Below are 57,671 nucleotides of genomic sequence, written 5' to 3'. Positions count from 1 at the left end.
CAGCGCCGATACGTCCGCCGGCCGGGAGACCGCCCGTCGCCGGAGCCGTCTTCGCCGAGGCCCTGCACGAGGGGCTGATACGCGCGCGGCGGCGAACGGCGGACGTACGGCCGCCGGTAGCGCGGTCCGCGGCCGGACCCCGCACCACGGCGCCGGCCACGGCCCCACCCGCCCGGCACCGGACCGGGCCGCCGCCCGCGCTGACGGAGGCCGAACGGGAGGAGATCCTGTACCGGTTCCGGCTCGCCCTGCCGGCGGTGCTGCCGCCGCCCGACCGTGAACGGTCCGCCCTGGCCTCGGCGCTCGTCTCCTTCGCCCGCCGGGTGCTGACGCACACCGGGCGGAACGACCCCCTTTCCGGGCGGGTACGCCCGTTCCTGCAGCCGGCGACCGAGGTCGCGCCCCACCACCTCGTGGCCGCGACGGGCCTGTTGTACGAGTGCGTGCTGTTCGAGGTGATGGAGAGCGCCACCGGCCCCGGTGAGACGGCGGTGCCGCGCGCGCTCGCGGCCGTCCAGGCACTGGCGGACGTGCTGCGGGCCACCGGAGTGGCCTTCTGGCGCGGCGACGACGGCTGGAGCGAGTCCCGTTGGCTGGCCCGCCGGCTCCACGACGAACTCGGCAGCGCGCTGGCCGTGGCCCTGCACCGCATCGAGCTCGGCGAGGACGACCCGGCCGGTGCCGCCACCCACCTGGCGGTGGCCAGGAAGGCCCTGAACGAGGCGGTGGAGGAGAACCGCGGCCTCATCGCCGGCCTGCGCCGCAGCACCCGGACGCCACCCCTGCGCCTCGCCCTCGACGCCTTCCTGGCCGACCTGGCGCCGCACGCGGACGTCGCCGTCCAGCTCATCGGTGACGAGGCGCTGGCGCCGGAACGCTGCCGCCGCGAACTGCTCCTGGTCCTGCGCGAGACACTGCGCAACTGCCTCGCGCACGCGCAAGCCGCGCACATCGAGGTGACCGTCCGCACCACCCGGCGGTGGGTGTACGCCCGGGTCGAGGACGACGGTGTGGGTTTCTTGGTCCAGCGTGTCCTGGGCGACCCGCGGAACGGGCACGGTCTGGACTCCGTCCGGGAACGTGTCGAGGACCTCGGCGGCCGGCTGCGCATCACGAGCGCGCCCGGCGAGGGCACCCGCACGGAACTGCATCTGCCGCTCGTCCCACGGCCGTGACCGCACCGGTCCCCACCGCCCGACACGGAGACTCCTCATGCGCCCCACGAGCATCGTTCTCGCCGACGACCACGCCCTGTTCCGGGAGACCCTCGCCGACCTGCTGAACACCCAGCCCGCCCTGGCGGTGGTGGGACAGGCCGCCGACGCCGCCCAGGCCGTCCGGTGCGTGGCCGCCGAACGGCCCGATCTGCTGCTGCTCGACCTCCAGATGCCCGGCAGCCATGGTGCGGGCACGGTGCGCGAGATCATCGCCGTCTCTCCGCAGACCCGCGTTCTGTGTCTGTCCGCCCATGCGTACTCCTACCTCGTGGAGGAGATGCTGGCGGCCGGCGCCCGTGGCTTTCTGCACAAGGGCATCGGCAGGGAGGCACTGCTCATGACCCTCTCCCGCACACTCGCCGAGCCCCCGCACACGACCGTGCTGGTCCCGTCGGCCACGGCGGACCACGTGCCGGTCGAGGAACCGCTGTCCCGGCGGGAGCACCAGGCCCTGGTCGGCGCGGCGGCGGCGATGAGCAACCGCCAGATCGCCGACTGGCTCGGCATCACGGAGGGAACGGTCAAACGTCATCTGAACAGCGTCTTCCGCAAGCTGGGCGCGGTGTCCCGGCTGGACGCGGTCAACAAGGCGGTCCGGGCGTCGCTGATCCCCTCTCCGGACGTCCACGCCGTGGCGCCGCGCCGGTCGCCGGGAAGACGGCCCTCCCCGGTGACCGGCGCGCACCCGCTGAGTCGCTCAGCCGGTGGCTGACGACCGGCGCAGCAGGGCCGCGCCCACCGATCCGTCGTGGCCGACGGAGGTGACCAGGCCCCAGTCGGCGGCGCCGCCGGCCGCAGCCGGGGCACCGTCCTCCCAGTGCGCGAGCAGCGCGGCCAGCTGCAGGGCGCCACTGGCGCTGTAGGTCTCCCCGAGCACGTCCTGTACCCGCAGTACCTCGGGTTCGTGCCCGGCCAGCGCCCGGCGGCGGCCACGGGCCTCCACCGCGCTCCAGCCGGGGCCGCTGCTCGCCCCGGCCGAGACGACGCCGATGTCGCCGGGCTCGGCGCCACCGGCCCGCAGCGCGTCCTCGACACAGCGGGCGAGCGCCGCCGCCACCGCGTGCGGCCCCTCGTCCAGCGGAGTGAAGGCCACCTCGCAGGCGGCCAGTTCGGCCAGAGACCCGCCCGGGGCACGCCCGGTGCCGTCGTCCGCCGTCTCCATGACGAACACGGCACTTCCCTCGCCCAGCGCCGGCCGCTCGCCCAGGGCACCACCGCGCTGCCAGGCCCAGGCCGTGTGCGCGCTCAGCTCCTCCACACCTCCCGTCAGCAGCCGGGCGGCCCGGCCGGTCAGCAGGGCGTTGCGGGCGTAGCGCAGCGCGGACAGGGCGGAGATCTGCCCGCCGGCCAGCGAGGCGTTCAGGCCCGTGAAGGAGTGCCGCATGGCCACCTGGCTCGCCCCGTGGTTCAGCAGCAGCCCCGGGAACAGGGCCGGGCTCACCAGGTACGGGCGCTCCGCCACGTAGCTCTCGCGGAAGAACTCCGCGAAGGCCCGGGCACTGCCCGTGCTGGTACCGAGGACCACGCCGGTGTCCGCGCGTTCCCCGGGCCGGCCGGGCTCCGGCAGACCGGCCAGTGCCAGCTCCGCCGCCACCATGCCGAGCGTGGTGGTACGGCTCAGGGCGCGCAGTCCCTTGCGTCCGAGGTGCTCCCGGGGCTCGAAGTCCGGCACCGGCAGCAGCCGTACGCCCGGTGGCGCCGGCTGTCCGTCCAGGGCCTGGGCGCCGTCGTCACCCAGCGGCAACGCGCCCGAACGCACGGCCTCGTACAGGGCCTTGCCGCCGACACCGGCCGCGCTGAGCACCCCGTAACCCGTGATCCGTACGGCGGTGGACTCGGTGGTGCCGCTCATTCGGGCCTCCCCAGCATCACGATGGCGTTGTTGCCGCCGAAGGCGAACCCGTGGTTCTCCACGATCCTCGGCCGGGCGGGGCGTGCCCGGCCGGGCACGCAGTCCAGGTCCGGGCCGAGCGCCGGATCCACCGAGCGGACCGTCGCCGTCGGCGGCAGGAACCCTTCGTACAGGGCCGCGCAGCAGGCCAGCGCGCCGAAGCCGCTGGCGGCTCCCATGGTGTGGCCGAGCATCGACTTGATGGAGCTGATCGGCGGTATCCGGTCGCCGAAGACCTCGCGCACCGCCGCGACCTCGGTGGAGTCGTTGGCGGCCGTCCCGGTGCCGTGTGCGCACACGTAATCGACGTCGTCCGGCTTGACCCCGGCATCGCGGTGCGCCCGGCGGATGCACTCGGCGATACCGTCCCGGTCCGGCTGGGTCGGGTGCTTGGCGTCACAGGTCAGGCCGTAGCCCAGCACCTCGGCGTAGATGCGTGCCCCGCGTGAGACGGCGCTGTCCCACGACTCCAGGACGAGGGCCGCGCCGCCCTCCGCGGTCATGATGCCGCCCCGGTCCTCGTCGAACGGGCGGCACAGGTCGGGGGCGATGGCGCCCAGGCGGTGGAAGCCCGCGTGGGTGGCGCGGTTCACCGCGTCGGCACCACCGGCGATCATGACGTCGGCCGCGCCGCTGCGGATGAGGTCGAACCCGTACCCGATGGCGTAGTTGCTCGCCGAGCAGGCGGTGCCGAACGTCTGCGCCTCGCCGCGCAGGCCCAGTTCGGTGTTGACGGCGGCCGCGATGCGGTCCGCGGAGGCGCGGGCGGCGAGATCCCCGTCGATCCCGCCGATGCCCTGCGCCAGCCACTGCTCGGTCAGTTCCTGGAAGGCCCGCGCCTCCCCGTTGGTGGTGCCCATGGCGCTGCCCGCCCGGGCGGCCGACAGGGCGTCGGTGTCCCAGCCCGCGTCCCGCACGGCGAGCCGGGCGGCCGCGGCGGCGAACTGGCTGCTGCGGCCCCACTTCTCGGCCGGCAGCCGCTCCAGGTGGTCCTGCGGCCGGAAGCCGTGCACCTCGCCCGCCCGGGTGTGCCGGAAGCCGGTGCTGTCGAACGAGCTGATGTCGGTGATGCCGCTGCGGCCCTCGCGGACGGCCGCGGTGAACGCCTCGATACCGGTGCCGAGGCTGCTCACCGCGCCGAGACCGGTGACCGCGACGCGGCGCAGCCCCTGCTCAGACATGCGCGACGGCGGTGGTGTGACGTGCGATCAGTTCGTAGGCGGTGCCGAGGTCGTCGAGGTCGACCAGCTCCTCCTGAGGTATCTCGATGCCCAGCTGCTTCTCGAAGCGGGAGAACATCTCGATGATCAGCAGGGAGTCGGCGTCGAAGTCCTCGACGAAGCTGTGCTGTTCGTCGACCTCGCCGGAGGACACCTCCAGCACGTCTGCGACGATCTCCCGGATGCGGGTGCGCAGCTCGGGGGAGAGTTCCTTGCCCAGGTTGTCCGACATGTTCGTGTTCCCTTCAGCGTGTGGACCCAGCCCGTGGTCCCCGGTCCGCCGTGAAAAATTGCGAGCGGAAATGTGGTTGGCGAATTCATGCTGCCATATCCACAACACCACAGAGAACCCTCATTCCTTGAATCCAACCCCTCTTTTACATCGGTTTGACGCGCATTTCATTTCCGCTGGAAACAATATGGATACCATCGGAACAGAGGGGGCTCCTGTCATGAGAACGACCGCGTCGGTGGGCATCGCCGCGGCGGCCCTGTGGCTGCCGCCGAAGAGGGACGGCGCGCACAGCGCTGTCGCCGAGCAGCGCGTCGAGGGGAACGTGGCGCGCGACCTGGGACACCCCCGGCTGCCGGTCGCCGACGACATCTCCCCGCCCGAGATGGCCGTGCTGGCCGCCCGGCAGGTGCTGCACGGCAGCGGCGTGGCGGCCGCCGACGTGACGCTCCTGCTGCACGCGTGGATGCACTACCAGGGCCACGACCTGTGGTCGCCGGCGCACTACATCGCCCACCAGATCGGCGCGCACAACACCGTGCCGGTCGGGATCCAGCAGATCTGCAACGGTGGCGCGGCCGCCCTGGAACTGGCCGTCGCCCGGCTCTCCCTGGCCGAGGGCTCCCGGCACGCCCTGGTCACCACCGCCGACCGGTTCACCGCGCCCGGATTCGACCGGTGGCGCAGCGACTACGGCGCCGCCTACGGGGACGCGGCCACCGCGGTGCTGCTCAGGCAGCCGGCCGACGCGGGCGACCCCCTGCTGTTGCGGGCCCTGCACACCGCCGCCGCCCCGCATCTGGAGGCCATGCACCGGGGCATGGACCCGTTCGCGCGGCTGCCCCGGGAGAACTCGCCCGTCGTCGATATGCGCCGCACCAAGCGGGACTACCTGCGCGACCACGGGGTCGCCCCGTTCAAGAAGATCAACCGCGAGATGATCCGGTGCGTGGTCCAGGGCGCGCTGCGGGACGCCGGCCTCGCCGCGGACGACCCGCGCATCCGGTTCGTCCTGCTGCCCCGGCTCGGGCTCAAGACGCTGCGGAACGCGTGGATCCCGACGCTGAACGAACTGGTCGCCGCCCGGCCGGTGGACTGGGGGAGCGACACCGGGCACCTGGGCACGGGCGACCTGCCCGCGGGGCTGCACGAGCTGCTGCGCCGTTCCGCGCTCGGCCCCGGTGACATCGGCCTGCTGCTCAACGCGGGCGCCGGCTTCACCTGGTCCTGCGCGGTGGTCGAGGCTCCCGCACCCCGCTGAACCCCGACGACGTGCGGCCGGGGCCGCACCGAGCCCCCGGAGGGTGCCGGTGCGGCCCCGGCCGCCATGCGGAACCACCGCACTGCCGAACCGCCGGGTCACCGCCGGGGCGAGGCCGGCCGGCCCCGGCGGAGACACCGCTCACCGCGGAAACGTCCGCCACGCCCCCGCCGGATGGTGGCGGCCCGGCCGCAGCCAGCCCGGGGCCGGTACGGGCGCGGTGACCGGGTCGCCGGGGGGCGGCCCGGCAGCGCCCCGTGCCAGTACGACGGCGGTGAGCGCGGCCAGTTCGTCGGGGGTGGGGTCACCCCGCACCACGCGCAGGGCGGGCGGAGCGGTGGGTGCCGTGTCCATGGTGGGTGCCTCGCTTCCACTGGGCCGCTGCGGGATCACTCGGTGCCTCCGGTCCTCTGGTCTCGTCCGGTTCCGGTGCTCTGCTCCTGTCCGGTTCCGGTCCTTCGGTCTGGTCCGGCTGCGGCGGTCACATCGGCGGATTGCCGTGCTTGCGGGGCACCAGCTGCTCCTGCTTGGTGCGCAGCACGCGCAGCGCCTCCGCGAGGACCGAGCGGGTGGTGCGCGGGTCGATCACGTCGTCGACCAGACCCCGTTCCGCCGCGTAGTACGGGTGCATCAGCGTCTCCCGGTACTCCTGCGTCAGCTCCCGCCGGGCGGCCTCCGGGTCCTCGGCCGCGGCGACGGCCCGCCGGTGGATGACGTTGACCGCGCCCTCGGCCCCCATCACCGCGATCTCGTTCGTCGGCCAGGCGTACGACAGGTCGCAGCCGATGGAGCGCGAGTCCATGACGATGTACGCGCCGCCGTACGCCTTGCGCAGGATGACCTGGACCCGCGGGACGGTGGCATTGCAGTAGGCGTAGAGCAGCTTCGCGCCGTGGCGGATGATCCCGCCGTGCTCCTGGGCGGTGCCGGGCAGGAAGCCGGGCACGTCCACCAGCGTCACCAGGGGGATGTTGAAGGCGTCGCAGGTCTGGATGAACGCGGCACCCTTCTGGGAGGCCTCGATGTCCAGCACCCCGGCCAGGTGCCGGGGCTGGTTCGCCACCAGGCCGACGGTCTGCCCGTCGATGCGGGCCAGCGCGCACAGCAGGTTCGGCGCCCACCGCTCGTGGACCTCCAGGAACTCCGAGTCGTCCACCAGGCGCGCGATCACCTCGCGCATGTCGTACGGCTGGTTGGGGTCGGCGGGCACCAGGTGCAGCAGCTCCTCGTCCAGGGTGTTCAGCCGGGAGGCGGGCGCGGCGGCCGGCGGCAGCTCGCGGTTGTTGGACGGCAGCAGCGACAGCAGGTAGCGCACGTCCTCCAGGCAGGACTCCTCGTCGTCGTACGCGAAGGCGGCCGCGCCCGAGATCGCGGCATGCAGGTCGGCGCCGCCGAGCTGCTCGTGGCTCACCCGCTCGCCCGTCACCGCCTCCACCACGTCCGGGCCGGTGATGAACATCTGGGAGATGCCGCGCACCATGAACACGAAGTCGGTCAGCGCCGGCGAGTAGGTCGCGCCGCCGGCGCACGGTCCGAGCATCACGCTGATCTGCGGAATCACGCCGGAGGCACGCACGTTGCGGCGAAAGATCCCGCCGTACCCGGCGAGCGCGGAGACGCCCTCCTGGATACGGGCGCCGGCCCCGTCGTTGAGGCTCACCAGCGGCGCGCCGGCCGCGTCGGCCATATCCATGATCTTGTGGATCTTCTCGGCGTGGGACTCGCCCAGCGAGCCGCCGAAGATACGGAAGTCATGGGCGTAGACGAAGACGGTGCGTCCGTGCACCCGGCCCCAGCCGGTGACCACGCCGTCGGTGTGCGGGCGGCGGTCCTCCAGGCCGAAGCCACTGGCCCGGTGCCGGCGCAGCCCCTCGATCTCGGTGAACGTGCCCTCGTCGAACAGCAGCTGAAGCCGCTCGTGCACGGTCAGCTTGCCGCGCGCGTGCTGGGCCTGCGTCGCCGCCGCGCCCGGGCCGCCGCGCACCGCCTGCCTGAGGCGCAGCAGCTCGGCGGTACGCCCCTGCAGGTCCGGACCGGCCGGTGGGGCCGGCGGGGCGAAGGGACGGTCATCCAAAGCGGTCATCGAAACGCACTCCCTTGCGGTGGACGGCGGAGCGGACGGGAAACGCTCCCGAGAAATTTCCCAACAGAATGTGAGACGGCCATGAAAGTTGCCTAAAAGGCGGCCGGGGGCGGTCGGAAACCTCCTCCTACGGCGTTCTTCATGCGGGTTTTACGGCACTTCTACGGCCGCTCGGAATCCTGAGGTGCAGGCCCGATCCGGGGCCGTAGCGCCATTTTCGTGAATCTGCCGAAAGCGGCACCGGGCAAGGAGTTCTTCGCGAATGACAACGTCCATCGAAAAGACCGGGGCGGAACCGGCCCCCGCACTGACCTTCGCCCGTACCATCGACCGCACCCTGGTGCACCGGGCGGCGGTCTCGGAGGTACTGGTCACCGATCTCGTGCAGACGGGGCCGGAGGACTTCCTGGCGGGCGCGCAACTTCCCATCGGGCACGCCTACTTCAGCGACCACGTGCGCACGCCGGTGACCTATGACTTCCTGCTGCTGCTGGAGGCCGCGCGGCAGGCGGGTGTCGCCGCCTCGCACCGCCAGCTGGGCATCTCCCGGCACACCACGTTCCTGGTCAACAGCTGGTCGATCAGGATCGGGGACCCGCGGGTCCTCACGCCGGGGGACCGGCCCGGGGAGCTGGAGCTGGCGGGCGCGGTCACGCCGGTGACCGCGCGCAACGGCCGTCTGCGCGGCGTGAGTTCCTCGGTCGTCCTGAGCATCGCAGGCCGGGAGGCGGCCCGTACCCGCATCGACGTCGGTACGGCGAAGAGCGCCGACTACGGGAAGCTGCGCTACCTGCAACGCCGGTCCACCCCGCCGCTCACCACCGACCTGCTGGACGCGCTGCGCAGCCGCCCGGCCGACGCGGCCGACGTGGGCCGCCACAACCTCGCCAATGTGGTGCTCGGCGAGCCCATCCACCTGGGCGACACGGTCTCCGCGCAGGTGGAGCCGCTGTTCGAGAACAAGAGCCTGTTCGACCACACCTACGACCACATCCCGGCCATGGTGCTCACCGAGGCCGCGCGTCAGCTCGCCCACCTCGCGGGCGTCCCGACCGACGCGACCGTGACCGGCTGCACCGCGGACTTCACCCGGTTCGCCGAGCTGGACTCGCCCCTGGTGGCCACGGCCCGCCTCGCACCGGGCGGTTCGGCCGCCGGCGGCCGAACCGCCTGCGCGGTCGTCTTCGAGCAGGACGGCGCCGAAGCCGGCCGCGTCGTACTGGACTTCACCCCGGCGCACTCCGGGGCCCGCACGGCCAAGGGGCCGGCGTCGTGACCCGGCCGCCCGTACGCGCGGTGTGGACGGACTTCGGCGGGGTGCTCACCCCGCCGATCCCGCGCGACCTGGAGACCTTCTGCCGCCGGACAGGAATCCCCGCGGACGCCTTCCGGACGGCCATGGCCGCGGTGGCGGCGCCGTACGGCGGTGACCTGATGGCGCCGCTGGACACCCCGCTGCTCACCGAGGACGAGTGGGCCGCCCGGATGAACGTCCGGCTGCGCGAACTCGGGGTGGAAGCCGATCTGACCGGCTTCGGTGACCGCTGGTTCGCAGGGCGCGAGACCAACCACGCCTGGCTGGACCATCTCCGTACCCTGCACGACCAGGGGGTGTTCGTCGGCCTGCTGTCCAACATGCCGCCCGCCTGGGACCGGCACTGGCGGCGCATGGTCCCGCCCGACGGGCTCTTCGACGGGCTCGCCCTGTCCTTCCGGGTCGGCGTCCGCAAGCCGCAGCGCGGGATCTTCGAGGCGGCCGCCGAGATGGCGGGGGTCGCGCCCGGGGAGTGCGTCCTCGTCGACGACATCGAGGCCAACTGCGTCGGGGCCGAGGCCGCCGGCTGGCAGGCCGTCCACTTCACCGACACCGACACCGCGGCGGCCGCACTGGCCCGCCGTCTCGCCCGCCCGGCCGGCATGGGCTCGGCGGCCGCCTGAACAGGAGAGCTCATGTCACGCACCGTTCTGGTCACCGGAGGAAACCGGGGGATCGGCCTGACCATCGCGCGCAGCTTCGCCGAGAACGGCGACAAGGTCGCGATCACCCACCGCAGCGGGGAGGCCCCCGAGGGTCTGTTCGGCGTGCGCTGCGACGTACGCGACCCCGAGGCGGCGCGCCGCGCCGTGAACGAGGTCGAGGCGCAGTACGGGCCGGTGGGCGTGCTGGTGGCCAACGCCGGCATCACCCGCGACGCGCTGGCCCCCACCATGCGCGAGGAGGACTTCGAGGACGTCATCGGGACCAACCTCGTCGGGTCCTTCCGGATGGCCCGCCTGGTGTCCCGCTCCATGATCAGCGCCAAGTGGGGCCGTATCGTCTTCATCTCGTCGATCATGGGCTTCCTCGGCTCTCCCGGACAGTCCAACTACGCCGCGTCCAAGTCCGGCATGCTCGGCCTGACCCGGTCGCTCGCCTGGGAACTGGGCTCGCGGAACATCACGGTCAACATGGTCACGCCCGGACTGATCGAGACCGACATGATCCAGGCCGTCACCGACAAGCGGCGCGCCCAGTTGCTGGGCCAGACCCCGCTGCGCCGCACCGGCACCCCGCAGGAGGTCGCCGACGTCGTCACGTTCCTCGCCGGCGACGGCGCCTCCTATGTGACCGGGGCGGCGGTCCCGGTCGGCGGCGGTATCGGCATGGGCCAGTGAGACACGGCCCCGGCGGCCCCTTCCCCCCAGAACCCCCAGCCCCCCACATCCCCTGGGAAACACCCCCGAAGCGTGACCGGCGCGCACCGTGCGCGCAGCGCGTGAGACACGAAAGGACACCGTCATGACGGACGAGGAAGTGCTGAACATCGCCCTGGAGATGGGCAAGATCTTCAACGACGGCGACGAGGAGGTCGCCCGGCGCCTGGTCTCGGAGGATTTCGTCGACTACGAGGCCCCGGAGGGCTCGCCGGTCGGCGCGGAGGCCTACATCCGCACGGCCGGCTGGATGCGCAGCGTCTGGGAGAACGCCCGCTGGGAGGTCGTCGACGCCTTCGCCAAGGGCGACAAGGCCCTGATCCGCCTGATCTTCTCGGGCCGTCAGGTCGCCGACTTCATGGGCGTTCCCGCCACGGGCAAGGAGGTACGAGTCCAGCACCTGCACGTGTACCGGATCGCCGACGGCAAGGTGGTGCAGCACTGGGCCGTCCGTGACGACCTGGAGCTCTTCCGCCAGCTCGGCGCGTGGGACAAGCCGCTGTCGGGAGCACCGAAGCCCGTGCCCGCGGCCTGATCCGACGTCACCACGCCCCCGGGGCGGCATCCGCATCGCGGATGCCGCCCTTTCGTGTTTGTCCGGCGCGGATGTCAGGAGCGAGCGGGGCCCAGCCCGTTGAGCAGCGTGTCGACCACCGCGGCCGCCAGCCCGTCCGGGTCGGCGGAGGTCTCGGCCTGCACCTGGATGGCCTGCTCGATCAGGGCGTGGTACACCCGCCGGGCCCACTCGAGATCCGCGTCGGGGCGCAGCAGACCGGCCTGTTGGGCCCGGTCGAGCAGGAGGTGGCCCTTGGCGAAGATGCGCTCGTGTGCGGCGGCGGCCTCCGGGGCGCGCAGCTGGGGCTGACCGACGGTGTACCGCCAGCCGCTCTTCACCTGGATCACGTTGGCGGTGATCTGGTGCAGCGCCACCAGCGGTGGTGCCGTCTCCGGGCGGCCTACGTCGATGGCCTCCTCGACCTGCCGGAAGGCGTGCACCGCCATCGCGTCGATCAGTGCCTCGCGGGAGGCGAAACGGCGGTGGAGCGTGGTGCGGGCGACGCCGGCGGCGGCGGCGATCTGGGCGAGGCTCGCGGTGGGGTCCTCGCCGAGCACTCGCTCGGCCACCTCCAGGATCGTCCGCACGGTCCGTTCGGCATCGGCACGCAGTGGCCTGTCTCTCGTCATCGTCTCGGTCACGTCGTGGCCGCCTCTCGTGTAGCGGATGGGTCGTACCCCGTCGTACCCCAGTTTAGGTGACACCAAAGATGCAGGACAAGCATTAGTTGCATCTCCAGTGTTGCAAGTAGCCATTTCTCTGGTACGTTGATGTTGCAGTTCAGCGGAGACATGCAACTACCGAGGAGTGAATCCCTATGTCGCAGGAGCAGCAGGACTGGATCGAGGCGTACGACTACGTGCAGGGCGCCCAGGCCGCGGGCCCGGCCGAGCTGCAGCAGGTCGGGGTGCTCAAGGTCGGCCGCCGGGACGCCCGCCGCGTCCTGGTCCTGCTCGGCGGCCGCGAAGGCGGCGCCGGGGTGTTCCGCCACACGGCGCGGACCCTGGCGAGCGCCGCGGACGACCTGCAGGTATGGGCCGTGGACCGCCGCGAGCAGAATCTCGCCGACCTCTCCGGCTTCGCGGACACCCCCGAGCAGGCCACCGAGTACTACCTCGGCGGTCACTACCAGGTGCAGGACCCGGCCGCGTCGGCCTTCGCCGCCCAGTGGGGCCTTGAGGTCCTCCTGGAAGACCTGCGCCGAGTGGTCCTCGCCGCCGCCGACGGCGGCCGGCGCGATGTGGTCCTCGGGGGCGTGTCCGTCGGCGGCAGCGAGGCCCTGCTGTACGCCGCGTGGGACTTCGACGGCACCCCCGGCTACCGCGACCTGGCCGGACTGGCCGTCGTCGACGGCGGTGTCCTCAACGCCTACTCGGGCGCCGGCATGGAGTTCAACCTGCCCGTGGAGGCCGCCAAGGGCTGGCTCGCGGCGATCGAGTCCGGCGCCGTGTTCGAGGACTTCACCAGCGTCACCACCGGCCTCGGCACCCGCCCGGAGTCGGCGGCCGTCTGGTTCCAGCTCGCCGCCCGGCACGCCCTGGCCGACCCCGACGGCCCCGCGGCGCTCGCCGACCGGGTCCCCGAGGTATTCCGCACCGACGGCAAGCTGACCAACGCCGGCCTGTTCGGGCGACTGGTCGATGCCGCGCACGCCCACCCGTCGTACTCGGTCCGCGCGGGCCACCTGGACGACAGCGGCTCATGGGTCGACGGCGGCCCCACCCGGCTGCACACCGTCGCCGAGGCGTTCGCCGGCCCCCGCCCCGGCGCCTGGCTCTGGTACACCCTCAACCGCGTGATGCTCGACCTCGTCGCGGCCATCGACTTCAAGGAAACCGAGCTCACCCGCCTGCTCGGCCTGCGCGTGGCACACGCCGAGGCCATCGACGTCCCGCTCTACACCTTCCAGTCCGGTCTGACCAACGGCACCACCGGACAGGCCGCGGCGGCCGTCACCGCCGCCAGCCGCATCCCCGAGCTGTCGCTCTTCTCCGACCCGGCGCTCACCCACCAGGACGTCGTCTACGCCCAGTGGGAGGACAACCGCTTCCTGCAGACCCTCTCCCAGTTCCTGCGCACACTGCCCCGGCACACGAACTGACGACCGGCTGCCCCGGGCAGCGCGTCCCCGCAGACCGGGGCGGCAGGGGTCCACCCCCGTCCCCCTGCCGCCCCTTCCCCGACCGCCCCCACCGCCTTGCCGGCACCCGAGACCAAGGAGAGCTTCGATGGCTGCCGCCGCCACCACCCCCGAGGCGCCGCCCCGCGCGGGCCTCACCATCTTCGCCCTGTGCCTGGCCGTGTTCGTCGTCCCCTACGGCCTCAGCAGCGCACCGGTCGCGCTCCCCGCGATGGGCCGCGACCTCGACGCCGGAGTGGTGTCGCTGAACTGGGTCGTCAACGCCTACAACATCACCGCCGCCAGCTTCATGATGGCGGCCGGGTCGATCGCCGACCGTATCGGCCGCAAGCGGGTGTTCTCCTTCGGCGTCGCGACGTACGGCGTCTCCGCCCTGATCGGTGCGCTCGCCACCGACGTCCTGCTGCTGAACGTCGCCCGGGCCGTGGCCGGTGTGGCCGCCGCCGCCATGATGACCGCCGGCGTGTCGGTCATGGCGAACATGTTCCACGGCGCCGCCCGCACCAAGGCGTTCGCGTTCGTCGGCGTCACCATCGGCGCCGGTCTCGCCATCGGCCCGACCAGCTCGGGCCTGCTCGTCTCCGAGCTGGGCTGGCGCTCCATCTTCTGGGTGCAGTTCGCCATCGCCGTGGCGTCCATGTTCGGACTGAAGCTGGTGCAGGAGTCCAAGGACCCCGAAGCGCACGCCGTGGACTGGGCCGGCACCGTGACCTTCACCCTCGCCCTGTTCTGCTTCACCCTCGGCGTCATCCAGGGCCCGGTCTGGGGCTGGGGCAGCGCCGAGGTGCTGGGCCTGTTCGCCGGCTGCGTGCTGCTGCTGGCCGGGTTCGTCCTGATCGAGCGCCGCCAGCGGTTCCCGATGTTCGACCTCTCCCTGTTCGCCGAACCGCGGTTCATGGCGGTCAACCTGCTCGCCACCGCCGTCTCCTTCGGCTTCGTCGGCCTGATGGTGCTGCTGCCCTCGTACCTGGTCGGCGCCAACGGGCTCACCGACAGCGCGGCCGGCCTGACGATGCTGCTGCTCACCGCTCCGGTGCTGGCCTTCCCGCTGGTCTCCGGGCGCCTGGTGCAGGCGGGTGTGTCGATGCGGCCCATTCTCAGCGGCAGCCTCGTTCTCGTCGCCGCCGGACTGGCCTGGCTGACCACCGTCCACCCCGGCATCGGCCTGCTCGGGCTCACCGGTCCGCTGCTGCTGGTCGGCACCGGTGTCGGCCTGATCTACGGCCTGATGGACGGCGCCGCGGTGAGCACCGTCCCGCCGAACAAGGTCGGCATGGCCAGCGGCATGTTCAACACCATCCGCCTGGCCACCGAGGCGGTCGCGGTCGCCGGCATGGTCGCCGCCCTGATGTCCCTGCTCCAGCAGCGCCTCGCCGACGGTCTGGGCCGCTACACCGAGGGCACGAACCTCACTCCCCGCAGCGTCACCGACAGCGTCTCCAGCGGCAACCTCGAAGCCGTGGTCGACCAGGCGCCGTCCGCGAACCGCGACGCCCTCGCCGACTTCCTCGGACAGGGCTACACGCACGGCTTCCAGATCGTGCTGTGGGGCACCGTCGTGGTCTGCCTGGCCGGCGCGGTCGTCCTGCATCTCATCCTCACCGACCGCCCGGCGGCCGAGGCACCGGCCGACACTCCCGCCGAGCCGGCCGACCGGAGCGCGCTGCGGGAGTCCGCCGACGCGACGCTCTGAGCCCCCCGCGAACACCGCGGCCCTTCGGCCGGACCGCGGGATTCGCTCTGAGCCCCCGCGAACACCGCGGCCCTTCGGCCGGACCGCGGGATGTGACCTCCCCGCCCGGCGGGCGCCCGGTACACGACACCGGGCGCCCGCCGACTGCGTGCCCCCGACCACAGGAGCAGCCATGACACTCCTCACCCACGGCCCCGGCCCGCGCACCCGGACGGCCCCCACCGGGCCCGTCGGCCACAAGGTCCCCGCGCGGCCGGGGGCGCCGGCCGGCCCCGGCCGGCCCTCCGCTGCGACGAGTGCCGCCCGTACCGGCACCACCGCCTCCGGCCTCACCGACACCCTCCTGCTCGGGCCGCTCCCGGCCACCGCCCTGGCGCTGTGCCGGCTCGACGAGCCTCACGTGCCGGTGACTCTGCATCCCGAGGAGCGGCGGCTGGCAGGCGCTCTGCCACCGGCCCGGCGGCCCGACTTCATCGCGGGCCGGACCGCGGCGGCACGGGCGTTGGGTGCGCTGGGGATCGGCGGGCCGGTGCTGCGGGACGGGCGACGGCCCGTGTTCCCGGCCGGGGTGCGCGGCTCCATCAGTCACTGCGTGGGGCACATAGGGGTGAGCCTCGTCAGCGTCCATCCTCGGGTGATCGCGACCGGCACGGACCTGGAGCGCACCGATCGGCTCGGCCCGGACGCCGCACGGTTGGTGTGCACTCCGCACGAGCGCGAGTGGGTGCGGCGGGCGCGCCGCCCGGAGAGCCGGCTGTCCGTCGTGTTCTCCGCCAAAGAGGCCGTCTACAAGGCTCTGTCCGCGCTCGGCACGCCCGCACCCGTCTTCCACGACGTCGAGTTGCGGGTGGCCGACGGCCGACTCCACGCACACGTCGCCCGTGGCCTGCTGCCCGCCGGCTGCCGGCTCATCGGCTGGGTACGGCTGCTTCCCGGCAACCACGTCATGACCTCGGTGGCGGTGCTCTCCGACGGCGGGCGGCCGGGCGGGGAAACCACGGTGGCATCCTTCGATGTGCTCTGAGTCAACCTAAGGGTCATTTTCTTGCCGATCCCCTTACCCGGATGGAAGGGTTGCATTCCGTTGGTGCCCGTAAAGCGATGCGAGTCCAGCGGGGGGATCTGTGCTGAAGTTCAGCGTTCTGGGGCCTTTGGAAATACGAGTCGACAACGAGAAGATTTCGATTCCGCGTGGCCCGAAAGTCCGTCAACTGCTTTCTCTTCTGGTTCTTCAGGCCGGGTCGGTCGTGCCCCACGGAATCCTGGTCGACGAACTGTGGGGCAAGAACCCGCCGAAGACCGCGCTTTCCACGGTGCGCACCCATGTCTACCACCTTCGGAAAATCCTCGGCCAGGAGATCGCCGGGGTCGCCGGGGTCAACCTGATCGACACGTGGTCCGCCGGCTACGTACTGCGCGCGGTACACGAGCAGGTCGACGCGGAGGCGTTTCTCCGGCTGGCCCGGCAGGGGGAGACCCTGCTGCACGCCGGCAACGCCGGTGAGGCGTCCCGGGTGCTGTCCCGGGCGCTGGAGATGTGGAGCGGGGGCGTCCTGACCGATGTCAGCTGCGGTCCCGTGCTGATGCAGCACGTGCGGCATCTCCAGGAGATGTACATGCGGGTGCTGCAACAACGGATCGAGGCGGACATGCGACTCGGCCGGCACGGCGGGCTCGCGGCGGAACTCAGAAGCCTCGTCGTCCGCCATCCGCTCAACGAGTGGCTGCACGGCCAGCTCATCACCGCCCTCTGCCTGAGCGGCCGCCGTGGTGACGCCCTGCACGCCTACCAGGAACTCCGCGGAATACTCCAGGAGGAACTCGGCCTGGATCCGTCCCGCGCCGTTCAGCAGATACAGCAGGTCATCCTGTCCGGAGACGAGAGTATGCTCCAAAACCCGTTGGGCTGGCAGTACGGGGCGGCCGTCGAACAACTTCCCAATGCCTCCTGAAGAGCACTGCATAAGCATGACGTTCATCTATGAAGTTCCCACAGAATTCCAGCTCTGACCGAGGAGGGAAACGTGCGCAAGGTGCTCATCGCCAACCGTGGCGAAATCGCTGTCCGCGTGGCACGGGCCTGCCGGGACGCCGGGATCGCGAGCGTGGCCGTCTACGCCGACCCGGACCGGGACGCTCTGCATGTCCGTGCCGCGGATGAGGCGTTCGCCCTGGGCGGTGACACCCCGGCCACCAGCTATCTCGTCATCGACAAGATCCTGAACGCCGCCCGCGAGTCCGGCGCGGACGCGATCCACCCCGGCTACGGCTTCCTGTCGGAGAACGCCGAGTTCGCGCAGGCCGTGCTGGACGCCGGGCTGATCTGGATCGGCCCGCCCCCGCAGGCGATCCGCGACCTGGGTGACAAGGTCGCCGCCCGGCACATCGCCCAGCGCGCCGGCGCCCCCCTGGTCGCCGGTACGCCCGACCCGGTGAGCGGTGCGGACGAGGTCGTGGCCTTCGCCCGCGAGCACGGCCTGCCGATCGCGATCAAGGCCGCCTTCGGTGGTGGCGGGCGCGGCCTGAAGGTCGCCCGCACCCTGGAAGAGGTCCCCGAGCTGTACGACTCGGCCGTGCGTGAGGCGGTCGCCGCGTTCGGGCGTGGTGAGTGCTTCGTGGAGCGGTACCTGGACCGGCCGCGGCATGTGGAGACGCAGTGCCTGGCCGACAAGCACGGCAACGTCGTCGTGGTCTCCACCCGTGACTGCTCCCTGCAGCGCCGCCACCAGAAACTGGTCGAGGAAGCCCCCGCCCCGTTCCTGTCCGAGGAGCAGATGGCGGAGCTGTACCGGGCGTCGAAGGCCATCTTGAAGGAGGCCGGTTACGAGGGTGCGGGCACGTGTGAGTTCCTCGTCGGGCAGGACGGCACGATCTCCTTCCTGGAGGTCAACACCCGCCTGCAGGTCGAGCACCCGGTCACCGAGGAGGTCGCCGGCATCGACCTGGTGCGCGAGATGTTCCGTATCGCCGACGGTGAGGAACTGGGCTACGACGACCCGGTGCTGCGCGGTCACTCCTTCGAGTTCCGGATCAACGGCGAGGACCCGGGCCGGGGTTTCCTGCCCGCCCCCGGCACCGTCACCGCCTTTGAGGCACCTTCCGGTCCGGGTGTGCGGCTGGACGCGGGTGTGGAGGCCGGCAGTGTGATCGGCCCGGCCTGGGACTCGCTGCTGGCCAAGCTGATCGTGACCGGCCGCACCCGCAAGGAGGCCCTTGAGCGGGCCGCCCGCGCGCTGGAGGAGTTCTGTGTCGAGGGCATGGCCACCGCCGTTCCCTTCCACCGCAAGGTCGTCACCGACCCCGCCTTCGCCCCCGAACTGACCGGCTCCGACGAGCCGTTCATGGTCCATACCCGGTGGATCGAGACCGAGTTCGTCAACGACATCAAGCCTTTCACCGCCCCGGCCGATGCCGAGGCCGACGAGGAGTCGGCCCGTGAGACGGTCGTGGTCGAGGTCGGCGGCAAGCGCCTGGAGGTCTCCCTCCCGGCGTCCCTGGGCATGAGCCTGGCCCGTACCGGGCTCGCGGCCGGGGCCAAGCCCAAGCGGCGCGCGGCGAAGAAGTCCGGCCCCGTCGCCTCCGGCGACACCCTGACCTCCCCCATGCAGGGCACCATCGTCAAGATCGCCGTCGAGGAGGGCCAGGAAGTCGAGGAAGGCGACCTGGTCGTCGTCCTGGAGGCCATGAAGATGGAACAGCCCCTCAACGCCCACAAGGCCGGCACCATCAAGGGCCTGACCGCCGAAGTCGGCGCCTCCCTGACCCCTGGTGCCGCCATCTGCGAGATCAAGGACTGAGCCACGCTCCCGTCCTTCACTTTCCCTCTCCCCACCTCTTTCAAGGAGTCACCATGCCTGGAACCACGCGCCGTTGGCGTGCGTCCGTCGCCGCCTCGGGAGTTCTCGCCGTCGCGGCGGCCGTGACGCTGTCCCTCGCCCCGGCGGCCCAGTCCGCCGAGCCGCTGCCGTCTCGGAGCACAGCGCCGGTGTCCGCGTTTCCGGAGGTGATCCAGGGCGTCGGTCACGCGATCCACCCCGAGGGCTTCGCCTGGGACCCGACCCGGAACGCGTTCCTGGTCGGTTCCCTGCGCTACGGAACGATCTCCGTCGTGGGCGCCGACGGCATACCGCACACCCTGGTCGACGACCCCAGCCTGATCGCGACCGGCGGCATCCGGGTCGACCCGGCCCGCAACCGCCTTCTGGCGACCTACGGCGATGTCTACGCCGGGCCGAACGCCCTGCTCAGCGTCGGTTCCAGCCCGCAGACCCGCGGCCACTACGCCGGTGTGGCCATCTTCGACCTGACCACAGGGGCCCTGAAGAAGCGCGTCGATCTCAGCCAGTCGCCGGGCCTCCACCTGGCCAACGACCTCGTTCTCGACCCGGCGGGCAACGCCTACGTCACCGACTCCTTCACGGGCAGGATCTTCAAGGTGACCCCGTCCGGCACCGCGTCGACGTTCGCCTACGACGAGAAGATCGACGCCGGTTACGACTCCACCGGCATGCCCAACGTCGGTGTCAACGGCATCGTCTACCACCCGGCCGGCTTCCTCATCACCGTCCGCTACGACACCGGCCAGCTCTTCCGCATCCCGCTGAACGAGCCCGGCGCCGTGACGGAGATCAAGCTGGACCGCCGTATCCCCGGCACCGACGGCATGGCGCTCGGCACGGACGGAACCTTGTACGCGGCCACCAACACGATCCGCTCCAACGGCGTCGACGCCCTGATGAAGCTCCGCTCGGACGACTGCTGGAAGAGCGCCCGCGTCGTGAGCGAACAGGCGTCCCCGGAGGTGGCCCCCACGACGATGGCCCTCACGCCGTTCGGTGACTACGTCCTCAGCAGCAACGTCAACGTCCTTTTCCAGAGCGGCGGTACGGAGACCCGGGACGGCTTCGTCCTGCGCCGCTACTGACACCACGGGAGGTACGGGCCATGGCGCTCGACCAGTCCTTCGTGGGGCGGAGTTACCCGCCCACCGCGCCCTACGAGGTAGGCCGGGAGAAGATCCGCGAGTTCGCCGAGGCGGTCGGGGACGCCCATCCGGCGTACACGGACGGGGAGGCCGCGAAGGCGCTCGGTCACCCCGATGTGATCGCCCCGCCGACCTTCGTGTTCGGCATCACCTTCAAGGCCGCCGGGCAGGCCGTCACCGACCCACGGCTCGGCCTGGACTACAGCCGCGTGGTGCACGGCGACCAGAGGTTCGCCTACGTCCGCCCCATCCGCGCCGGCGACCGGCTCACGGTCACCTCCACCGTCGAGTCGGTCAAGTCCCTGGCGGGCAACGACGTCCTGGACATCCGCGGTGAGGTGCACGACGAGACGGGCGAGCACGTGGTGACCGCCTGGACCACGCTCGTGGCGCGTGCGGCAGAGGAGGACTGAGATGACTGCGAAGGTTCCGTACGCGGACGTCGAGGTCGGCACCGAGCTGCCCGCGCGGTCCTTCCCCGTGACCCGCGCCGCCCTCGTCCGGTACGCGGGCGCCTCCGGCGACTTCAACCCCATCCACTGGAACGAGAAGTTCGCCAAGGAGGTCGGCCTGCCCGACGTCATCGCCCACGGCATGTTCACCATGGCCGAGGCGATCCGCGTGGTCACCGACTGGACGGGCGACCCCGGTGCCGTCGTCGAGTACGGCGTCCGCTTCACCAGGCCCGTCGTCGTCCCCAACGACGACAAGGGCACCGCGATCGAAGTCAGCGGCAAAGTCACCGCCAAGCTCGACGACAACACGGTCCGCGTCGTCCTCACGGCGACCTGCACCGGGCAGAAGGTGCTGGGCATGTCCCGGGCCGTCGTACGACTGGCCTGACACCCGCTCCCGGCTTCCGCCCCTCCCACCCCTCCCACAGGAGAACGATGCTCCAGCGCCGGCTGTCCACCCTCGCCGTCTCGGCCCTCGGGCTTGGCTGCATGGGGATGAGCGACCTCTACGGCCCCGGCGACGACACCGAGTCGATCGCCACCATCAGGCACGCCCTCGATCAGGGGGTTACTCTGCTCGACACCGCGGACATGTACGGGCCGTTCACCAACGAGCGGGTCGTGGGCCGGGCGATCGCGGGCCGTCGGGACGAGGTCGTGCTCGCGACCAAGTTCGGCATCGAGCGCCTGCCGGACGGCACCCTCAGGGGCGTCAACGGCCGCCCCGACTACGTACGGTCGGCCTGTGACGCCTCCCTGCGACGCCTCGGCGTCGACCACATCGACCTCTACTACCAGCACCGCATCGACCCGACGGTCCCCGTCGAGGAGACCTGGGGCGCGCTTGCCGGACTGGTCGCCGCGGGGAAGGTGCGTCACCTGGGCATCTCCGAGGCCGCACCGGCAACGGTCCGGCGAGCTCACGCGGTCCACCCCGTCACCGCGGGTCAATACGAGTACTCCCTGTTCAGCCGCGGTATCGAGGACGAGCACCTGCCCACCCTGCGGGAGCTGGGCATCGGACTCGTCGCCTACGCCCCCATGGGGCGCGGCCTGCTCACGGGCACGGTGACGAGCCCCGACGCCTTCCCCGAGGGCGACGTCCGCCGGCTGGCGCCGCGTTTCCAGGAGAGCAGCCTGGTCACCAACCTCGCCCTCGTCGAGCGGCTGCGCGAACTCGCCGACACGGTGGACGCCACGCCCGCCCAGCTCGCCCTCGCCTGGCTGCTGCACCAAGGCCCCGATGTCGTACCCATCCCGGGCACCAAGCGGCGCGGCTACCTCGACGAGAACCTGCGGGCGGCCGGCATGTCCCTCACCGGCGAACTCGCCCGGGCCGTGACAGAGGCGATACCCGCCGACGCCGTCGTCGGCGAGCGCTACGACGCGGCGCGGATGGCCACCCTGAACCTGTGACCCGCGGGCCCTTCCCCGGCGCCCGCGTGCCGGCCATACCCGGCAGCGCCCGGACCTTCCGATCTCACGTATGACCGGATCAACCCCATGTCCTCGAAAGGCAGGACCACGACATGACCATCACCGTCCTCGGTGCCACGGGAGCCACCGGCCGCCTGGTCGTCCAGCAGCTCCTCAGTCTGGGCCACCCGGTGCTCGGCGCCGTCCGCAAGCCGGAGAAGGCCGCCAAGTCGGCCGTCGGCGGCATCGAGTTCGTCGCGTTCGACCTGGCGGACCCCGGCCGCCGGTTCGAGGAGGTCTTCGCCGCGACCGAGATCGTCGTCAACGCCGCCGCCACCCGCACCATGACCAAGAAGCAGGCCGACCTGATCGACCGGCAGGGCGTCATCGCGGCCATCGACGCGGCGGCCTCCGCAGGCGTGAAGCGGTGGATCCAAGTGTCCATGATGGGCAGCGGCGACCCCGCGCGGCTGCCGAGGTATCTGCGGGCCACCGGGCAGGCCAAGGACGCGGCCGACGCCCATCTCGCGGAATCGGGCATGACCTGGACGGTCATCCGTCCGCCGTGGCTCACCGACGGTGCCGCCACAGGCCGGATCACGGTCGGCGAGCAGGTGCCCGAGGGGTCCCTGACCCGGGCAGACCTCGCCGCCGTCGCCGTCGCCTCGCTGGACATCGCCGCCACCCACAACCGGCTCTTCGAGGTGACCGGAGGAGGCCGCCCCGTCACGGAGTCCCTGATGACCCTGGGCTGAGCCGCCACGAAGCCGCGCCGGAACGCCGCGCCCGCGGAGGCCGGCCCCGCCAGGGCGGTCACCGGTCCCGGTCCGGGGTAGACGACGATCACGACAACCGGGAAACCGATCACGGAAAGGAGACGAGCCGTGCGGAAGGGTGAACAGATCACCGGTGCGGCGCGTGCGAAGCTCGCGCGGGAGATGAAGGAGCAGTACGAGGGCGGCAGGTCGATACGGGCCATCGCCGAGGCTTACGGCCGGTCGTACGGGTTCGTCCACCGCGTCCTCACCGAGACGGACGTCTCCCTGCGCAGCCGGGGCGGGGAACACCCGCACCGGCGCCTCGGCACGCCCGCCCGCTCAGGCCGGTAGCCGTCCCCCGCCGAGCGGCTGCCGCGCCCCGGCCGACCGGGCTCCTGGCCCACCGCGCCGGCTCCGGCCCGGCACCGGCGCCGCCCACCCCGCCCGACGAGCAGCTCGTTCACACCACCCCGGGCGCGCCCTACGGCGACCCCAGCGGTGACTGGACGGGCATCCGTTGCGTCGACGCCTGCTGAGCCACACGCCGAGCCATGAGGGGCGGCCCGCCGGACCGCCCCTCGTCTCGTTCGCCTGGGTTCTACGGTTCCCGGGCCACCGGGATCAGGTCACGCTCCGCGGTCCGTTCGGTCAGGCTGTACCCGAGCTGCGGCACGACCAGCGACGACCAGCCGCGCAGATCGGCGCTCGCCCGCGCCGAGCTCATCGAGATCAACGGCGGCCCGGCTCTGGCGTTCAGCGCCCCGGACCGGGTGATCGCCACCGTCACCTTCGACTTCGACGCAGACGGTCGTATCACCGCCGTCCACAACGTCGCCGACCCCGGCAAACTCCAGGCCATCGTGGACGGCGCCGCCCGCGACATCGCGACGCGGTGAGCGCGAACGGCACAGGGATCGCCGGCTTCGCTCGTGCCCGCTCTCGCGGTTGCTGCTGCCTGACGCACCCTTCCGACCCGGCTGCCGACGGCACGCCGTTGACCCCGGGGCGCGCGCGAGGGGGCTTGGGACCTGGTGAGGCCGGGTAGTGCGCGGGGGCGCCGGGCAGCCCCCGCCGGAGAGCACTCCGAGGGGGGCCGCGCGCCGGCGGGGTCAGGGAGACGGGGCGACCTGGAGGTGGACGCCCGCGGTGGCCTTGGCGGCGGTTTCCATCGCCTCCGTGGGGGTCGCGCCCAGGGCGATGGCGTAGCCGACACGGTCCTCGGAGCTGTGGAGTTCCGAGAGGCCGGAGCCGGGCACGCGCTCGAAGTCCCAGCGCAGGACGCCGTCCACGGGGGTGAAAGCGAGGCCCGTGAGGGTGCCGGCGGCCGGAGGCGTCACGAAGCTGATCGCCGCCGCCGGCGCGGCCGGGTCCGGGCGCAGCGCGGGAGGCGAGCCCAGCAGGGCCGCTATCGCACGCTCGTACTGGTCCTGGCCCGTGGCCAGTTCGACGAGTTCCGGGATGCAGTCGCCGCCGACCCTGGTGTGCGTCTCGATGACGACGGGGCCGTGCACCGGGTCCAGCCGCAGTTCGGTGTGGCTGGCGCCGTGGCTGATCTCCAGCCGGTCCAGGACGCAGCGCACCGCTTCCCGGAGCCGCTCGGCGTCGCCCTCCGGCAGCGGGGCCGGCACCACGTGGCCCGTTTCCACGAAACCGGGGCTTCCCGTGGTCTGCTTCGCCGTGATCGCCAAAACGGTGTGCCGGCCGGCCGCGCTGACCGCCTCGACGCTGAACTCGGGGCCGTCCGCGGCGCGTTCGACGATGTAGCGGACGTCGCCCGGCCGCTCGCCGGCCGTCCCGCTCGCCGGGGGCCCGGCCGTCACCGTCGCCAGCCACCGCTCCAGGTCCGCGTACGACGCGAGTGCCGTCACCCCGGCGCTGCCCGCCCCGTCGGCCGGCTTGACGACCCAGGGGGTGCCGTCGGGCTCGGCGCGTACCGCGGTGGCGACGTCGTCGGGCGTACCGGCCGCGTAAGGCCAGGCGTAGGGGGTGCCGGCGAGCAGCCGGCGCATCGCCGCCTTGTCACGGGCGCGGGCCGCCGCGGCCGGGGAGACCGAGACCAGCCCCAGCCCGGTGGCGACGCGGGCGCAGACTTCCTGGGCGAACTCGGTGAAGGAGACCACCAGGCGGGGCGGCCCCAGTTCGGCGACCAGACCGTCCACGGCGGACCTGACCGCGTCGTGGTCGGTGATCCGGCAGAAGATCACGCGCTCCGCGTGCGCGGAGACCTCGCGGGGCACCGCCACGCCCGGTGGTACCAGCACCACGGGCCGGTGGCCGTGCAGGGCGATCGCTCTCGCCCCGCCCGGGCTAGGCCCGAGCAGACACATCCACGTCATGGACACTCCCTTCGTGACCGCCGAGCGGCTTGTCGGACGTACGCCGGCCGCCCCAGGACATGGCCAGACCGGTGAGCAGGGCGAGGGCGGCGGCACCCCAGTACGGCGCGGCCGCGGGCGACAGCGCCCCGGAGGCGGAGCGGTGGACCACCAGCAGCGTGCCGAGCCAGGCACCGACCGACTCGGCGGCGCCCCACGCGACACCCGCGAGGGCGTAGGCCGCCGTGGTGGTCAAGGTCCCGCGGCGCTCGCCGACCTGGGCGTCGTACAGCGGACTCCACACCAGTTCGGACAGGGTGAACAGCACCATCGCCCCGAGGAGCAGGCCGAGTCCGGCCGAGCGGCCGAGCGCGAACAACAGGACGGCGGCGGCGAGGACCACGTTGGCCGCGAAGCACAGGATGCCGAAACCTCCGCGCGGGCGGTTCAGCACCCGGCGGCACAGCGCGGACACCGGCACCTGCAGCACCACCACCAGCACGGCGTTCAGGGTGAACACCAGGCCCAGGTCGCGGGCGCCGACCGTGTCGCCCAGGTAGGCCGGAAGGACGTCGAAGACTTGCGCGTACGCCACCCACGTACCGCACACCAGCAGCGAGAAGGCCACGAACCGGCGCTGCGGCAGCCACCGGCCCCGGCCGCCCCCGCCGGCCGGCTGCGGGCGCTCGGACGCCCGCCAGGCGCCCGGCAGCGCGGGTACCACGGTCAGTGCCACCAGGTCGAGCGCCGCCGCCGCGAGCGGCAGCCGGTCCGCATGCCACTCCAGGAGCGCGCCGCCGATGACCGGTCCCACCGCGGAACCGGCGTTGACGGCCATGTTGAGATAGCTGAACCCGCGCAGCCGCTGATCCGGCGGGAACGCGGCGATCTGGGCCTTCATCGCCGTGGTCGCCATCGCCAGGAACAGGCCGACCAGCGCGGCGAGCACCAGCCAGCAGGAGGCCGGCAGCCGCAGGCCCGACCCGAGCGCGCAGAAGGCGACGACCGCCCCCAGATAGCCGGCGCCCACCGAGGCTTTGAGCCCCAGCCGGTGGATCAGGGGCACCAGCAGCACCCCGCCGGCCCGGTTGGCCAGGATCGAGGAGCCCACCACGAGACCGGCGTCGGTCCCGGACAGGCCGCGGTCGTCCACCAGCCACAGCCCGAGGTAGGGCAGCACGGCGAAGAAGCCGGCGCAGCTCGTCGTCCGCGCCACGACCAGTGCGGTGAGCTGCCGGGCACTGAGCGGACCGCCGCCGTCGCCGGGGCCGGCCCCCGTGGCCGTCGGGGGCCGCTCCTCGCTCACCACCGCCGTGACTCCCCGAAGAAGCCGGGCAGCGGCGTCAGCCGGTCCTCGTCGAGCGCCCTGCGGTACAGCCAGTGGCCGACCGCCAGATCGAGGACGCCGAGGCCGAACGGTGAGAAGACGGCGGGCCGCTGCGGGTCCCGTGCCACCCGGCCCCGCAGCACACCGGCGAGCGTGCCGGTGACGAAGTCCCGCCGGCCGGTGAGCTGTTCGGCCAGGTGCGGCGATGTGTTGGCCTTCATGCAGTGCTCGATGTCGTCGAGGATGTTGTCGGCCCCGAGCAGGGTCTCCGGCGCGAGGTCCCGCAGCGAGATGTTCAGCACCAGCTGACCGGGGCGGAAGCGGTACTCGGCAGGTACGTACGGGGCCAGCGCGGTGGTCGCGAACAGCACCAGATCGCAGTCCAGGGCGTCCTCCAGCCCGCTCTCGCGGGCGTCGGAGGCATACCGGTCGCGCAGGTGCCCCGTCAGGGCACCGGCCGACGCCGGATCGATGTCGTGGCAGCGGACCTGGCCGAGCGGGACACCCGCCGCGTGCAGGTACTGGCAGACGGTGCGGGCGATCACACCGCCGCCCACGACGCCGACGGTCCGGGGCGGAGCGACGCTCAACGCGGTGCACGCGAGTGCCGCCGACGCCGCCGTGCGTGCCGCGCTGATCCCGGCCGCCTCCAGCAGGGCCACCGGGCGGCCGGTGCCGTAGTCGTTGAGGACCAGCACCGCCGAGGCCCGCGGCTCGCCTCTGGCGACATTGGCCGGGAAGCTGCTGATCCACTTGATGCCCGCCATGCCGACCTCGCCACCGAGATAGGCGGGCAGGGCGATGATGCGCGAGTCGGGCTTCTCGGGGAAGCGCAGGAAGTAGCTGTCCGGGTTCACGCTGTCGCCCGCGTCGTGCGCCAGATAGGCCTCGCGCACCCGCTCGATCACCTCCTTCTCGTGACCGGTCAGCAGCGCGCCGACGTCCTTGCCGCCCAGCACCGAGAACTCTGCCATCGGCGTCCCCTTCGCCCCTTCGTCCTTCGTCATGTCAGTGCCTTCGTCCTGCCGGTCGTTCCGGTCGTTCCCGGCTCCGTCACCGCCGTCGCGCCGTAGTGGCCCATCGCCCAGTCGTCGTCGTACACGGAGTCCAGGTAGCGGTCGCCCAGATCGGGCGAGATGGCGAGCACGGTGCTGCCCGGCGGGATCACGTCGCTCATGGCCCGCACCGCGGCCAGCACGGTGCCGGTGGAGCCGCCGAGCAGCAGACCGTAGGCCCGTGCCACATGACGGCACATCAGGACGGTGTCGCGCTCCTCGACGAGGACCTTGTTGAAGGACCCGTCGTCGCGGAAGATCTCCGGCCGCCGGCTCGACCCGAGACCCGGTATCCACCGCTGCCCCGGCGGCCCGCCGAAGGTCACCGACCCCACGCTGTCCACGGCCACGACCCGGGTGGCCGCCCGCACCCGCCGTACGTACTCCACGCAGCCCATCAGGGTGCCGCCGGTGCCCGCGCCGACGAACAGCCAGTCGGGCTCCCCGAACCCCTGGAAGATCTCCGCCGCGGTGCCGTCCCGGTGCGCCTCGGGGTTGGCCGGGTTCGTGTACTGGTTGAGCCACACCAGCGACGGATCCTCGGTGAGACGGCGGTGGATCAGGTCGATACGGGTCTGCAGATACCCGCCGTTGCGGTCGCGCTCGGTCACGACGGTCACCTCGGCGCCCAGCGCGCGCATGAAGCGGATGCTGCGCTCGTTGGCGTTCGGGTCGGTGACCAGCGTGAGGTGGTGGCCCTTGGCGGCGCACACCGAGGCGAGCGCGATGCCGAGGTTGCCGGACGTCGACTCGATCAGCCGGGACCCGGGCTTGAGCACGCCGTCCGCTTCGGCGTTCTCCACCATCGCCCGGGCCGTCTTGAGCTTGATCGACCCGGCCGGGTTCAGTCCCTCGATCTTCAGGTGCGTCGAGAACCCGGGTGCGAAGCCGGGCAGTTCGAGGAAGGCGTGCGCCCACGCCAGCTCGTAGGCCCACTGTGCCCTCACGGGCGGACCGCCTTTCTTACCTGCTCGGCCAGGAATTCCGGCCGGCTCGCGTTGAGGTGGTGGCCGCCGTGTCCGGCGACGCTCAGACCCAGTTCGCCGTGCGTGAAGCGCCTCCAGCGGTGGACGTGCCGTTCGTGGTCCCGGGTGAGGGGGTCGTCCGCGGCGAGCAGCACCGTGACCGGGCAGTCCAGCGCGGTGCCCGGCGGCAGGGACAGCAGCCCGGCCCAGGACCGTGCGGCGGCGGCCGAGTCCCGCCGGAAGTCCTCGGCGAGCCGGTGCCGGCCGGCGGGCGGCAGCACGTCCGCGTCCAGGCCGGTGTTCCGTACGAGCCAGTCCCAGACTTCCTCGTCGCTGCGCCGCAGTGCCTCGTCCGGGTCGTATGCCGCCGGGTCGTCGGACCGTGGCAGCGACGCGACCACGAAGACGTGCGCGGGCTCACGGCCCGCACGGCGGAGCGCGAAGGCGGCGGCCAGAGCGGGTGCCGCGCCCGCCGAGTGGCCCAGGAGCACGACCGGGCCCTCGGCACGCTCGGCGATGGCGGCGGCCGGATCATCGGCCCCCGCCCCGCCGAAGTCGGCCGCCAGCACCCGTACCGGGGCCCCCGCCCGGTGCAGCGACCTGGTGAACTCCAGGTAGCTGACGGGGGTGCCGCCCGCGAAGGGGAAGCACACGACCGTGGCCGCGGGGCCGGCGGGCCGCAGTCCGGCGGCCTCGGTCAGGTCGGTGAGCGGGCCGGTGCGGGCGACCGTGCGCGCCGGGGCCGCCGCAGGTGAATCCCCGGCGGGCCCTGCGGGCCCGGCCGGCTCGCCGAGTTCGGCCGGGGCCGGCTGGGCGAGCTCGGCCAGCGCCCGCGCGGTCGGACGGGCCAGCACGTCACGCAGCGTCACCCCGGGCAGCCGGGCCGCGAGCCGCATCGCGGCCAGGGAGTGCCCGCCGAGGTCGAAGAAGCTGTCGGTGACGCCGACGGTGTCCGCGGGCACGCCCAGTACGCCGGCGAACGCGGCCACCATCGCGGACTCGGCGCGGTTCGCGGGCGGCTCGAAGGCCACCGGGCGCCCGAGGGCCAGGGGACGGCGGCTCAGGGCGGCGCGGTCCACCTTGCCGTTCCGGGTGACCGGGAAGGCCTCCAGCCGCTCGACGACGTCCGGCAGCATGTACCGGGGCAGCGTCCGTGCCAGCGCGGCACGCAGCGCCTCCGGTTCCGGCTCGGCGGTGCCCGTGTACCAGGCGGCGAGCCGGTCCCGGCCGCCGTCGCGGCGCACCAGCGCCACGGCGTGGTCCACGCCCGGCACCCCGGCCAGCGCGCCCTCCACCTCGCTCAGCTCGATCCGGAAGCCCCGCAGCTTGGTCTGGTGGTCGCGGCGGCCCGCGCAGTCCAGCACCCCGCCGGGAAGCCAGCGCCCGATGTCGCCGGTGCGGTAGAGCAGCCCGGAGGCGGACGGGAGCGTGTCGAGCGTGTTCGGCACGAAGGCCCGGGCGGTGCGCTCGGGGTCGTTGAGGTAGCCGAGGCCCACGCCCGTGCCCGTCACGAGGATCTCGCCGTACGTGCCGAAGGGGACGTGCCGCCCGTCGGGGCCGACGATGTGGATGCCGGTGTTGGCGATGGGGCGGCCCACCGGAACGCGTTCCCCGGTCTCCGGGCCGGTCAGCACATGGTGCGTGACGTCGTCGGAGGTCTCCGTCGGCCCGTAGGCATTGACCAGGGGCACCTCGTAGCGGGCGAACCAGCGGCGGGTCAGCGCGGGCGGGAAGGCCTCGCCCGTGACCAGGTTCCAGCGCAGGGCGGCCAGCGCGCGCGGGCGTTCGTCGAGTTCGGCGAGCAGCGCGTCCAGGAACGACGGCACCACCTCCAGTACGGTGACGGCCTCGTCCTCCAGTACCCGGGCGAATCCGGGCAGGTCGGTGACGAGTTCCGCGTCGAAGATGACGGTACGGCCGCCCACCAGCCAGGCCGACAGCAGCTGCCACACGGAGATGTCGAAGCACTGGGTGGCCACCTGCGCCACCACGTCGTCCGCCGTCAGCCCCAGGTCGTCGATCTTGGCGAGCAGGTGGTTGAGCATGCCCTCGTGGTGGATCAGCGCGCCCTTCGGCTCACCGGTCGAACCGGACGTGAAGATCAGGTAGGCCGGGTCGGCGGGGCCGGGCCGGGTATCGGGTGCGGGACGCGGGGCCGGCTCGGAGACCAGCTCCTCGTAGCAGAGGATCACCGGCGCGTCCTCGCCGTCCGGGGCCGGCCGGGATGCCAGGGTGTCCCGGTGCCCGGCGGTGGTCAGCACATGGCGGCAGGCGGACCGGGCGAGCATGGCGTGCCGCCGCGCGGCCGGGTCGGCGGGGTCCTGCGGCAGGTACACCGCGCCGAGCCGCAGCAGGGCGAGGACGCTCACCGCCCATGGAATCCCGCGGTCCATCGCGGCGGCGACCACGTCACCCGCCCGCACCCCGGCCGCGTACAGCCGGGCGGCCAGGTGCGCGGAACGGGCGTCCAGTTCGCGGTAGGTGAGGGCGCTCGCCCCGTGCCGTACGGCGATGGCGCGGGGCCGGGCCGCGGCCTGCGCGGCGAACAGTCCGGGCACGCCGGCCTCCGGCAGCGCCCGCGCGGGTCCGGCGAGCCCCGCTGTGAGCAACTCCCGTTCGTCGTCGCCCAGCAGGGTCACCGCACGGTGTCCGGCGCCGGGGTCCGTGACGAGCAGCTCCAGAGCGCGCCGGTAGTAGCCGGCGATCCGCTCGATCTGCTCGGCCGGGAAGGCGTCGCGGTGGTAGTGCAGCGACAGCGCGACCTCGCCGGTGAAGGCGTCCTGCCAGAACTCGGCGCGGAAGGGGAACTCGGTCTCGCTGGCGACCCGGGTGCGTTCCAGCCGCAGTCCGTGCGCGCGGCGCAGCTCGTCGAGCACATGGAAGTGCGTGAAGTTGAAGACCGCCTCGAACAGCGGCTCCTGGGACTGCCGCACCCGCTTCATCTCGCCCATGGGGTAGCGCCGGTGCGGCAGCAGCGCCGTCTCCGTGCGGTACACCTCCCGCACCAGATCGGACCAGCTGCCGTCGGCGACCCGGACCCGGAAGGGGACCGTGTTGAGGAACAGGCCCGTGATCCGGTCCCCGTCGACGGCCTCGGGCCGGCCACTGTGCTCATAGCCGGTCAGCACGTCGTCGGAGCCGGTGACGAAGGCGAGCACGGCCACGTGCGCGGCCATCAGCACCGACTTCACCGGCACGTTCAGCCGCTCGGCGACGCGCTCCACCGCGGCCGGGACGCCGTCGCCCAGCGGAACGTCGTGCATGGTCACGCCGGATGCGTCCGCGGGATCGAAGGGGTAGCGGGGCAGGCGGGTGCCCTCGTGGCCGTCGAGGACGCCCTGCCAGAAGTCGCGGCTGCCGGCTGACGCCACCGCGGCGCGTTCGAGGCGCACGAAGTCCTGGTAGCCGGTGCCGAGCGGGGCGAACTCGGGGGTCCGGCCCGCGCGCAGCGACAGATAGGCGGCGAACAGGTCGTGGTGGACGACGCTGACGCTCCATCCGTCCAGCGCGGCCGCGTGGTAGCTGAGGCTGTACTGGTAGCCGCGCTCGCCCAGCAGGTGCAGCCGGATCCGGACCAGGCCGCCCTCGGCGGGGCGGAAGCCGCGGGCCAGTTCACGGTCGTAGAAGCGGGCCAGCTCGCTTTCCTGCGCGTCCTCGTCCAGCCGCGACAGGTCCGTGATCTCGACGGGGTCCGCCGCGCGGGCGTGGACGATCTGCAGCGGCTCGCTGAACCCGGACACGTGCAGCGACGTCCGCAGCATCGGGTGACGGGCGGCCACCGCGTCGGCCGCGGCCCGGAAGGCTTCCGCATCGAGGGGTTCGCCGATGCGGAAGCTGACGATGTCGTGGTAGAGCCCGGGCCGGGCACCGGTCAGCTCCACCTCGTACAGCAGTCCGGCCTGCAGCGCGGACAGAGGGTACGCGTCCTCGGCGTCCGGCGGCAGCCGGCGTGCGTCGTCCGGGGCGAGCGGACGCGCCGGTCTGGCCGGCTCGCTGTCCGGACCGCCCTGGCGTACGCGGGGTTCGAGGCCGGCGAGCGTGGGATGGGCGAACAGGTCCTGGAAGGAGAAGTCGAGCCCGCTCTGCCGTGCCTCGGCCAGCACCCGCACGATCTTGATCGAGTCGCCGCCGAGGGCGAAGAAGTTGTCGTCCAGGCCGACGCCGTCCACACCCAGCACGCGCCCCCAGATCTCCGCGAGGCGGACCGCGACCGGGCTCGAAGGGGCCCGCCCCGCGGTGCCGGTGCCGGTGCCGGTGCCGCGCTGGGGCGGCGGCAGGGCCCGCACGTCCCGCTTGCCGTTGTGCGTGGTGGGGATCGCGGGCACGGTGACGACGAACCCCGGGACCATGTACGAGGGCAGTTCGGCCGCCAGCCGGTCGCGCAGCGCCGCCTCGTCGTAGCCCTCGTCCGGCACCACGTACGCGCACAGGACACGGTCTCCGCCGCCGTCGTCGAGCGCGAGGACCGCGCACGCGGTGACACCGGGGGCGGTCTCGGCGACGTGTTCGATCTCCGCCGTCTCGATCCGGTAGCCGCGGATCTTCACCTGGGTGTCGATCCGGCCCAGGTACTCCAGCGTCCCGTCCGGCAGCCAGCGGGCCAGGTCGCCGGTCCGGTAGCCGCGCCCGCCCGGCAGTTCCGGGTCGTCGACGAACCGTTCGGCGGTCAGCTCCGGCGCGTTCAGGTACCCGCGGGCGAGCCCCGCCCCGCCGATGCACAGCTCGCCCGGCGTTCCTATCGGGGCGGTGGTGCCGGCGCGGGTGACCACCCGCAGGGCGAGGTTGTCGATGGGGCGGCCCAGCGGGACCGGGCGTCGCGGGTCGAGGTCCGCGCACGGGAAGTGGGTGACGTCGACGGCCGCCTCGGTCGGGCCGTACAGGTTGACGAGTTCGGTGCCCAGGGGCCCGGTCAGCAGGTCCGCGAAGCGGACGGCGTGCGCCGTGCCCAGGGCCTCCCCGCTGGCGAAGACCCGGCGCAGCGACGCCAGGGCGGTGGCGTCCCGTTCCACGTACTGCAGGAAGACCTGTAGCATCGACGGCACGAAGTGCATCGTGGTGACCCGGTGTTCGGCGATCCGGGAGACCAGGGCCGCGGGGTCCTTCTCGGCACCGGAGGGAAGGGTGCACACGGACGCCCCGGCGAGCGTCCACCAGAAGATCTCCCACACGGAGACGTCGAAGGTGAACGGCGTCTTGTGCAGGATGACGTCGCCGTCGGACAGCGGATACGCGCGCTGCATCCACACCAGCCGGTTGACGACGGCCCGGTGCTCCAGCATGACCCCCTTGGGGCGGCCGGTGGAGCCCGATGTGTAGATGACGTAGCACAGGTCGTCGGGGCCGGAGCCGCCCTCGGGCGCGGGCGCGTCACCGTCGAGGACACCTGGTTCGGTCACGTCGACGAACACCCCGGTGTCCGGGAGGGCCCGCCGTGCCGCGGCGTCACCGATCACGACACGGGCCCCGCTGTGCTCCAGCATGTACGTGACGCGATTCGCGGGCAGTGTCGGGTCGACCGGCAGGTAGGCGCCGCCTGCCTTCAGTACCGCGTAGACCGCGGTGAGGGAGAGCGGCGAGCGCGGCAGGCAGACGCCGACGATCGTGCCCGGCCCGACGCCGGCGGCGCGCAGCCGGTGCGCGAGCTGGTTGGCGCGCCGGTTCAGCTCCGCGTAGGTGGTGGCGTCGTCGCGTATCGCGATCAGCTGCGGGGTCTGCGCCGCGCGCTGTTCCAGGAAGTGGTGCAGCGGGACATCGGCGGGGAAGGCGACGGCGGTGGCGTTGAAACCGGCGAGTGCGGCGCGCTCGCCGGGGTCGGCGTCGAGGAGGTCGCCCAGGGGGGCGTCCGGCTCGCGGGTGGCCGCGTCGAGCAGCCGGGCGCAGGTGCGGGCCAGCCGCTCCGCGGTGTCCGTGGTGAACAGGTCCGCGCGGTGGTGCAGCGCCAGCCGCGGTTCCCCGTCGCTCAGCCGGACATCGACCTGGATCACGCATCCGGCGTCCGCCGCCCGGGCCGGCGACAGCTCGCCGTCGACACCGGCCGCCAGATCGGTCGGGAAGCGGCCCTCGGTGCGCAGCAGGTGATCCACCGGCACATCCAGGTGTGCGGTCGCCTCCTGGTAGGCGGCCCGGGCGGCGGCGAGCAGACCGCGCGGCGTGCTCTGACGGGTCACGGTCAGGCCGAGCGGGAAGGGGATGTCGTGCTCGGTGCCGGCGCGGCAGTAGCCGGTCACCACCTGTACCCGCTCGGTGTCGGTGGCGCGCGCGCCGAGCACCGCGACGACGGCCGCGGTCAGTACCCGGGCCAGCGCGGGCCGGCCCCTGGTGAGGGTCCGGCAGCGCTCGGCGCACCCGTCCGGCAGCGGCACCACGACCTGGTCGTGGGCGCTTTCACCGGCGCGCTCCGCGAAGTCGCGCGGCAGGAAGGTGGGCTGCTCCCACTCGGCGAGGCGGGAGCGCCAGTATGCGGCCTGCTGCGGAAAGGACTGGACGGCTCTGCTGAGCTGGAGCGCGGTGCTCATGGTGCCCTTCGTGTGCATCTCGGCGGTCCTCACAGGTCGAAGTCCGGGATCTCGGCGGCCGGTGTCGCGACTCCCGCCCGGAGCACCGGGGCCGTGGGGTCGGCCAGCAACTCGGCGACGGCCTCCAGGTACGCGTCGAGCAGACAGCGGACGGACGCGCTGTCGTAGAGATCGGTGGCGTACTCCAGGTCGAGCCGCAGCTCGTCGGGGCGCAGATACGCCTGGAGGTTGAGATCGAAACGGGTGGTGCCCGGGTTGACCAGTTCCGTACGGGCGGTGAGCCCGGCCCGGCGCACCCTGTGGAAGTCGATGTCCTGGAGCGCGAACAGCACGTCGAACAGCGGGTTGCGGCCCGGCTCCGGTACCGCACCGAGCCGCCGCGCCAGCCGGGGGAACGGCGGCCCCTGGTGTGTCAGCGCCTCGCGGGCCAGCCGGTCCGCCTGCACCACCAGGTCCCCCAGCGTCGCGGCGTCGTCGTCCAGCCGCACGCGCAGGCAGGCCGTGTTCACGAACATGCCGACGACGTCGTGGAGATGGGGGTGGGTGCGCCCGCTGGTGGGCGTGCCGACGGTGAAGTCGCGGCGTCCGGAGAACCGTGCCAGCGTGGCGGCCCAGGCGGCGAACAGCACCGCGAACACCGTCGTGCGGTGCCGCCGCGCCGCCGCGCGCACTTCGGCGCGGCCTTCGGCGTCCAGCGTGGTGCCGATCACCGCTCCGCGGGTGGCCCGCTGCGGTCCGCGCGGACGGTCCGAGGGAAGGAGCGGACCGGCCGGCACGCCCGCCAACTGCCGCAGCCAGTACGCCTCGTCCACCGCGTCGTCCCCCCGGGCGGCCCGGTCGTGCGCCCACTGGGCCGCCGCGCGGTAGTCCGTGGGCCGCTCGGGCAGTGGCTCGCCCGCGTACGCGGCGAGCAGATCCTCGATCAGCACCCGCAGCGAGACACCGTCGAAGACCACGTGGTGGGTGTCGAGGTGGAGGTCGTGCCGGTCCGGTTCACCGGTGCCGGCCAGCAGGGCGCGCAGCAGGGGAGCGCCGTCGGGGCGATAGGGCCGGAAGGGGCGTACGAATCCGGCGAGGATCCGTTCGTCGGGTACGGGCAGGAACGTGAACTCGGGTGCGGCGGGCGGGGCGGGCTCCTGGTGTACGCCGTCGGCGTCGACGGTGAACTGCAGCCGCAGCGCCTCGTGACGGGCCACCACCGTGGTGAGGGCGGCCCGGAGCCGTTCGGGGTCCAGCCGCCCGGTCAGCTCCAGCCGTACGGGGATGTTGTACGCCAGTGACTCGGGGTCGGCCTGCCAGATCGTGAACAGGCCCTGCTGTTGCGGGTGGAGGGGGACCGCTCCCGGTGCCGGACGGGGAAGGTCCGGCACCGGGGCGGAGCCTCGGGTGGCGATCGTGCGGGCCATCCCGGCGAGAGTGGGCGTCGCGAACGCCTCGGCGTAGCCCGGCGCGGCGCCGTCCCGGCCGAGCCGGCCCAGGAGGACGCCCAGGCGCAGCGAGTTGCCGCCGAGTTCGAAGAAGTCGGAGTCGGGGCCGATGGCCGCGGGGTCGATGTCGAGCACATCGGCCCACCGTTCGGCCAACGCGGCCTCCGCCGCGGTGAGTTCGCGTCCGGTGTGCCCGGCGGTGGTCGTGGGACCGGGCACGGCCGGGGGCAGCGACCGGTGGTCGACCTTGCCGCTCGGCGTCAGCGGCAGCCGGTCCAGCAGCACGAACCGGTCCGGGCACAGGTAGTCCGGCAGCCGTTCGCGCAGCGCGCGCCGGATCACCGGAGCTCCGGCGTCGGGCGCCACCACGTAGGCGGTGAGGAAGCGTTCCCCGCCCGGCTCGCCGACGACCCTGGTGTGCGCGTCCACCACGCCCGGCAGCGCCAGCAGTGCCGCATTGACCTCGGCGAGTTCCACCAGATGGCCGCGGATCTTCACCTGGTCGTCCTGGCGGCCGTGGAAGTGCAGCAGGCCGTCCTCGTCGGCGTGCACCAGGTCGCCGGTCCGGTAGTGGCGTACTCCGTCCAGCGTGACGAACTTCCGCGCGGTCAGCTCCGGGTCGGCCAGGTAGCCGCGCGCCAGTCCGGCGCCGCCGGTATACAGCTCACCGACGGTTCCGGCGGGCACCGGGCGGCCCGCCTCGTCGCAGACCCGCACGGTGGTGCCGGGGATGGGCCGGCCGATCGGCAGCGGGCCGGCGGGGTGCTCGCGGACGGGGAACGTGGTGGTGAAGGTGGTGTTCTCCGTCGGCCCGTAGCCGTTGACGACGGTGAGCGAGGGGCAGGCCTCGCGGACCCGCCGCACATGCTCGGGGGAGACCACGTCGCCGCCGGTCAGCAGCGTGGTGAGGGAGGCGAAGGCCGCCGGGTCCTCCTGGGCCATGCGGTGGAACAGCGGGGCGGTGATCCAGGCCAGGGTCACGCCCTGGTCCCGGACCGCCTGCGCGAAGCGCCACGGCACGACGGCCGTCTCCTGGTCGACCACGTGCAGCGAGGCACCGTTGAGCAGCGCGCCCCAGATCTCGAACGTCGCCGCGTCGAAGGCGAGCGACGCGGCCTGGAGCATGCGCTGCCCGGGTGAGAGGTCGACGTAGTCGGTGTCCTTGACCAGGCGCAGCACCCCGCGGTGTTCGACCATCACGCCCTTGGGGCGTCCGGTGCTGCCGGACGTGAACATCACATAGGCCAGGGGGGAGGGCCCGGCAGGACGCCGTTCCCGGCTCGGCGGCGGCACCTCGTCCGGCGCGCCGCCGAGCCGCAGCAGTTCCCCGAGCCCGTACGTCCGCGCGGGCTGCGGCGCCGTGAACCGTTCGCGCACCGGCTCCGGGCACACCACCAGCCGTAGCCCGGCCGCCTCGGTGATCTGGCGGATGCGGTGCTCGGGATACGCCGGATCGATCGGCACGTAGGCGCCGCCCGCGAGGACGACGGCGAGCAGGGTCACGATCGAGTCGGCCGAGCGGTCGAAGGCCAGGCCGACGAGGGTCTCGCGGGCCACGCCGAGCCGCCGGAGCCCGGCGGCGGCGCTCGCAGCCCGCTCGTACAGCTGCCGGTAGGTCAGGGTGACGGGGCCCGCGACCAGGGCCGTGCCCGACGGGCGGGCCCGGACCTGATCGAGGAAGCGGTCCTCGATCAGCCCGTCCCAGGACGGAGGGTGCCTCATAGGTGTGCTCCAGGTGCGGCCGGACGGCCGGGTGGTCGGCGGTCGGGAGGGATGCGGGGTGACGGTCGCGGGCTGCGGGGCTGCGGGGCTGCGGGGCTGCGGTTCGGAGGGAGGCGGGCCGGTGACGCGGACGGGCTCGGAGGTCCCGGAGCCTCGGAGGTCCCGGATGTCCCTCGCAGGTCTCGGAGCCCTCGGGTCTCAGAGGTCCAGGACCAGGCGGGGCCCGCGGGAGCGGGAGACACAGATGAGCATCAGGTCCCCGGCCGCCCGCTCCTCCTCGGTGAGGAGGCTGTCGCGGTGTTCCGGCGTGCCCTCCAGCACGACGGTCTCGCAGGTGCCGCAGGTGCCCTCCTCGCAGGAGGCCAGCACGGCCACGCCCGCGTCCCGGACCGCCCTGAGCACCGAGGTCCCGGCGGGCACGGGGACCGTCTTGCCGCTGCGTTTGAGTACGGCCTCGAAGCCGGTGTCCGCGCACTCGGGGGCGGCGGCGGGAGCCGTGGGCGTGAACCGCTCGGTGTGCAGCGTCACCCGCGGCAGCGCGTCGCAGCGTTCCCGTACGGCCTGCAGCAGCGGCTCGGGACCGCAGCAGTACACCCGCGCGCCCGCCGGTGCGCCGGACAGCCACCCTTCGAGGTCCGGCAGTCCGCGCTCGTCCTGCGGGACGACCGTGACCCGGTCCCCGTAGACCGCGAGTTCGGGGAGGAACGCCATGGACGACCTGGACCGGCCGCCGTAGAGGAGCCGCCACCGGGTGCCCCTCCGCTCGGCCTCGGCGAGCATGGGCAGCAGCGGGGTGATACCGATGCCGCCGGCGATGAACAGCAGGTCGTCGGCGGGGAGCAGCGGAAAGCGGTTACGGGGGCCGGCGGCGCGCAGCCGCGTGCCCGCCGCGACCGTGTCGTGCAGCTCCGCCGACCCGCCGCGCCCGTCCGGTTCGCGCAGGACCGCGATGCGCCAGGTGCCGGGCCGGTCATCGGGGGTGCACAGGGAGTACTGGCGTACGAGCCCCGACGGCAGCAGAAGGTCGATATGGGCTCCGGGCTCGGCGCCGGGCAGCGCACCGCCGTCGGGGGCCACGAGCTCCAGGCCCAGTACGCCCGCCGCGAGTCCGGTCCGCTCACGGACCAGGACCTCGAACGTGTCGCCGGCCATGTCTTCCCCCCTTCGGGGCTCGTCGCGGACCGTTACCGGGTGATCTTGCGGAGCATCTCGCGCGCGGCCAGACCGCCCGCGTCGATCGCGACGCTCAGCTCCTGCGTCCCCGGCGGCTCGCTGGCCACGACCTTCTCCAGGACGGTCAGGGCGTCCAGGTCCTGCTGGACGACTTCCTGATTCATCGTCAGCAGACTCTGGCCGACGGAGTCGTCGTCCAGGGCGAAGTCGCGGACCACCGCCCAGAAGTCCCACGTCGTGTTCTCCGTCTCCGGCGTGAGACCGTGCAGGATCTTGACGTGGGCGCCGCCTTCGTCTCCGTTCGGGCCGACCGGCGTGCCGTGCGGGGCGACCCGGACGTTGTTCACCCAGAATGCGGGCGGCTGGAACTCCACGTCCTGCCAGCGGTCGATCGGCGTGGTGAAGCCCGTGGTCTTCTCGTAGAAGGGCGGGCATTCCACGGCTTCCATGTGGCGCGAGAACGTGACCCGGTTCCGCTCGTCGTCGACGTGGGTGGTGAACGGTGTCCGGGCGATCTCCGGCGTGCCGATCAGACCCGCGTGCAGATACGTCTCGTGGGACAGGTCCATGAGGTTGTCCATCAGCAGGCTGTACCGGAACGGCGAGTACGCCATGTCCTCGACCGACGCCCACTCGGGGTCGTCCAGCCAGTGGGCGTCCGGCACCAGGTCCGGGTCGGCCTTGTCCTGGTCGCCGATCCAGATCCAGATCCACTTGTCCCGCTCGACCAGCTGGTAGCGCGGCACCCGGGCGGTGCGCGGCACCCGGTCCTGGCCGGGCACGAAGGTGCAGGTCCCGGAGCAGTCGAAGACGAAGCCGTGGTAGCCGCACTCGATGGAGTCGTCCTGGAGCTGCCCGAGCGACAGCGGGTAGCGGCGGTGCACACAGCGGTCCGCCAGGGCCACGGGCCGCCCGTCGCGGGTCCGGTAGAACACCACGGGCTCACCGCAGATCGTCCGGCTGAGGAGCTTTCTGCTCACCTCCTTGCTCCAGGCGGCGACATACCAATAGTTCTGCGGGAACGCGCTCATTGAACTCTCCTGGATTTCCGTGGGCGTCGCGCGCAAGTCGCTCTTCATCCGGTGACCGAAAAGGGTCCGTCAGGTGCGGGAGTGGACAGACCGCTGAGAGTTCCCCGTCGCGGCGGAAGGAGGACGGCCGACCGGTGCGGAGCAATTCGACAGGAGTCAACGATACGTACGCCGAGTTCCGTGTCAATCGCGGGCCGGAGAGCAACTCGTCGGTTACGACCGGCACTTGACAATCGGAATCCGCTGCGACTTCCCTGAGAGGCGTCCCGTTGATAGCCGGCCGTCTGCCGCAGTTCCGGGACGTCCCCTTCGTCCACCCGTCGCCACGGCACGGCCGGAACGCACGGCGTAGTGCGTTCCGGCATGAGAGGAATCGCCATGGAAGTGGTTCACCATTCCCTCGGAAAGAGCCTGCGGCTGAGCCGTCTCGTCAACCCGGTCTCCGGCCGGACGTTCGTGGTACCCCTCGACCACTCCGTCGCCGACGGCCCGGTCGCCTCCGCCGCGGCCTTCCGTGACATCGCCTTCGCGGTGGCCCGCAACGGTGGCGACGCCCTGCTGGTCCACAAGGGCCGCATCCGGTTCCTGCCGAGCGAGGTGCTGCGCGGCACGGCACTGGTGGTCCATCTGAACGGCATCACGCGGCACGCCCCCGACGCCGACGCCAAGGTCCGCCTCGCCGAGGTCGAGGAGGCACTCGAACTGGGGGCCGATGCCGTCAGCATCCACATCAACATGGGCTCCGGCACGGAGGGGAAGCAGCTGGGCGACCTGGCCCGGGCCGCCGAGGGCTGCTCCCGCTGGGGGCTGCCGCTGATCGCCATGGTCTATCCGCGCGGACCCCGGATCACCGACCCCACCGACCCCGAGCTGGTGGCGCACGCCGCGAACCTCGCCGCCGACCTCGGCGCCGACATCGCCAAGGTTCCCTACACCGGCTCACCGGCCACGATGGCCGAGGTCGTGCGCAGCTGCCCGATCGGCATCATCACCGCCGGCGGCGCCCCGGTCGGCGACCGGCAGCTGGCCCGCACCGTCGGCGAGGTCGTCGCCTCCGGCGCGCTCGGCGTGGCCATGGGCCGCAACGTGTGGGCGTCCCCGGATGTCGCGGCCACCGTGCGCCGGATCGCCGATGCCCTGCATGTGCCCGCCATCGGCCGCGTCGGCGCCGGCACCCCCGACCCTGGCCCCTCCTACGCCGCGGAAGTGCTCTCGGCCTCCGCTGCCGCATCCGCCCAGATCTGACCGAAGACACCGAGGAGTTCGCAGTGAAGCTCGCCTGGATCGACGTCCGCGGTCTGAAGGACCTCACCGCCCCCGTGATCGAGGAGGCCGTACACGTCGGCGTCGACGGGTTCGTCTCCGACGACCCGGAACTGCTGGCCACGATCCCGCCCTCCAAGCGCAAAGTCGGCCTGATCCTCCCGGAGACCCCCAAGCCGGCGGCCGAGAAGCTGGCGCAGACCGCCGACCTGCTGATCGTCGACCACACCCTGAGCGGGCAGTACGAGCCCACCTCGCCCGGCGCGGAGAAGGGCGTCTTCGTCACCGTCACCGGCGAGGAGTCGCTGGACGTGGCCTGCACCGTGGCGTCCACGGCCGCGTGGACGGTGGTGGAGTTCCAGCAGGACCCCAGCAAGATCCCGCTGGAGATCCTGCTCGGCGCCACCGACAAGGCCGAGGGCAAGCTGATCACGGTGGTCACGGACCTGGAGGACGCCGAGATCACCCTCACCGTGCTGGAGCGCGGTCCCGAGGGCGTCCTGCTGAGGCCCGCCGCGGTGGGCGAGGCGACCACCCTCACCCAGGTCTGCCAGGAGGGAACCGAGCAGCTGAAGCTGGAGGAGCTGACGGTGACCCGGCTCGCCCACGTCGGCCTGGGCGACCGGGTGTGCGTCGACACCTGCACCCACTTCAGGCAGAACGAGGGCATCCTGGTCGGCTCGCACGCCACCGGCATGATCCTGGTGAGCAGCGAGACCCACCCGCTGCCGTACATGCCCACCCGCCCGTTCCGGGTGAACGCCGCCGCGCTGCACTCCTACAGCCTCACGCCGAACAACCGCACCCGCTACCTGGCCGAACTGCGTTCCGGTTCCGAGCTGCTGGCCGTGGACACCGACGGCAGGACGCGGCGGGTCGTGGTCGGCCGGATCAAGATGGAGAGCCGCCCGATGCTGCTGATCGAGGCGGAGTCGCCCTCCGGCGGCAAGGTGAACGTGATCGCCCAGGACGACTGGCACGTGCGGGTACTCGGCCCCGGCGGCAGCGTCCACAACATCACCGAACTCAAGCCCGGCGACGTCATCCTCGGCTACGCGCTCACCGACCAGCGCCATGTCGGCTACCCCATCCGGGAGTTCCTGCACGAGCAGTGAGCCAAGGCAGCCCCGCCCCGGCCCCCATGACCGCGACCCGGTCGTGGGGGCCGGGCCGTTGCGGCCGCGAGCGGCCTGGCGTGTTCACTCCTGAAAGGGCCGGGCGCGTTCTTCGCCGCGCGAGCACCCGCGTGGCCTGGCCTCCCAGTCCGGCCTTCAGGGAACGCGCGGGCGGCCGGCCGGTTCCGTCCCGCCGGCGGGACACGGACACCCGCCGCCCGTCCCGCCGGCGGGACACCAATCGGGCAACGCCCTCGAACGCGCACGCCCGTCCCGGCACGTACTGACTGCTCTTTTGAATCGAGGGGAAATTGAGCGGCTCTCGAGTCGTCTTCTGTCATCCCTGCCGGTCCTTCTGGATTCCGGTCCCGGGCGGAGAATTCGGTTTCGCGTCTCCGACGATACGCCCCGGGCTCATTTCCTCTTTTCCTCAAGCGTTTTCCGCATGTCACACAACCGCGCCTGCTTCCGCGCAGGGAGCCCGCCATGCCCGTCGCCTCGCCCGAATTTCAGAAGCGCGAGCCGCCCGTACACGGGAGCCGATTACCGACAACGCCCGCATGGTGGCCCGTCGGTATGGCGCGCTGCACGACCCGGCGCGGAACGAGGGCCTGGTCGTACCGGCCGGCACCGATGACCGCCTGGGCCGTCGGCTCCCGCGATGCCGAACTCGTCGCCCGCCGCGCCGGCACGCTGCGGACAGGCACCCGCGGCATGCGGAGTTCCGGCCTGCTGGAGGCGGTCGCCGGCAACGGCAAGCCGGTGCTGCCCGAGCGGGGCATGAGCGCCACCGTCGAGGAATGGCTGCCGGCAGCCGGGTACATCGCGGACGAGCCCTCCGCCCGCACCGGGTCGCCCTCCGCCTCGGCGGCGTGGTGCGCGACGGGGGAGGGCGCATCCGGAGCACCCGGTGCGTGCTCCGGGCCCCGGCCGGAGGCGGGGGGAGTGCCGGGCGTCGCGACGGGGCGGACGTTGCCTGCCGCGGCACCAGGAGGCCGCGAGCAGTCGTCCGTTCCGCTCGTGCGCCGACCTCGGCAGGCGGCTGACGAGTTCGGCGATCGGGACCGAGCGCAGAGAGACCTGCCAGGCGCTGTGCGCCTCCCGCGTGACGGAGTTCACCGGGCATGGGCGCAGGCGCTCCTCGGGGGTCGAGGCCCCGGTGCCGCGCCGCCGGATCTCCTGGCGCAGGAACGGCGGCGCGGTCCCCTCGATCGCTTCGACGATGTCCAGCACGGTGATGTGCTCGGCGGGCGGGGCCGGCGGGTCACGGCGCGTCAGCCCGCCCTCCGGGGCCTGCGCCGGCAGCATCGCGCGGTGCAGGCCCCACTCCACGCCCTGTGACAGCTTCATGGAGACAGCCTCGACACAGAATCCTGGACATCCGCCCTCTCTAAATACCGGCATGCGCCTCGCGCATACGGCTCAGGATGTCCCGCAGGATGGCCGGCGACGTACCGAAGTTGAGCCGGACGAAGCCCTCGCCGCCGGGCCCGAAGGCGCGGCCGTCGTTCAGCAGGACGCGGGCCTTCTCCAGGAAGAACGTATAGGGATCGGTGCCGAGGCCGAGCGCGCGGCAGTCCAGCCACGCGAGGAAGCTCGCCTCCGGGACCCGGTAGCCGATGCCGTCCGGCACCTCCTCGCGCACCAGCGCGGCGTTGCGTGCCAGGACCGGCCGCAGCCGCGACAGCCAGGAGTCACCGTCCCGCCAGGCCGCGAGGGTGGCGGCCACGCCGAACGTGTTGGGCTCGCCGTACAGATGCGTCGGGCGCGACAGGGCCGCGCGCACCTCGGCCGCACCGACGTGGGCGACGGCGCAGCGCACCCCCGGAACGTTGAACGCCTTGGTCGCGGACGTCAGGGTCACCGTCCGTGCGGCCACCTCCGGCGACAGGGAGGCGAAGGGGATGTGCCGGTGCGGATCGTGCACGAGATCGGAGTGGATCTCGTCGGAGACGACCAGCAGGTCATGACGCAGGGCCAGTTCGGCGAGCGTCTCCAGCTCCTCGCGGCGCAGCACCCGCCCCGTCGGGTTGTGCGGGTTGACCAGCAGCAGCACCCGGCAGCCGCCGTCCGCCAGTTCACGGTCGAGCCGCTCGGAGTCGAAGACCCAGCCCTCGTTGTGCAGGGTGTACGGGACGGGGTGGACGCGCCGTTCCATGCTCGTCACCGTCTCCAGGAAGGGCGGATACGTCGGCGTGTGCACGGCGACACCGTCACCGGGGCCGGTGGCGACCCGCAGGACGGCCTGGAGGCCCTGGTTGATGTCGGTGAACTCCCGTACGTGACCGGGGTCGAGCACCCAGCCGTAGCGCTCCCGCATCCGTTCGGCGAACGCCGTCCGCAGCGGGATCTGCGTGGGCCGCCCGTCCCACGAGGGGTATCCCAGATCCTCGTCCACGCACCGCAGCAGGGCCTCCCGCACGGCGGGGGCCGGCGGGAAGTCCATCTCGGCGATCCACGCCGGAAGCACGTCCGGCTCGGCCCGGCTCCACTTCACTCCCGGGCGACGGGTCAGCGCGTGGACGTCGAGGTCGTCGAACATGGCCTGGTCTTCTCCTGTCATCGGTGGCTCTCCGCTCCTGTCATCGGTGGTTCTCCAGCCGTTCCGGCCGGCTTGCCGCCTCTTCCCGCTGTCCGGCGGGCGACCCGCCGTGGTCCTCCGGTCCGGCGGACCCGCGCCGGAGCCGGTCGTGGAGGGCGGCGGCGAAGCCGTCCGGATGGTCATGGTGGACGACGTGTCCGCTGTCCGTCACGACGCCCACCTCATGGCCGAGCGGGCGCAGTTCGTCCGCGACAGGTCCGGGCACCGTCTCGCCGGGACCGGCGGGCGCACCGGCGACGGCACGGCGGGCGGCGGCTGTTTCCGGCGCGGCATGCCGTGGACGGCCCGCAGGGTTGTGGTGTCCCACCGCGCCAGTGCCCGAGGCCGGCCGCGCCGGACCCGGTCGGCCAGCGGGGATTCCCTGTGTCCTGGCTCGCCACGGGAGGCGAGCCGCCACCGGGGCGGCCGGCACGCGCGGCCGGCTCTCGCCCTCGGCACCCTGGCGGTCGCCTGCGTCGCCGGCTCTCGCCCTCGGCACCGTGGCGGTCGCCTTCGTCGTCGGCTCTCGCCCTCGGCGCCGTGGCGGTCGCCTTCGTCGCCGGCGGTGCGGCCGAACTGCTCAGCCGGCGTGTGATGTCAGCCCTTCCCACGGTGCCCGCCGCCGTCGCGCTGTTCGTGGCGGCCCTGTCGTCGGCACCTCGGCCGGCTCCCGGCTCGGGCACTACCAGGGGCCGTCTGCCTGCGCCGCCGCCGCGGTGCCCCTCACGGCGCTTGCCGCACTGTCGCGGACCCGGTACACCCCTACCGGCTCCTGACGGGAAAGGGCCGCACCTCGGGCTCCAGGGCGCCGTCTGCTCCCCCCGGGACGGCGTCCCGGTCACGCCGGGCCAGCAGCCAGTACAGCAGTGCCGGCAGCACCAGGCCCACGATCCACGAGATGTCCGCCCCGCCCAGCCGGGAGACGAGCGGCCCGGTGTACAGCTCGCTGGACAGGAAGGGGAGCTGGACGAGGATGCCGGCCGCGTACGTCGTCAGTGCCCGCATGTTCCAGGCGCCGTAGCGGCCGTGCGGGTCGGCCAGCGCCGCGATGTCGTACCGCTCCTTGGACAGCAGGTAGAAGTCGACCAGGTTGATCGCGCTCCACGGCGTGAAGAAGATCAGCAGGAACAGCAGGAACGTCGAGAACGACTCCAGGAAATGTCCCCGGCCGAGCAGCGCCAGTGCCGTGCCGGTCAGCATGATGCCGCCGACGTACAGGCTTCTGGCGCGCGGACCGACCGGGCCGAGCGGGCGGAATCCGCTGATGCCGGTGATCAGGGACATGAATCCGCCGTAGGTGTTCAGCACATTGACCGTCAGCTTGCCGAAGGCGACGGCGAAATACAGCAGCCAGGTCAGGACGGCCGCCGAGCCGCCCATGCCGATGACGCGCCCGACCTCGTCGCCCTCCCGGCCGCCGTGCCACGCCGCCGCCAGCGCACCGAAGCCCATCGACCACTGCGCGCCGAGCACGCTGCCGCCCATCGTCGCCCAGAACACCGAGCGCGGCGGGGTCTCGCGCGGCAGATAGCGGGAGGAGTCCGCGACGTACGGGCCGAAGCCCAACTGCCACGATGCGGACAGGGACATCGCGAGCAGGAACAGCGGCGCCGAGAAGTGATGTTCGCCGAGGATCGTTCCCAGCGGCGCCTCGTGCGCCATCCGCACGCCCAGATAGAGGAAGGCGACCACGCCGACCGCCGTCGCCACCTTGCCGACGCGATGGATCAGCCGGTATCCGACGGCCGCCGTGACCGCGGTGGCGAGGGCGAAGACCACGATCCCGGTGGTCTCACCCGTGTGCGTGAGGTGTCCCACCGCCTGCCCGGCGAGCACGCTGCCGCTCGCGAAGAACCCGATGTACATCACGATCGAGCAGACCAGCGGGATCGCGGCGCCTCGCACCCCGAACTGGGCCCGGCTGGAGATCATCTGCGGCAGTCCGAGCCGCGGCCCCTGAGCGGCGTGCAGGGCCATGACCGCCCCGCCGAGCAGATTGCCGAGCAGCAGCGCCACCAGGGACCATGACGCGTCGAGTCCGAAGACCACGGCGAGTGATCCTGTGACCACCGCGCTGATCTGGAGGTTCGCGGCGAACCAGAGGCTGAACAGGTTGCGGGGTCTGCCGTGCCGTTCGCTGTCCGGTATGTGGTCGATGGACCGTTGTTCGATGAGTCCGCCTGCCTGGCGGGCGTTGTTTTCCTTGGGCATGAAAGAACTCCGCAGGCTGTTTTCTGGTGAAAGGGGGTCGTCATAATGGCAACGATCATTGGGTGGGCGTCAAGGAAAGTGCGGGCGGGTTCGGTCCGTAGGAATTCGGCCGGATGACCGAAAAGGGTTGTAAAAACCGGTGGTTCACCCGGAAAAATCTTTTCCGGATCAAGGATGGGTAAAGTGAGCGGCTTGCGTGTGGGGGCGTGGTTACAGTAGGGAAGCTGTGGCTGACGGACCTCTTGTTGTGTGGTGCGGGGTAGGGGGTCCAGGGGCTGACCGGGTCGTGGTGGCGGGGGGTCGATCTGGCCTGTCCGTGCGTGTGTGGTGTCTGCGTTCACCCGCCTTTTCCAGGTCGTTGGATACGAGGTGTCCGTGCGAGGGGAGGCATGATGACCACGCGGTCGGGTGGGAGTACGCCTTTCAGCCGGGAGCTTGAGGCGTTGCTCGCCGAACGGCAGCTGTCCTGGAGGAAACTGGCTCAGCGGGTCGGTTACACGGCGGGCTGGCTGAGCAAGGTGAAGAACGGCCGTCCCCCTTCGGAGGACCTGGCCCGCTTGTGTGACGAGGCCCTGGACGCGGGTGGCCGGCTCATCGCGCTCGCCGGGGGCCAGTCGGTCAGACCGCAGGCCGCCCGCACCGGGAAGGCGCCTCTTGCCCAGCTTCCCGTGGTCACGGCCGGTTTCGTCGGGCGGGAGAGTGAACTCGCCCAGCTCGACGCGGTACTGAACGGTCCGCTCCAGCCGGGCACGCCGCGGACCGTCGCGATCGACGGTCCCCCCGGTGTCGGCAAAACGGCCCTCGCGCTGCGCTGGGCGCACAACGTCGCACCGTTTTTCCCGGACGGCCAGCTGTATGTGGATCTCCAGGGGTATTCCGGCAACGGACCGGATGTCTATCCCGAGGTGGTCCTGGAGAAGTTCCTTTTCGCGCTGGGCGTCCCGGCGTCGGACATACCGGAGGGGAGCGATGAGAGAGCCGCGTTGTACCGCTCGCTGCTGGTCGGCCGGCGGGTGCTGCTGATCCTCGACAACGCGGCCGATTCCGGGCAGGTGGAACCTCTCCTGCCGGCGGCCAGTGACTGTGCCGTCGTCATCACCAGCCGCAGCCGCCTGTTCGCGATGGCGGTGCGCACCCATGCCACGCGCGTCACTCTCCGGCCGCTGTCGAGGGCGGAGTCGCATCTGTTGCTGCGTACGGTCCTCGGTCCGGAGCGGGTCGCGGGGCAGATGCACGCGCTCGATGAACTGGCCCGTCTGTGCGGGCGTCTGCCGCTGGCCCTGCGTATCGTTGCCGAGCACGCGGTGGTGGATCCGCATCTGAGCCCGGAGCAGATGCTGAGCGGCCTCGTGGTCGAGGAGCGTCTGCTGGAACTGCTCTCGCCGGACGACTCCATCGCGGTGCGGGCGGTGTTCTCCTGGTCGTACCGCAAGCTCGACGACGACTGCCGCCGGATGTTCCGGCTGCTGAGCCTGCATCCGGGGACGGCCGTCAGTGCGCAGGCCGCGGCCGCGTTGGCCGGATGGGACCGCGCTCACGTTGTCTCCGTGCTGGAGAGGCTGCACAGTACCCATCTGCTGGAACGCCTTGACGGCGGTGCGTACCGGCTGCACGGGCTGCTGCGCCTGTATGCCGCCGAGCGGGCCCGGGTGGATGAGAACGAGGACGAGCGCCGTCGGGCCGTGGAGCGGCTGGTGCTGTGGTATCTGCGGGCGGTCACCGCCGCGCGTGGACAGCTGGCTCCCTTCCGGTCCCGTCTGGACTGGCTGCACCACGAGTCGGACGATGACGGCCCCGGGCCCTTCTGCGATGCCGAGGCCGCGCTGCGCTGGTGTGACGTGGAGCTCCCGAACTTCGTGCCCGTGTGCAGGCTCGCGGCCGAATGGGGCTGTCACGACGTCCTGGCCGCCTTCGTGCTGCGGCTTTTTGACTACCTGATGCTGCGCAAGCCGTGGACGGTGTGGGTGACCAGCCACCAACTCGGCCTGGAAGCGGCGGAGAAGACGGGCGATCAGCGGGCGCTCGCCTGGCTCAAGACCCATCTCGCCCATGCCCGCTGGTGGTTGCGCGACCGCGCGGAGAGCGGGCGGCTGTACGAGGAAGCCATGGCCCTGCACCGGGCGTGCGGGGACCGTTGCGGGGAGGCCTGGAGTCTGGCGGGCATGGCGACCGCCGCGCGGGACCGCGGTGACCCCGGGCAGGCCTACGGACTGTCGATGCGGGCCGTGCGGATCTTCGAGGAGGTCGGCGACGAGGAGGGCCATGCCGCGGCTCTCGCCATACTCTGCGACATAGAGACCCAGGCGGGCAAGTCCGATGCGGCGCTTGAGGCCGTGCGGCACTCGCTGCGGCTGTGTGAGGAGATTCGCGACCATCAGCGGCTGGGCCGCGGCCTGATCAAGATGAGCGGTATCTGCGAATTCCGCGGGGACGTCGAGCAGGCCCTGCGTTACGCGCGGCTCGCGATCGACCTGCACCGTTCGGACAACGACCGCTGGAGCGAGGCGGGCGGGCTGGTCTGGCTCGGTGACCTCCTGGCCCGCTTCGGGGAGAAGGACCGGGCCACCGAGGCGTGGAACGCCGCGCTGCGGCTCTACGACGAACTCGGCGACCCGCGCGCGGAGAGCCTGTCGCAGGAGCTGCAGCGCACGAGCTGAGGCTGTTGCGCCGGCTGTCCCGCCGGCGGGACAGCCGGTGCGCGGGCCGTTGGCACAGCCGGCGCGGATACCGCGGGAGGCGTCGGGCCACCGCGTGCTCAGGGCCGCGACCCCCGTCTGCGGCGCGTGTGCGGGAACGGACCCGCGCTGCCTGGGGGGCAGGCGGACGGGCGCCGTCACCGTCGAGGAGCTGACCGTCCGGCGGCCTCGCCCGGGTCACCGTGGACGGCTGCTCCCGGTGCTTTTGAGGTCCGGCTTGCTGAGGTGATGCGCGAGCGCGCCGGGATGGCCTCCGGTTCGGTGTCGCCGGCGGTGTGGTTGATGACGGACAGGAAGGCGCCCGACGCGCCGCTGCGGCGTGCTGCCGGCTGCCGGGATGCCCGCCCGGCTGCCGGAGCACGGGGCCGTGTCGAGGACGCCGGCGTCTGCCCCGGTCTGCTGCGGGCCGGGGGTGACGAGCGAGGCTCCGGTCGGCCGTGGTGGCACGGTGCCGTTCCCGGTGCCGGTCAGCGAGCTCGGAACGAGGGTGCCGCCGGCTGCCGCGTCGGCTTTCGGGGCCGGTGGTTGCGCCGCGAACGGCAGCGGACCCACCATGGTGGTCATCCCGCCGATGACGACCACAAGCCCGTGCTTGGGCACGAGCCGGAAGGAGACCATCGCGCCGGTGCAGGGCATCGCCGCGCTCGACGTGACCAGCGGGCCTGCCTGCAGCGGTGAGGAGCCGCGCCCGGCCTGGAGCAACTGCGACAGCACGCACACGGGGCCGCGAAACGGGCGAGGAACGCCGTGCCGGTGACCGGCCCGCAGGTGCGGGAGCGCACGCGCGACACAGTCAGGTGAAGGACGGGGCTGCCGCCGCGTTCCGGCAGGACGCGCTGCCGGCGAACGGTGGGCCGGCCCACCGGGACCGTGGCGACGAGGCAGATCCGCGTCCGCGCCGGCGCCGGCCTTCCTCCCTGCCCTGTCGACCGCGGCTGCGGCGTCCGGGCGGCCACCGGTTGCCACGGCTGCCGAGCGATCCCGTACAGCGGGCGGGCCACTGCGAAGGCGCTCGTGCCGGCCAGGTCACCGACCTGTCCGCCGGTGGTCGGCCCGCTCGCGTACGCGAACGCCTGGCTGCGGACGACGCGTTCGAGGGTGGCCGGGCCGCTGGTGAGGTCTGCCGTCTGTGGTGCTGCGCTCGGCTTCGAGCACGGGCAGAGAACATCGGGTAAGTGGGTCATCCGCGGTTTGCCGTGCCCCTGGGCGAGCGGGGTGCCGGCGGCTGCCGCGGCGGGAGCGGCGGGGATGCTCAGGCGGGCCCGGAGCACGCATGGTCGTCAGCACCGGCCTGCCCGCCCGGGGGCTTTTGTGAAGGAAAGACAACGACACGAGAAAGGCGCGAGGGTGGTCCCGCGACGGCATGCGGTGGTGATCGGCGCCGGGCTGACCGGTCTGCTGGCCGCGAAGGTGCTCACCGAGGCATTCACATGGGTGACGGTCCTGGAACGGGAACAGGTGACGGGCGGCGCCGACGCGTTGGACCGTCTGCCGGACGGGCGCCGTGTCTGCGTGCTGGCGCCATTGTTCGGCGACCTCGTCGAGCAACTGCTTCCCGGGTTCATGGACCTGCTGCGCGCGCAGGGCGCCGCGGCCGGCGACATCCTGTCCGACGTCCGCTGGTACCTGGGCGGACAACCGCTCAGACAGCGGGAGACCGGGCTGACGGGCCTGTCGGTGAGCCAGGCCTTCCTGGAGGGCGTCCTGCGGCGCGTGCTGCTGCAGTGCCCGGGCGTCGGCATCGTCGACAGCTGCGATGTCACCGGCCTGATGGCGACGGCCGACGGCCGCCGGGTGACCGGTGTCCGCGTCCACCCCTGCGGCGAACGGGAACAGGGCGTCGACGCCGACCTTGTGGTGGATGCCTCGGGCGAGGCCTCGCACCTGGCATGGCTGACCCGGCTGGGCGTCGCCCCGCCGCGTCCCGACACCGTCCATCTCGGTGTGAGTGAGGTTGTTCGGCGTTACAGGTTGCCTGTGGGTGTGCTTGAGGGTGATTTGGCTGTGGTGGTGGCTCCTACGTGTGCTGTGCCGCGTTCGGGTTGTCTGGTGCGTGAGGAGCGGGGTCGTTGGGCTTTGAGTCTGGGTAGTTTGGTGGGTGATTTGCCGCGTTTGGGTGACGACCGGTCTTTGCTTCGGTTTGCCGGGGGTCTTGCGGCTGGGGATATTCGTGAGGTGCTGGGTGAGGCGGAGCCGCTTGGTGAGCCTGCGTTCCCGTATGTGTCTGGGCGTGTGTGCTTTCGGTATGGCAGTGCTCGTGGTCTGCCTTCCGGGCTGTTGCTGATGGGTTTGGGTTGTGTCCACGGGGATCTGGTCGGTTCGCGGGCTGCGACTGTTGCGGCTTTGGAGGCGTTGGTCCTGCGTGAGTTCCTCGGTGCGGGGGGCACGGTTTCCGGGTACCGGTTCCATCATCGGGCCTGGCGTTTGAGGGACCGGATTTTTGCCCGGACGCATGCTTATATTCCCCGGTTTTCTGTCACTTTGCGGCATTTGCCGTTGTCTTTGAGGCTGCGTCATCGTCTGCTGGACCGGGTTGTGCAGGCGGCGGTGTGTGACGCGGAGGCGGCTTTGAGGCTGTTGGGTGCGTATGGTCTGGTGCGGTGGTAGGGGCGTGGCTGTGGGGCTGGGCCGGGTGTGGCCTTTGTGGTGTGCCTGGTGCGGGTTCGGGGTGGTTGGGTGTTTCCTTTCAGGAGTCAACAGGTCAACACTGGTGTTGGGCTTTGTGGTCCCTTCATGCTGGTGGCACGGCCGCGCGCGGCCTGTGTGGCCGCGGCCCGGCCGACGGACAGGGGACGACGGACGGACATGATCGGTGACTGCAGGCATGCAAGCGACAGACATCGTGCGCGGGGGGCGTCATGCCATGGCGCGTTCTGCTCCTCGCCGGGCGGGGCTTCCGCTTATCGACGCTGGAGGCGGCGGTCAGAACGCGGCCGGCGTGGCTGTGGCCGGGCCGGTGCCGGCCCGGGCGCGGGCTGGTCACAAGGGCCAGATCCTCACCACCCGGGTGGGATTGCGCCTGCCGGCGGCGCTGCCGTTCGAGACATGGCAGGCGGCCGGCCGGAAGCTTTTCCAGACGGCCGACTCCTTCGCCTGGTGTCTTGGGGACTGGCTGGTGTATGGGCAGGACAAGTACGGTGACCGGTACCGCCAGGCGGTGGAGGCGGCCGGCCTGGATTATCAGACGCTGCGTAACTATGCGTGGGTGGCGCGGAAGTTCGATGTCTCGCGCCGTCACCCTCAGCTGAGTTTCCAGCACCACGCCGAGGTGGCCGCGCTGCGACCGGGTGATCAGGACGTCTGGCTGGCGCGGGCGCATGACAACGGCTGGTCGAAGACAGAGTTGCGGCGCAGGGTGCGTGCCCACCGGGGCTCGGCGGAGCGCCGGGGTCTTGCCCGGTTGCCGCTGGTTCAGGTGGAGAGTGAAGCGCTGACGCGCTGGCAGGCTGCCGCCGAGCTCGCCGGTAAGCCGTTCGCCGACTGGGTCACGAGCGCTTTGGACGTGGCGGCCTGTGGCACGGCGAAGCACTGCGACGCGGGCTGAGCGGCCGGGGCCGAGGGCGGTCCGGCGGTGCGTTGCGCGGTGCCGGGCGGTCCGCCGGGCAACGCCGCCGGTCACGTGTCGTGGCGTCGGTCGTTCTCGCTGTCGTCGCTGTCGTCGCTGTCGTCGCTGTCGTCGCTGTCGTCGCTGTCGTCGCTGTCGTCGCTGTCGTTGCTGCCGTTGCTGTCGTCGCTGTCGGGGTGGGGTTGTTCGTCAGCTGATGCTGCGGGGGAAGCGGAAGAAGCCGTGCGGGTCGTAGGCGTGCTTGATGCGTGCCAGGCGGGGGTAGTTTTCGGCGTAGTAGGCGGTCCGCCAGTCTTCCAGGGCGGGGTCCATGTAGTTTTGGTAGCTTTCGGGCAGGGAGTGGCGGTCGAGGACGGCGAAGCCGTCTGCGAGCCAGTTTTCACAGGCTGCTGTGTCTTCGCTGGTGTAGGCGGGGTCGGGCAGTTCTGCGGTGAGTCCGGCCAGTATCTGGGTGGTGCGGTGTACGTAGGCGGTGTCGGTGCGGGCCGGTTCGTTCGCGGCGCCTCCGAGGGCCTCGAAGTACAGTTTGCGGGTCTGTCCGGTTCGCATGTGCGTGGGGTCGGTCAGGACTGTCAGGAGGTCCTCGATGTCGGCGGGGGGCACCGTTGAGTCGAACATCCGGGACCGGGTGCGGTAGTAGTTCCAGCGGGGCACCATCGATTCGGGTGTGGTGCCGGCCCGGTGGCATTGTGCGGTGGTGAGGGTCGCGCAGCCGTAGATCTGCATCATGCCTTGCTGAAGCGATCTTTCTGCGACGGTCCGGTTGAGGGGGTTTGTGCCGACTGCTGCGACGAGTTCGTCGATATGGCGGTCGAGGTCTTCCACGGTGCCGTACCAGGTGCCGGCGATGCTCACCATGGTGTCGGGTGAGGGGGGGCTTGCGGAGCCGGCTATGAGCAGCGAGGAGAGGTCGTTGGGTGCCCTTGTCACCCACTGCTGCCAGTTTTCGATCGTTGTGGCCGTGTCGCCTGCCGACCAGACCAGTCTGTAGCCGGTCAGGGTGGTGCGTCGTATGGGTTGCAGTGTGTAGCTGGTGACGACGCCGTAGTTGCCGCCGCCGTTGCCGCGCAGTGCCCAGTACAGATCGGGGTTGTCTTGGGCCGAGGCGCGTACGGCGCGCCGGTCCGCCAGTACCACTTCGGCTGAGACGAGCCGGTCGCAGGCCATGCCGTATTTGCGTGTCTGATGGCCGATGCCGCCGCCCTGGATGAATCCGCCGGCGCCTACGGTGGGGCAGAGGCCGCTGGCCAGGGCGAGCCCGTGCGGGGTGAGGGCTGCCAGCGCGTCGACTTGCTGGGTGCCGGCCCCGATCGTGACGAGTGTTTGGTCGGTGGTGACCCGGTTCAGCCGGGAGACGTCCAGTATTATGCCGGTCGTCGTCGAGTAGCCGCCGAAACTGTGTCCGCCGCTGCGGGGAACGGTGTGTATCCCTTTGTCCTGGGCGAACGCCAGGACGGTCTGGACATCCTGTGTGTTCTGGCAGTAGGCGATGGCCATCGGGTGGGTGGTGTCGAACTGGCGGAGTGACTGCTCGCGGGCCTGTTCGTAGCGTGCGTCCGACGGCAGGATGAGATCACCGTCGAGGTGACGGCTCAGTGCGTTCCAGCCGGCCGTGCCGCGGCGCCGGGTGGTGCTGCCGGCGGCGGATCCGGTCGGCCCGAGGAGGCCTGTCACCGCACCGGCCGTCGATGCGGCGGTCAGGCTCAGGACAGCACGGCGAGTGAGGTTGCCTGCCACAGTGATTCCCCCATACGTGTAAGACGTTGCCGTGATTCTCATCATTCGCTGAGAGCGGGCGCAAGGACGAGGGCCGTAACTGACCGCCCTCACTCGGGGTTTTCGGGCGGATACCGGTAACGAGGGGAACGGCCCGGCACCCCGGCACCCCGGGCCCCGTGGCGGGGGGGAGGGGTTGAGCACGCGGGTGTGTGAGCCGGCGGCCGCCCGCGCCGTCGGGCCGGTGTCTGGATGTCCTGGCCGGCGGGCCGGGGGGGGGGATGTTCGTTGTGCTGTACCGGGGGGTGTGCTGCCCTGCTCGGCTGTGGCAGGTCGGCGCGGGGCGTCCGGGCCGGTTCTGCGTTCTTCGGCCAAGAGGGGGGCACCGGTGGGCGCTGCTGTTCAGGCATGGCCCTCGCGGTTGTGTGCCGCGGGGCGTGTGGGCGGCCGCCTGACGCCGGTGTTTTGCATGCTGTGCCGGGGGAGGTGGCGGGCTGCGTCGTCACGAGCGCGTGTGAGGAGCCGGGGGGCCTGGTATCCGTCGTGCGGGCCGGTCGGGGAGCGGCGCTTGAGCAGGTCTCGAACGGCAGGGCTCAGGATGCAGGGCATGAAGGCACTCGTGCTGGCCGGCGGGAGCGGTAGCCGGTTGCGCCCGTTGACGCTCTCGATGCCCAAGCAGCTGATCCCCGTCGCGAACGAGCCGGTCCTGCGGCACTGCTTGCGCAACATCCGGGCCATGGGCATACGGCAGGTCGGCGTCGTGGAGGGCGAGCACGGCGACCAGATCCGGGCGGCGCTGGGGGACGGGGCGGCGCTGGGCCTGGACCTCACCTACATCCGGCAGGACACCCCGGCCGGGCTCGCGCACTGTGTCCGTATCGCCGCGGGCTTCCTCGGCAACGAGGATTTCGTCCTGTACCTGGGTGACAATGTGGTGTCGGTGATCTGGCGGGCGCGGCCGAGGAGTTCAGGTCCAGCCGGCCGGCCGCGAAGCTGCTGCTTGCCAAGGTCGCCGATCCGAGCCAGTACGGTGTGGCCGGCCTCCGTGCGGACGGCAATGTCCGTGCGGTGGTGGAGAAGTCGCCTTGCCGCCGAGCGATCTGGCGATCATGGGTGTCTACTTCTTCACGACGGAGATCTGTGCCGCAGTAGACCGGATCAGTCCCAGCCCGCGCGGTGAACTGGAGATCACCGACGCGATCCAGTACCTGATCGATGCGGGGGGTACCGTCTCCGCGCAGCCTTTCACCGGCCTGTGGAAGGACACCGGCACGGTCGAGGGCCTGCTGGCCTGCAATCGGCTGCTGCTGGACGGGTTACCTCCGAACATCGCCGGTGTGGTCGACGCGGCGAGTGTCGTGCACGGCGATGTGACGGTGGAGCGCGGTGCGCGGGTGACCCGCTCCGTGCTGCGCGGGCCGCTCGTCCTCGGCGCGGGCAGCGTGGTCGAGGACAGCGTCCTGGGCCCGTATGTCGCCCTCGGGCCGCAGTGCCGGGTGCGCAAAGCCGTCGTGCGGGACTCGATTCTCCTGGGCGGCTCCGTCGTGCGGGGAGGGCCACCGGTCACCGGTGAGATATCCAACGGCCGGCTGCGGGTCACGGCACCTGCCACCTCCTCGGCCGAGGACCGCAGTGCGTCGTGATCAGCGTTCTTCCGGGTTCGTCCTGCCCGCACCGATCGCCGCCGCGGCGGCCGCGTCGGCCGCGGCGGCGGTCGGCGGCCCGCACACCGAGCCGCAGGAAGAGCACCGCGCATGCTGCCGCGCCCGCCCGTCCACCCCGCATCGCGGGCGCGGGGCGGGCGGATCACTCGCCCGCCGGGCTGTATGTGTCGGTTGCCCGGGACGGGTCGTGCCGGGGCACCGCCATGTTCCTCGCCGGCGGGGGCGTCCGGCCGTGCGGGGAGCGGTCTACGGGCGGGCCGGCGCCGGCCCGCCCGGCCCGCCGTCACCGCGAGCGACGAGCGTACGGCCCGGCCGTGGCCCGGCTGACCAGGTGAGGGCGGGTGTCACCGCGCTGCGCGCGGTGCGCTGGCGGACCTCGTATCGAAGGGATCGAGCATGACGACCGCGACACAGCTGGCAGCGCGGGATGACACCCGGCTGCCCGCACGGCTGGAGCGTTCCCTGCGGGCCGTCGTGGCCGGTACGGGCATGCGGACCCAGGACGTCGACGCCTGGCTCGCCGGGCGCGCCAGGCGCACCGCTTCACCGTCGAGCGGGTGCCGCTTGAGAAGATCGACGGCTGGTCGTTCGAACCGGGAGCGGCAATGTCGTGCACCGCAGCGGGCGGTTCTTCAGCGTGGAGGGGCTGGATGTCGCGATCGACGGCCGGGCGTGGCAGCAGCCGATCATCGTGCAGCCGAGGTGGGGATCCTCGGCATTCTGGCCAAGG

At 72.1% G+C, this 57,671-nt stretch carries 46 protein-coding genes and 1 pseudogene (1 of these 47 running past the window's edge); 28 read left to right on the top strand and 19 right to left on the bottom strand.

The window, feature by feature from the left end:
• Together Srubr_RS39510 and Srubr_RS39505 are read left to right on the top strand one after the other, a co-directional pair.
• Window positions 1–1,175, top strand: partial view of a sensor histidine kinase gene (locus Srubr_RS39510; RefSeq protein WP_189998008.1) — the 3' portion only. It extends 13 nt beyond the left edge of the window; only the last 1,175 of its 1,188 coding nucleotides appear in the window; its start codon lies off the left edge, out of view; it ends in the stop codon at window positions 1,173–1,175.
• Between the two features lie 37 nt (window positions 1,176–1,212).
• Window positions 1,213–1,929: a response regulator gene (locus tag Srubr_RS39505; protein ID WP_189998009.1), complete on the top strand. Its 717-nt coding sequence runs from the start codon at window positions 1,213–1,215 to the stop codon at window positions 1,927–1,929.
• Here Srubr_RS39505 and Srubr_RS39500 read toward each other — a convergent pair.
• From Srubr_RS39500 to Srubr_RS39490, 3 genes are read right to left on the bottom strand one after another with little or no spacing between them, the layout of a single operon-like run.
• Window positions 1,915–3,069, bottom strand: a complete 1,155-nt coding sequence (locus Srubr_RS39500; protein WP_189998010.1) for a beta-ketoacyl synthase N-terminal-like domain-containing protein — start codon at window positions 3,067–3,069, stop codon at window positions 1,915–1,917. The genes Srubr_RS39505 and Srubr_RS39500 overlap by 15 nt on opposite strands.
• Window positions 3,066–4,289, bottom strand: a complete 1,224-nt coding sequence (locus Srubr_RS39495; RefSeq protein ID WP_189998011.1) for a beta-ketoacyl-[acyl-carrier-protein] synthase family protein — start codon at window positions 4,287–4,289, stop codon at window positions 3,066–3,068. Before Srubr_RS39495 ends, Srubr_RS39500 begins: the two co-directional genes overlap by 4 nt.
• Window positions 4,282–4,560, bottom strand: a complete 279-nt coding sequence (locus Srubr_RS39490) for an acyl carrier protein (protein ID WP_189998012.1) — start codon at window positions 4,558–4,560, stop codon at window positions 4,282–4,284. Before Srubr_RS39490 ends, Srubr_RS39495 begins: the two co-directional genes overlap by 8 nt.
• 220 nt (window positions 4,561–4,780) lie before the next feature.
• On the opposite strand from Srubr_RS39490, the gene Srubr_RS39485 reads away from it, so the two are divergent.
• Window positions 4,781–5,821 carry a ketoacyl-ACP synthase III family protein gene (locus Srubr_RS39485; protein WP_189998013.1) on the top strand — a complete coding sequence of 347 codons (1,041 nt, stop codon included), beginning with the start codon at window positions 4,781–4,783 and terminating at the stop codon, window positions 5,819–5,821.
• Window positions 5,822–5,962: 141 nt separating this feature from the next.
• On the opposite strand, the gene Srubr_RS39480 is transcribed toward Srubr_RS39485, so the two are convergent.
• Both Srubr_RS39480 and Srubr_RS39475 read right to left on the bottom strand, forming a co-directional pair.
• Window positions 5,963–6,175 carry an acyl-CoA carboxylase subunit epsilon gene (locus Srubr_RS39480; RefSeq protein ID WP_189998014.1) on the bottom strand — a complete coding sequence of 71 codons (213 nt, stop codon included), beginning with the start codon at window positions 6,173–6,175 and terminating at the stop codon, window positions 5,963–5,965.
• A 127-nt stretch (window positions 6,176–6,302) separates the two neighbouring features.
• The gene (locus Srubr_RS39475; protein ID WP_189998015.1) at window positions 6,303–7,904 is read right to left on the bottom strand and encodes an acyl-CoA carboxylase subunit beta; all 1,602 of its coding nucleotides are present in this window, start codon (window positions 7,902–7,904) and stop codon (window positions 6,303–6,305) included.
• A gap of 262 nt (window positions 7,905–8,166) precedes the next feature.
• Here Srubr_RS39475 and Srubr_RS39470 point away from each other — a divergent pair, with 262 nt between their 5' ends.
• The 4 genes from Srubr_RS39470 to Srubr_RS39455 all read left to right on the top strand — a co-directional run bounded on the left by Srubr_RS39470 (window position 8,167) and on the right by Srubr_RS39455 (window position 11,133).
• Window positions 8,167–9,180 carry an AfsA-related hotdog domain-containing protein gene (locus Srubr_RS39470; RefSeq protein ID WP_189998016.1) on the top strand — a complete coding sequence of 338 codons (1,014 nt, stop codon included), beginning with the start codon at window positions 8,167–8,169 and terminating at the stop codon, window positions 9,178–9,180.
• Window positions 9,177–9,842: an HAD family hydrolase gene (locus Srubr_RS39465; protein ID WP_189998017.1), complete on the top strand. Its 666-nt coding sequence runs from the start codon at window positions 9,177–9,179 to the stop codon at window positions 9,840–9,842. The genes Srubr_RS39470 and Srubr_RS39465 overlap by 4 nt, the downstream gene beginning before the upstream one ends.
• Before the next feature lie 12 nt (window positions 9,843–9,854).
• Entirely contained in the window at window positions 9,855–10,559 is a 705-nt protein-coding gene (gene fabG, locus Srubr_RS39460) for a 3-oxoacyl-ACP reductase FabG (RefSeq protein WP_189998018.1), read from the top strand.
• A gap of 124 nt (window positions 10,560–10,683) precedes the next feature.
• Entirely contained in the window at window positions 10,684–11,133 is a 450-nt protein-coding gene (locus Srubr_RS39455; protein WP_203855101.1) for an ester cyclase, read from the top strand.
• Window positions 11,134–11,207: 74 nt separating this feature from the next.
• On the opposite strand, the gene Srubr_RS39450 is transcribed toward Srubr_RS39455, so the two are convergent.
• Window positions 11,208–11,795 carry a TetR/AcrR family transcriptional regulator gene (locus Srubr_RS39450; protein ID WP_308439941.1) on the bottom strand — a complete coding sequence of 196 codons (588 nt, stop codon included), beginning with the start codon at window positions 11,793–11,795 and terminating at the stop codon, window positions 11,208–11,210.
• A gap of 176 nt (window positions 11,796–11,971) precedes the next feature.
• Here Srubr_RS39450 and Srubr_RS39445 point away from each other — a divergent pair, with 176 nt between their 5' ends.
• From Srubr_RS39445 to Srubr_RS39390, 12 genes and pseudogenes are all read left to right on the top strand, one after another.
• Complete coding sequence (locus Srubr_RS39445; protein WP_229926895.1) at window positions 11,972–13,255, top strand: alpha/beta hydrolase; 1,284 nt, start codon at window positions 11,972–11,974, stop codon at window positions 13,253–13,255.
• A 127-nt stretch (window positions 13,256–13,382) separates the two neighbouring features.
• Window positions 13,383–14,987 carry an MFS transporter gene (locus Srubr_RS39440; protein ID WP_189998019.1) on the top strand — a complete coding sequence of 535 codons (1,605 nt, stop codon included), beginning with the start codon at window positions 13,383–13,385 and terminating at the stop codon, window positions 14,985–14,987.
• 172 nt (window positions 14,988–15,159) lie between these two features.
• Window positions 15,160–16,011, top strand: coding sequence for a 4'-phosphopantetheinyl transferase superfamily protein (locus Srubr_RS39435; RefSeq protein ID WP_189998020.1), 852 nt, complete (start codon window positions 15,160–15,162; stop codon window positions 16,009–16,011).
• A gap of 100 nt (window positions 16,012–16,111) precedes the next feature.
• On the top strand, window positions 16,112–16,939 hold the full coding sequence (locus Srubr_RS39430; RefSeq protein WP_189998021.1) for an AfsR/SARP family transcriptional regulator: 828 nt from the start codon (window positions 16,112–16,114) through the stop codon (window positions 16,937–16,939).
• Window positions 16,940–17,011: 72 nt separating this feature from the next.
• Window positions 17,012–18,784, top strand: coding sequence for an ATP-binding protein (locus Srubr_RS39425; protein WP_189998022.1), 1,773 nt, complete (start codon window positions 17,012–17,014; stop codon window positions 18,782–18,784).
• Window positions 18,785–18,837: 53 nt separating this feature from the next.
• The gene (locus tag Srubr_RS39420; protein ID WP_189998023.1) at window positions 18,838–19,911 is read left to right on the top strand and encodes an SMP-30/gluconolactonase/LRE family protein; all 1,074 of its coding nucleotides are present in this window, start codon (window positions 18,838–18,840) and stop codon (window positions 19,909–19,911) included.
• Window positions 19,912–19,931: 20 nt separating this feature from the next.
• Window positions 19,932–20,384 carry a MaoC family dehydratase N-terminal domain-containing protein gene (locus tag Srubr_RS39415; RefSeq protein ID WP_189998024.1) on the top strand — a complete coding sequence of 151 codons (453 nt, stop codon included), beginning with the start codon at window positions 19,932–19,934 and terminating at the stop codon, window positions 20,382–20,384.
• Window position 20,385: 1 nt separating this feature from the next.
• Window positions 20,386–20,814: a MaoC family dehydratase gene (locus tag Srubr_RS39410; protein ID WP_189998025.1), complete on the top strand. Its 429-nt coding sequence runs from the start codon at window positions 20,386–20,388 to the stop codon at window positions 20,812–20,814.
• A 47-nt stretch (window positions 20,815–20,861) separates the two neighbouring features.
• Complete coding sequence (locus tag Srubr_RS39405) at window positions 20,862–21,842, top strand: aldo/keto reductase (protein WP_189998026.1); 981 nt, start codon at window positions 20,862–20,864, stop codon at window positions 21,840–21,842.
• 113 nt (window positions 21,843–21,955) lie between these two features.
• Window positions 21,956–22,597: an SDR family oxidoreductase gene (locus Srubr_RS39400; protein WP_189998027.1), complete on the top strand. Its 642-nt coding sequence runs from the start codon at window positions 21,956–21,958 to the stop codon at window positions 22,595–22,597.
• 129 nt (window positions 22,598–22,726) lie between these two features.
• The gene (locus Srubr_RS39395) at window positions 22,727–22,951 is read left to right on the top strand and encodes a helix-turn-helix domain-containing protein (RefSeq protein WP_189998028.1); all 225 of its coding nucleotides are present in this window, start codon (window positions 22,727–22,729) and stop codon (window positions 22,949–22,951) included.
• A 359-nt stretch (window positions 22,952–23,310) separates the two neighbouring features.
• Window positions 23,311–23,496 (top strand): annotated as a pseudogene (locus tag Srubr_RS39390) (RNA polymerase subunit sigma-24); the annotation flags it as partial.
• Between the two features lie 213 nt (window positions 23,497–23,709).
• Here the strand turns inward: Srubr_RS39390 and Srubr_RS39385 are convergent.
• The 8 genes from Srubr_RS39385 to Srubr_RS39350 all read right to left on the bottom strand — a co-directional run bounded on the left by Srubr_RS39385 (window position 23,710) and on the right by Srubr_RS39350 (window position 40,130).
• On the bottom strand, window positions 23,710–24,936 hold the full coding sequence (locus Srubr_RS39385; RefSeq protein WP_189998029.1) for an ATP-grasp domain-containing protein: 1,227 nt from the start codon (window positions 24,934–24,936) through the stop codon (window positions 23,710–23,712).
• A complete protein-coding gene (locus Srubr_RS39380) occupies window positions 24,908–26,224 on the bottom strand; it encodes an MFS transporter (RefSeq protein WP_189998030.1) in 1,317 nt (438 codons plus the stop codon). The genes Srubr_RS39385 and Srubr_RS39380 overlap by 29 nt, the downstream gene beginning before the upstream one ends.
• A complete protein-coding gene (gene sbnB / locus Srubr_RS39375) occupies window positions 26,218–27,216 on the bottom strand; it encodes a 2,3-diaminopropionate biosynthesis protein SbnB (RefSeq protein WP_189998031.1) in 999 nt (332 codons plus the stop codon). Before sbnB ends, Srubr_RS39380 begins: the two co-directional genes overlap by 7 nt.
• Before the next feature lie 29 nt (window positions 27,217–27,245).
• Entirely contained in the window at window positions 27,246–28,244 is a 999-nt protein-coding gene (gene sbnA, locus Srubr_RS39370; protein WP_229926896.1) for a 2,3-diaminopropionate biosynthesis protein SbnA, read from the bottom strand.
• Window positions 28,241–34,795 (bottom strand): non-ribosomal peptide synthetase, encoded by a 6,555-nt coding sequence (locus tag Srubr_RS39365; RefSeq protein WP_189998032.1) that lies wholly within the window; start codon window positions 34,793–34,795, stop codon window positions 28,241–28,243. The genes sbnA and Srubr_RS39365 overlap by 4 nt, the downstream gene beginning before the upstream one ends.
• An 11-nt stretch (window positions 34,796–34,806) precedes the next feature.
• The gene (locus Srubr_RS39360) at window positions 34,807–37,926 is read right to left on the bottom strand and encodes a non-ribosomal peptide synthetase (RefSeq protein ID WP_189998033.1); all 3,120 of its coding nucleotides are present in this window, start codon (window positions 37,924–37,926) and stop codon (window positions 34,807–34,809) included.
• Between the two features lie 198 nt (window positions 37,927–38,124).
• Window positions 38,125–39,078 carry a PDR/VanB family oxidoreductase gene (locus tag Srubr_RS39355; RefSeq protein ID WP_189998034.1) on the bottom strand — a complete coding sequence of 318 codons (954 nt, stop codon included), beginning with the start codon at window positions 39,076–39,078 and terminating at the stop codon, window positions 38,125–38,127.
• Between the two features lie 32 nt (window positions 39,079–39,110).
• Window positions 39,111–40,130 carry an aromatic ring-hydroxylating dioxygenase subunit alpha gene (locus Srubr_RS39350; protein WP_189998035.1) on the bottom strand — a complete coding sequence of 340 codons (1,020 nt, stop codon included), beginning with the start codon at window positions 40,128–40,130 and terminating at the stop codon, window positions 39,111–39,113.
• A 378-nt stretch (window positions 40,131–40,508) separates the two neighbouring features.
• On the opposite strand from Srubr_RS39350, the gene Srubr_RS39345 reads away from it, so the two are divergent.
• Together Srubr_RS39345 and Srubr_RS39340 are read left to right on the top strand one after the other, a co-directional pair.
• Window positions 40,509–41,375: a 2-amino-3,7-dideoxy-D-threo-hept-6-ulosonate synthase gene (locus tag Srubr_RS39345; RefSeq protein WP_189998036.1), complete on the top strand. Its 867-nt coding sequence runs from the start codon at window positions 40,509–40,511 to the stop codon at window positions 41,373–41,375.
• 23 nt (window positions 41,376–41,398) lie between these two features.
• Window positions 41,399–42,508 (top strand): 3-dehydroquinate synthase II family protein, encoded by a 1,110-nt coding sequence (locus tag Srubr_RS39340; protein ID WP_203855100.1) that lies wholly within the window; start codon window positions 41,399–41,401, stop codon window positions 42,506–42,508.
• A gap of 1,390 nt (window positions 42,509–43,898) precedes the next feature.
• Here Srubr_RS39340 and Srubr_RS39335 read toward each other — a convergent pair.
• The 3 genes from Srubr_RS39335 to Srubr_RS39325 form a co-directional block, all read right to left on the bottom strand.
• On the bottom strand, window positions 43,899–45,071 hold the full coding sequence (locus Srubr_RS39335; RefSeq protein ID WP_229927011.1) for a MalY/PatB family protein: 1,173 nt from the start codon (window positions 45,069–45,071) through the stop codon (window positions 43,899–43,901).
• Window positions 45,072–45,090: 19 nt separating this feature from the next.
• Complete coding sequence (locus Srubr_RS39330; protein WP_189999767.1) at window positions 45,091–45,315, bottom strand: hypothetical protein; 225 nt, start codon at window positions 45,313–45,315, stop codon at window positions 45,091–45,093.
• A 536-nt stretch (window positions 45,316–45,851) separates the two neighbouring features.
• Window positions 45,852–47,300, bottom strand: coding sequence for a purine-cytosine permease family protein (locus Srubr_RS39325; RefSeq protein ID WP_189999766.1), 1,449 nt, complete (start codon window positions 47,298–47,300; stop codon window positions 45,852–45,854).
• Between the two features lie 668 nt (window positions 47,301–47,968).
• Here Srubr_RS39325 and Srubr_RS39320 point away from each other — a divergent pair.
• Entirely contained in the window at window positions 47,969–49,957 is a 1,989-nt protein-coding gene (locus tag Srubr_RS39320; protein WP_203855014.1) for an ATP-binding protein, read from the top strand.
• Window positions 49,958–50,173: 216 nt separating this feature from the next.
• On the opposite strand, the gene Srubr_RS39315 is transcribed toward Srubr_RS39320, so the two are convergent.
• Complete coding sequence (locus Srubr_RS39315; RefSeq protein WP_189999764.1) at window positions 50,174–50,710, bottom strand: MFS transporter; 537 nt, start codon at window positions 50,708–50,710, stop codon at window positions 50,174–50,176.
• Window positions 50,711–51,364: 654 nt separating this feature from the next.
• On the opposite strand from Srubr_RS39315, the gene Srubr_RS39310 reads away from it, so the two are divergent.
• From Srubr_RS39310 to Srubr_RS39300, 3 genes are all read left to right on the top strand, one after another.
• Window positions 51,365–52,603: an NAD(P)-binding protein gene (locus tag Srubr_RS39310; RefSeq protein ID WP_189999763.1), complete on the top strand. Its 1,239-nt coding sequence runs from the start codon at window positions 51,365–51,367 to the stop codon at window positions 52,601–52,603.
• A 217-nt stretch (window positions 52,604–52,820) separates the two neighbouring features.
• Complete coding sequence (locus tag Srubr_RS39305) at window positions 52,821–53,540, top strand: LmbU family transcriptional regulator (protein ID WP_229927009.1); 720 nt, start codon at window positions 52,821–52,823, stop codon at window positions 53,538–53,540.
• 80 nt (window positions 53,541–53,620) lie between these two features.
• Window positions 53,621–53,758, top strand: coding sequence for a hypothetical protein (locus Srubr_RS39300; RefSeq protein ID WP_189999762.1), 138 nt, complete (start codon window positions 53,621–53,623; stop codon window positions 53,756–53,758).
• On the opposite strand, the gene Srubr_RS39295 is transcribed toward Srubr_RS39300, so the two are convergent.
• A complete protein-coding gene (locus tag Srubr_RS39295; protein WP_203855019.1) occupies window positions 53,751–55,235 on the bottom strand; it encodes an FAD-binding oxidoreductase in 1,485 nt (494 codons plus the stop codon). The genes Srubr_RS39300 and Srubr_RS39295 overlap by 8 nt on opposite strands.
• A 511-nt stretch (window positions 55,236–55,746) precedes the next feature.
• Here Srubr_RS39295 and Srubr_RS42160 point away from each other — a divergent pair.
• From Srubr_RS42160 to Srubr_RS41760, 3 genes are all read left to right on the top strand, one after another.
• Window positions 55,747–56,457, top strand: a complete 711-nt coding sequence (locus Srubr_RS42160; RefSeq protein ID WP_373319236.1) for a sugar phosphate nucleotidyltransferase — start codon at window positions 55,747–55,749, stop codon at window positions 56,455–56,457.
• Window positions 56,363–56,920, top strand: a complete 558-nt coding sequence (locus tag Srubr_RS39285; protein WP_230426680.1) for a sugar phosphate nucleotidyltransferase — start codon at window positions 56,363–56,365, stop codon at window positions 56,918–56,920. The genes Srubr_RS42160 and Srubr_RS39285 overlap by 95 nt, the downstream gene beginning before the upstream one ends.
• Before the next feature lie 631 nt (window positions 56,921–57,551).
• Window positions 57,552–57,671, top strand: a 120-nt coding sequence (locus tag Srubr_RS41760; protein WP_308445542.1) for an NDP-hexose 2,3-dehydratase family protein, incomplete at its 3' end; no start/stop codon positions are given.

This window comes from Streptomyces rubradiris, assembly GCF_016860525.1.
GTDB lineage: Bacteria > Actinomycetota > Actinomycetes > Streptomycetales > Streptomycetaceae > Streptomyces > Streptomyces rubradiris.
Note: the sequence above shows the minus strand (reverse complement) of the source record. Positions and strands in the feature narration are given on the sequence as shown.

Bases quoted from the DNA above. Each gene is read 5' to 3' on its own strand.
- Srubr_RS39505 (WP_189998009.1), top strand. From the start codon at position 1,213: ATGCGCCCCACGAGCATCGTTCTCGCCGACGACCACGCCCTGTTCCGG.
- Srubr_RS39500 (WP_189998010.1), bottom strand. From the start codon at position 3,069: ATGAGCGGCACCACCGAGTCCACCGCCGTACGGATCACGGGTTACGGG.
- Srubr_RS39495 (WP_189998011.1), bottom strand. From the start codon at position 4,289: ATGTCTGAGCAGGGGCTGCGCCGCGTCGCGGTCACCGGTCTCGGCGCG.
- Srubr_RS39490 (WP_189998012.1), bottom strand. From the start codon at position 4,560: ATGTCGGACAACCTGGGCAAGGAACTCTCCCCCGAGCTGCGCACCCGC.
- Srubr_RS39485 (WP_189998013.1), top strand. From the start codon at position 4,781: ATGAGAACGACCGCGTCGGTGGGCATCGCCGCGGCGGCCCTGTGGCTG.
- Srubr_RS39480 (WP_189998014.1), bottom strand. From the start codon at position 6,175: ATGGACACGGCACCCACCGCTCCGCCCGCCCTGCGCGTGGTGCGGGGT.
- Srubr_RS39475 (WP_189998015.1), bottom strand. From the start codon at position 7,904: ATGACCGCTTTGGATGACCGTCCCTTCGCCCCGCCGGCCCCACCGGCC.
- Srubr_RS39470 (WP_189998016.1), top strand. From the start codon at position 8,167: ATGACAACGTCCATCGAAAAGACCGGGGCGGAACCGGCCCCCGCACTG.
- fabG (WP_189998018.1), top strand. From the start codon at position 9,855: ATGTCACGCACCGTTCTGGTCACCGGAGGAAACCGGGGGATCGGCCTG.
- Srubr_RS39455 (WP_203855101.1), top strand. From the start codon at position 10,684: ATGACGGACGAGGAAGTGCTGAACATCGCCCTGGAGATGGGCAAGATC.
- Srubr_RS39445 (WP_229926895.1), top strand. From the start codon at position 11,972: ATGTCGCAGGAGCAGCAGGACTGGATCGAGGCGTACGACTACGTGCAG.
- Srubr_RS39440 (WP_189998019.1), top strand. From the start codon at position 13,383: ATGGCTGCCGCCGCCACCACCCCCGAGGCGCCGCCCCGCGCGGGCCTC.
- Srubr_RS39435 (WP_189998020.1), top strand. From the start codon at position 15,160: ATGACACTCCTCACCCACGGCCCCGGCCCGCGCACCCGGACGGCCCCC.
- Srubr_RS39420 (WP_189998023.1), top strand. From the start codon at position 18,838: ATGCCTGGAACCACGCGCCGTTGGCGTGCGTCCGTCGCCGCCTCGGGA.
- Srubr_RS39415 (WP_189998024.1), top strand. From the start codon at position 19,932: ATGGCGCTCGACCAGTCCTTCGTGGGGCGGAGTTACCCGCCCACCGCG.
- Srubr_RS39410 (WP_189998025.1), top strand. From the start codon at position 20,386: ATGACTGCGAAGGTTCCGTACGCGGACGTCGAGGTCGGCACCGAGCTG.
- Srubr_RS39405 (WP_189998026.1), top strand. From the start codon at position 20,862: ATGCTCCAGCGCCGGCTGTCCACCCTCGCCGTCTCGGCCCTCGGGCTT.
- Srubr_RS39400 (WP_189998027.1), top strand. From the start codon at position 21,956: ATGACCATCACCGTCCTCGGTGCCACGGGAGCCACCGGCCGCCTGGTC.
- Srubr_RS39385 (WP_189998029.1), bottom strand. From the start codon at position 24,936: ATGACGTGGATGTGTCTGCTCGGGCCTAGCCCGGGCGGGGCGAGAGCG.
- sbnB (WP_189998031.1), bottom strand. From the start codon at position 27,216: ATGGCAGAGTTCTCGGTGCTGGGCGGCAAGGACGTCGGCGCGCTGCTG.
- Srubr_RS39365 (WP_189998032.1), bottom strand. From the start codon at position 34,795: ATGCACACGAAGGGCACCATGAGCACCGCGCTCCAGCTCAGCAGAGCC.
- Srubr_RS39360 (WP_189998033.1), bottom strand. From the start codon at position 37,926: ATGAGGCACCCTCCGTCCTGGGACGGGCTGATCGAGGACCGCTTCCTC.
- Srubr_RS39355 (WP_189998034.1), bottom strand. From the start codon at position 39,078: ATGGCCGGCGACACGTTCGAGGTCCTGGTCCGTGAGCGGACCGGACTC.
- Srubr_RS39350 (WP_189998035.1), bottom strand. From the start codon at position 40,130: ATGAGCGCGTTCCCGCAGAACTATTGGTATGTCGCCGCCTGGAGCAAG.
- Srubr_RS39345 (WP_189998036.1), top strand. From the start codon at position 40,509: ATGGAAGTGGTTCACCATTCCCTCGGAAAGAGCCTGCGGCTGAGCCGT.
- Srubr_RS39335 (WP_229927011.1), bottom strand. From the start codon at position 45,071: ATGACAGGAGAAGACCAGGCCATGTTCGACGACCTCGACGTCCACGCG.
- Srubr_RS39325 (WP_189999766.1), bottom strand. From the start codon at position 47,300: ATGCCCAAGGAAAACAACGCCCGCCAGGCAGGCGGACTCATCGAACAA.
- Srubr_RS39305 (WP_229927009.1), top strand. From the start codon at position 52,821: ATGCAAGCGACAGACATCGTGCGCGGGGGGCGTCATGCCATGGCGCGT.
- Srubr_RS42160 (WP_373319236.1), top strand. From the start codon at position 55,747: ATGCTGTGCCGGGGGAGGTGGCGGGCTGCGTCGTCACGAGCGCGTGTG.